Source organism: Streptomyces justiciae, from assembly GCF_015163075.1.
Taxonomy (GTDB): Bacteria; Actinomycetota; Actinomycetes; order Streptomycetales; family Streptomycetaceae; genus Streptomyces; species Streptomyces justiciae.
In genome coordinates, this window is the sequence record NZ_JADDXU010000001.1 from 115,344 (window position 1) to 170,974 (window position 55,631).

Sequence of the window (55,631 nt, forward strand, 5' to 3'; positions counted from 1 at the left end):
GCATCGACGCCCTGCTGGCCTCCGACAGCCCGCTCGCGGCGCCGGGCCACGGCTATGTGCCGCCGCAGATAACGGTGGCGCCCGGCGGCGCGGCGGGTACCGACCCGGCGGCCACCGGCACCTGGGCCGCGGCCCCGGCCGGTGGCGCGCAGTGGCCCGACCCCAACGCCGTGCCGCAGGACGGGCACACGGCCGGGAACGACCAGTTCACGTACAACCCGGGGGCGACCGGGCAGTGGACCTTCCAGGACGCGTCCGACTCCGCTCCGGCGCCCGGCCACGACGTCACCGGACAGTGGTCCATCCCCGTCGCCGGGGGTGACCTTCCGGATGAATCGGGCGAGTTCACCACGTCGTCCCTCGTCGAGCAGTGGGGCGGCGGCACCCCTCCGGCCACGCTGCCGGGCGGCGCGCCGGCCCCCTGGGCGACGCAGACGGGCCAGCCGTGGGACACCGGGGCGGCGGATGCCGGGCAGCCGACGCCTCCCGGAGCCGAGCACGGACACGCGCACGTGCCCGCCGACGGCGGTCATGGCCTCCCGGCCGGCGACGAGCACGTACACGTGCCGCCGGGTGCCGTGGGTGATGCGGCCGCCGCGGACGTCCACGCGCGCGTGGAGGCGGGCCCGGACGAGTCCGCCCCCGACGCGGAGCGCTCCTCCGCCGAGCCGCAGGACCACCCCTCCGACGCCGCCCCCGCCGCAGCCGCCTCACCGCCCTCTCCGGGCGACGGTGAGGACGCCGCCGCGTCCGAGGCCCCTGAGGGCGCCCAAGGGGCCGTGGAAGCCGCTGAAGAGGCCCCCGAGCCGCCCGCCGAGCACACCCCGGACGGCGACGCCGCTCCCGCCGCCGAGGACGCGGAGGAGCACGCCGCCGAACAGCCCCCCGCCTTCCCCGGCGAAGAACACCCCCTCGCCGCCTACGTCCTGCGCGTCAACGGCGTCGACCGGCCCGTGGCCGACGCCTGGATCGGCGAGTCGCTGCTCTACGTGCTGCGCGAGCGCCTCGGTCTCGCCGGCGCCAAGGACGGCTGCTCGCAGGGCGAGTGCGGGGCCTGCAACGTCCAGGTGGACGGGCGGCTCGTCGCCTCCTGCCTGGTTCCGGCCGTCACCGCCGCCGGCAGCGAGGTCCGTACCGTCGAGGGCCTCGCCGAGGACGGCCGCCCCTCCGACGTGCAGCGGGCGCTCGCCCGGTGCGGCGCGGTGCAGTGCGGCTTCTGCGTGCCGGGCATGGCGATGACCGTGCACGACCTGCTGGAGGGCAACCCGGCGCCGACCGAGCTGGAGACCCGCCAGGCGCTGTGCGGCAACCTGTGCCGCTGTTCCGGCTATCGGGGCGTCGTCGACGCCGTCCAGGAGGTCGTCGCCGAGCGTGAGGCACACGCCGCGGCGGACTCCGAGTCGGACGGCGACGAGGCACGTATTCCCCATCAGGCGGGCCCGGGAGCCGGCGGTGTGAACCCGTCGGCCTTCGAGCCGCGGCACGACCAGGCGTACGGACCGGACGGAGGCCAGGCGTGAGCAACGAAGCCGCCACCGCGACCACTCCCGCGGAGGCAGCCCCTGCCCCCGAGCCGATCCCGCACGGCCTCGGCGCCTCCCTCCCGGCCGCCGACGCCCGCGCCAAGACCGAGGGCACGTTCCCGTACGCGGCCGACCTGTGGGCCGAGGGCCTGCTGTGGGCGGCCGTGCTGCGTTCCCCGCACCCGCACGCGCGCATCGTGTCCATCGACACGACCCACGCGCGGGAGATGCCCGGCGTCCGCGCGGTCATCACCCACGAGGACGTCCCCGGCCACCCGCTGTACGGGCGCGGCAAGGCGGACCGGCCGGTCTTCGCCTCCGAGGTCGTACGCCACCACGGCGAGCCCATCGCGGCCGTCGCCGCCGACCACCCCGACACGGCGCGGATGGCCGCCGCGGCCGTCATCGTCGAGTACGAAGTACTCGACCCGGTCACCGACCCCGAGCAGGCCTTCGAGGCCGAGCCGCTGCACGCCGACGGCAACCTGATCCGGCACATCCCGCTGCACCACGGCGACCCGGCCGCGACCGGCGAGATCGTCGTCGAGGGCCAGTACCGCATCGGCCGCCAGGACCCGGCCCCCATCGGCGCCGAGGCCGGACTCGCCGTGCCCCGCCCCGACGGCGGCGTCGAGCTGTACCTGGCCTCCACCGACCCGCACACCGACCGGGACACCGCCGCCGCCTGTTACGGCCTGGTACCCGAGCGCGTCAAGATCGTCGTCACCGGAGTCCCCGGCGCCACCGCCGACCGCGAGGACCAGGGCATCCAGCTGCCGCTCGGCCTGCTCGCGCTCAAGACCGGCTGCCCGGTGAAGCTCACGGCCACGCGCGAGGAGTCCTTCCTCGGCCACGTCCACCGCCACCCCACCCTCCTGCGCTACCGGCACCACGCCGACGCCGAGGGCAAGCTGGTGAAGGTCGAGGCGCAGATCCTGCTCGACGCGGGTGCCTACGCCGACACCTCCTCCGAGGCCCTCGCCGCCGCCGTCGGCTTCGCCTGCGGCCCGTACGTCGTCCCGAACGCCTTCATCGAGGGCTGGGCCGTCCGCACCAACAACCCGCCCTCCGGCCATGTCCGCGGCGAGGGCGCCATGCAGGTGTGCGCCGCCTACGAGGCCCAGATGGACAAGCTGGCGAAGAAGCTGGGCATCGACCCCGCCGAACTCCGCCTGCGCAACGCCATGGCTACCGGTGACGTCCTGCCCACCGGCCAGACCGTGACCTGCCCGGCCCCGGTCGCCGAACTCCTCCAGGCCGTACGGGACTTCCCGCTCCCGGCGCTGCCCAAGGACACCCCCGAGGACGAGTGGCTGCTGCCCGGCGGCCCCGAGGGCGCGGGGGAGCCGGGCGCGATCCGCCGGGGCGTGGGCTACGGCCTGGGCATGGTGCACATGCTGGGCGCCGAGGGTGCCGACGAGGTCTCCACGGCCACGGTCAAGGTCCACGACGGCATCGCGACCGTGCTCTGCGCCGCCGTCGAGACCGGCCAGGGCTTCACCACGCTGGCCCGCCAGATCGTCCAGGAGACCCTGGGCATCGACGAGGTCCACGTGGCCCCCGTCGACACCGACCAGCCCCCGGCCGGCGCGGGCTGCCGCGGCCGCCACACCTGGGTGTCCGGCGGCGCGGTGGAACGCGCGGCGAAGATGGTCCGCACCCAGCTCCTCCAGCCGCTCGCGCACAAGTTCGGGATGTCCACCGAGCTGCTCCAGATCACCGACGGCAAGATCACCTCGTACGACGGCGTCCTGTCGACCACCGTCACCGAGGCGATGGAGGGCAAGGAGCTGTGGGCCACCGCCCAGTGCCGCCCGCACCCGACCGAACCGCTCGACGAGCAGGGCCAGGGCGACGCGTTCGTCGGCATGGCCTTCTGCGCGATCCGCGCGGTGGTGGACGTCGACATCGAACTCGGCTCGGTCCGGGTCGTCGAACTCGCCGTCGCGCAGGACGTCGGGCGGGTACTGAACCCGGCCCAGTTGGCGGCTCGTATCGAGGCCGGTGTCACCCAGGGCGTGGGCATCGCGCTGACCGAGAACCTGCGCACCGCGCGCGGGCTGATCCGGCACCCGGACCTCACCGGGTACGCGCTGCCGACGGCCCTGGACGCGCCGGACATCCGGATCGTGAAGCTCGTCGAGGAACGGGATGTGGTCGCGCCCTTCGGCGCGAAGGCGGTGAGCGCGGTGCCGGTGGTGACGTCACCGGCGGCGGTCGCCTCCGCCGTACGGGCCGCGACCGGCCGCCCGGTGAACCGGCTGCCGATCCGTCCGCAGGCCGCGGTGGTGACGGGACAGTGAGCCAGGACGATCCGCAGCGCTACGAACCGCCGCCCAGCGTCGGGAAGTTGCTGGTGTGGATCCTGGTGTTCGCGCTCGCGGCGCTGGTGGTCGTGCTGGGCGGCGTGTATCTGACGTGATGCGCGGGGTCGTGCTGGTCACCGGGGTCATGGCGGCCGGCAAGTCGACGGTCGCGCAAGCCCTGGCCGAGCGCCTCCCACGCGCGGCGCACGTCCGTGGGGACGTGTTCCGGCGGATGATCGTCTCCGGACGGCAGGAGTACGTCCCCGGAGGCGGCGGCGAGGGGGAGGCCCAACTCCGGCTGCGCTACCAGCTGTCGGCGGCGACCGCGGACGCTTACGCGGACGCCGGGTTCACGGCCGTCGTGCAGGACGTGGTGCTGGGGGAGGAACTGGTCGCGTACGTCCGGCTCGTCCGCACCCGCCCGCTGTACGTCGTCGTTCTCGCCCCGAGCCCCGAGACGGTCGCCGCCCGGGAGGCGGAGCGGGCCAAGTCGGGGTACGGGGCGGCCTGGACGGTGCGGGAACTGGACCGGCAGCTGCGGACCCGGACGCCGCGGATCGGGCTCTGGCTGGACACCTCGGAGCTTTCGGTGGGGGAGACGGTGGAGGCGATTCTCACGGGAAGGCAACGCGCCGAGGTGGTTTGAGCGTCTCTTGGTCGTGGGGCGTTGTCGTGAGGCGTTGTCAGTGGCTCGGCGTAGTGTTCCGGTCAGTGGGGAACGACGGCGAGATCTTCACGACGGACCCGCCCTGCCCTGCCTTGCTCGGGGACATGGAACCCCGCTCGGGGACACAGAGCTCGCACGCACGGGGGAACGATGAGCACGACCGGCACCGCGCCCGCGGTGATCACCTTGACCGACGACGACCTGGAGCGCCTCGTCACGCACGCGTCCACGCGCAGCTGGCTGACGGGCCCCGGACTGCCCACCGAGATCGGCCTGTTGAGCTTCGCGGAGCTCGGCCGCGAAGGCCTGCGGACCCTGACGGACGCCACCGGCGACCCCGACGGGCGGCTGGCCGTGGACATGCGGGACCAGCTGGTCATAGGCGGACTGCTCGACGACGAGGGCCGGGAGACGGAGTCGGTCCTGCTCGACGGCGTGACGGGCGAGGTGTCGACGACCGAGTTCTGGTGGGACCGCCCGGACCTCATGGAGCGCCGCCCGCTCGCCCCGTCGCTGGAGAAGCTGGTGCGCTTCGCGACGGCGACGGAGGAACTGGCGGAGCTGCGCGGCCAGTTCGCCGCCTACGCCGACCGGCACGGCCCGCAGGTGGCGGCTGAGGCCTCGCGTCAGCTGCTCGCGATCTTCGAGGAGGGCACGGACGGCGAGGTGCCGGGGTTGTGGCGGGCGGCTGCCCTGATCCGCCCGCTGTCCCTGACGGCCGGTCCGGGCAGGGCGTCGGGGCTGGCGCTGGACCTTCCGTCCCGGCTGCTGGACCAGGAGTTCGGGCAGGGCGAGATCTGGCGCTTCGAGGAGGTCGACTTCCCCGCGACGCTCACCCATGAACCCACCCGCCGCTTCCTGCGCGACACGGGCCTGCCCGAGGACACCGTTCTGTTCCGCCTGGACACGGACGTCCCGCTGCCGACCCTGACCGAGCACCACGCCGACGACCCGGCCGCCGAACTCCCGGCCGACGCCGACCACTTGATACGCCTCGGCTATCTCGTCGAGGACAGCAGCCTGGTGGTCGACGGCCGGACCGGCGCGGTCCTGCACTGGAGCGAGTCCGAGGCGCTGCTCCACCCGCTGAACACGGACGTCTCCACGCTCGCCTTCACGCTCTGGTTGCTGAGCCGCGAGGCGACGCTCGACGAGGAGCTGTCGCAGGGCCGGAACCGGGTGCTGGGCGAGCCGCTGGGACCGCACGCCCAGCTGGCGGCCACGATGATCCAGGTCCTGTCGACCGTCGACCGCACCGGCAGCGCACCGGACGCCGACTGGCACTACTGGACGGAGGCGCTGCGGGACGAGGCGGGCGGGGCGCTCTGACCGCACCCGCAGGGCCACGAGCGGACGCGAGCCGCATCCGCACCGTCGCCCGCATTAATGGTCGGCCAACTCCCGTTCCCCTCAGGTAAGTTCGGGCGCGACCAGTTGTTCGAAGAGAGGACCGCCGCTGTGCGCAAGCTCCACCGTCGAATGACGACCGCCCTGGGGGTGGCCGCGGCCTCCGCGTCGGCGCTCGCCCTGGGCATCGCCCCCGCCCAGGCCGCCGGTGAGGTCTACGAGGCCTCCAACTCCATCATCTCGTCGGACGTCACCGCGAAGACGTACTTCGCCGCCGACGACGAGATCCTCACCGCCCTCGACATGCTGAAGGACGGCCACGGCACGGCCGCCCAGTGGCGCTACAACTCCAGCTCCTCGACCCACTCGTACTACAACGGCAACGGCTACGCCGTCCCTAAGAACTGGAACCTGTCCTTCGCCGAGGGCACCACCCTCCAGATCCGCGCCTGCCTCCAGGACGGCTCGGACGGCACCCCGTACAGGTGCGGCGGCTGGGAGTACGCCAGGGCCTGACCCGGACCGACCGAAAGGGCGGCACCCCCCACCGGGGGCGCCGCCCTTTCGACGTGCTCGACACAGAGGCCGTGGCGGGAATTGAACCCACGTACCTCGCTTTGCAGGTTTGTCCGGGCATCGCAGAGCGTGATCCGGAGGCGTTCAAGGGGGTTCATGACCGTGCTCCCGCCCCGAACGGCAGCGCCAGCCGAACGGCTATGAACGGCCACGTACGGCGATGAACGAGACGGAAACTGAGACGGAGCAGCCAAGTCCGGGTGTGCCTTATGGGAGCGGAGACACCTCCAGGATGGAGGTCGAGGGGGTGCAGCTATTTCCAGGCCGCACCCATCCTCTCATCCGACATACGCCCTCACGGCTCAAGCTGAGGTTGATCTGCGTCGTTGTCGCTCGGCCTGCGTGGTGCGACGACGCTTGGGGCTGTCTCTGGCGTCACGGGGGTCCAACCGCCCGCAGTCGACTCCACCCGCTCAAGGAAGTCTTTGTGTGCCCGCTTGGTGGAATCGAGCACCTCGTGCCATGTTTTTCTTGTCACGTTGGGGTCGTTCTCAAGGGAAGAGGTTGATACCTCATCGAGGAGATCGATGCTATCGACCACGAACGTCAGCCTACGGTAGGGGAACTGGCGACCCAGTTCGGGATTCTCGTCGAGGAATTTACGCAATGAATGGAGATACCTCATTGCGTTCAAGAATTCCGCGTCCGTCAGCTTGTAGTCGAGCCTCTTGATTTCTACGATCCAGAGGATCCCCGAGTCGTGAAGCAGGACGAAATCAGGTTCCTTCGCCTTCCGTTCGATCGCTGTAGTGCTGATGGTCTTGCCATACTTCTTGGCGTACCACGCTTCAAAGCTGGCTCTTACCCGCTTGAGGGATTCGTTCATTCCCAACGGAGTCCACTCGGGGGCCAAGAGCCACGGAGCCCTCTCGATTAGCTCCTGCAACGGCCTTTCCAGAGTTGTCTTATCTGCGATCAAGGCTTCCAGCTTGGCCACGACTTCTAGCCGCTCGGCCGCTACCTGCCCGAGCGAGTACATTTCCGCGATGTGAGCCTTCTTGAAGAGGTCCATCACAGCGTCCACTGTGGTTTCGGTTGTGTCGGCGACTTCCCGTAGCGCTTGGAGAAGACTGCGGTGAGGTCCGAGAGACATTGCAAGGTTGCTGAGGCGTTCCACGTGCTCGGGGTCCTTGAGTGCATCTCGGTCAGCGTCTCGGACCAGGAGAGCCGCAGCTTCCTTCACAGAGTCGCGATACACGGGATCGGCTGGCGCGGTTTCGATCAGACGTTTCTCCAGTTGCGACTTTTCCATGAAGAAGCGCTGCTTTTCGCGTCTGGCGTGCTCTTCGCTGCGCTTCGCAAGCTCGCGCATCAATGCCTGCCCCCACGTACTCAGCGCCTCCCCAAGATCTGATGACCAAATGATGTCTTGGCGGTCAGATCGGATAAGATCCTCGTCTTCGTCCAGCCATTCAGCGTGAAGCTCACCAACGATGTAACTGCGCAGCTTAAACTCTCCATGGAAACCCGTGGCAATTCCGAAGTCCATCGTCTGTGCCACGAATTTGCCACGAGCGTAGATCCGGACACCAGCCATGTTGGTGTCCTTGTAGGCCTTTTCGCTATAGGCGACATAGCCGGTTACTGGAAGGAATGAAGATTCGAAAGGAACTGGCCTACCGGCGAGATCGATTCGAGTACCTTCCATGAGGTCGATCTTCAGCGTGCCGAGCGTGAACTGTTCGGTCAGGGAGGAGGCATTTTTAACACAGACTCGCCAATCGCTGCGCTCAAGACCGAATCGTCCAGCAAGCTGCCTGTTCAGCTCATCCCTGCTGGGGACGCGCTTTCGAGAGAAGTCCCTCAGCTTGATCGTGGTTCCATGACCCTTCGACCATGTGCCGTCCAACTCGCCAATCTCGGGATGATAGTCCTTTTCTGTATCTGCCAACATATCAGGAAGGTGGAGAATCAGGTGGGACGTAAGGTATCCGTTGTCGGTTTTATCGCCGCCCGCAGAGATTACCTCCACGGTCTTGCAGATGCCGAATGGGGCAAGTTTGCCGATGCCCTTCCTGCCCATCACCGGACGATTCTTTTCACGGGATTTGTCGCTACCTGTGCGAGTGCGCCTGTCTGCGCCCACAGTCAAGTAGTGATGATTTATCTCGGCGGGTGTCATACCATGGCCGTCATCCGAAATTGTGATTTCGTACTGCGCGGAAAGGTGAGGTGCCTTTGGGTCAAAGAGAAAGGCCCCCCACGGTAAGGTGACAGTGACATCCTCGGCGTCGGCGTCGTAAGAGTTAGCAATGAGTTCAGCCAAGACGGCTGAAACGCGGTCGTAGAGTTTGATGCCGAGCTTGTCAATCGTCAGCCGGCTGATGCGCATCGTGTAGACGTGTTCAGGCTCGCTACTCGGTGAGGCCGTGGCTGACTGCTGATGCTCAGCCGGGGCAGGCATGGGAAGCTGCTCGTGGCCGTTCGGCGAGTCCGACATCATGTCCCCCTAGCGGTTGCGGCGGTGGACACGACATCCTGCATGATGCTCCGTCACCTTGCCTAGGGCGCACGTAGGTTGCACGGAGCGCACACCATGGTCACGAGGCACTACGTTGAGCTAGCATCCAGCCGTGACAAAGCCAACTGCCATTGACCTCTTCGCAGGAGCCGGCGGAGCCACCCAGGGGCTCGTGGGAGCTGGCTTCTCTGTCCTGGGCGCGGTCGAGATCGAGGCCGATGCGGCCGCTACACACGCCAAAAATAACCCTGGATCTCACCTGTGGGAGACGGATATCCGTTCGCTACAGGCCTCCAAGATGCGCAAACAGCTGGGGTTAGCCCCCGGCGAATTGACGTTGCTTAAGACTTGCCCTCCCTGTCAGGGATTTTCGTCGCTTGCGTCTGGCAAGGGGCTGACGGACCATGAGCGTAATGACCTCGTTTTGCATACAGTCAGGTTTGTGCGTGCGCTGATGCCGCAGGCTGTTCTGTTGGAAAATGTCCCGGGGCTAGGGAAAGACGCACGTCTGCAACATGTGAGGGATTCGCTTCATTCTCTTGGTTACGTATCGATGGTTTACCGATTCGAGGCGTCGGATTTCGCTGTGCCGCAACGAAGGCGTCGGCTAATCATGCTCGCTGTCAGGGGGAAGCGGCATAATCTGCCTCAGGATATTGCCGAAATCGTTCCAGACCTGCGCGGATCGGTGTCGGTCAGAGCGGCGTTCTCTGAATTGGAAGCAGTCAATAGGGCTGACGACCCGCTAGACCGCCACAGGAGAAGCTCCGACAAGGTGCAGCGTCGTATTGAGGCGATCCCTGTTGGTGGAGGGCGCCTAGACCTTCCAGAGGAACATCAGCTCGAATGCCATAAGAAGGTTGGCGCAAAACACGCTACTGCCTCGTACGGTCGAATTAAGTGGGACGTGCCTGCGCCAACTATGACCACTCGATGCACTACCCCTGCGTGCGGTACGTTCGTTCATCCGGAAGAGCATCGTGGCATTACCCTGCGAGAGGCTGCCACGCTGCAAACCTTCCCAGCTGAGTATGACTTCGAGGGTGACTACGGCTCTATTGAACGGCAGATCGGAAATGCCGTCCCTGTACGAATGGCAACCGTCTTGGGGGTGGCTGTGCGGCGGACGTTGAGTCTCTAACGCCTGGAGCCAGTCGCCACTCGCCTATCCGCAGACGTCGCCGGACGTGCGACTCTTGAGGGCGACGACGGGTGAGCAGAGAGGGAGAACGAGTGTCGCAGCAGGTCAGTCCTCGGGGAACCTTCCTGAAGATCGCCGATGCCGTGAAGGCACGGGTCGAGACGGACCCGGACATGACGGAGCTTCCGTCTGCTGCTGATCTCATGAGCGAGTACAAGATCTCGCGCGGGGTCGCTCTCCGTGCGTTCGCAGCTCTCCACAAAGACGGTGTCGCGGAACCGGTGCCCGGTGGCCGGTGGCGTGTCGTACGGGCAGGCGAGCGGCCTGACCGCCGACCGCTGGAAGAGCGCATCGCGGACGTCATCGCGGATGAGCGACTGGAGGTCGGGGCAGCGTTCCCCAGCGCGTCAGTTCTGGCCGGGCGGTTCGGGGTCTCGCGCCCGACCGTGACCAAGGCTCTCGACAAGTTGGAGGCCGCAGGCGTGCTCGCGAGTGGAGGACAGGGCAGGGTGCGGACGGTCCGCGCTGTGCCGATTCGAGAGGAGCGTTCCTAGCTTGTCGGAGCTGACGGAGTGGGCCTATCCCCTGGCTGAGTCCCTACTGGCGGAGCCGCTACCGCGCCGCTGGAAGCACTCGCTCGGGGTGGCGGAGAGGGCGCGCACCATCGCGCCCGTCCTCGGACAGGATGCGGAGCTATTGGAAGCCGCTGCCGTCCTGCACGACATCGGCTACTCGCCAGACCTCGCCAAGACCGGATTTCACCCGCTGGATGGCGCGCGCTACCTTCGCGACATCGCCCGTGCGGACGAACGGGTCGTGAACCTCATTGCTCACCATTCCTGTGCATGGATGGAGGCTGAGGCCCGGGGACTCCGTGCAGAGCTGGAGGGCGAGTTCCCCCGCGAGAGCGCGCACCTGAATGACGCTCTCTGCTATTGCGACATGAACACGACGCCGGACGGCGTACCGACGAACCCTGTGGACCGGGTCAACGAGATCGCTGGCCGATACGGGCCGGACAGCCTGATCGGTACGTTCATCCGCCGCGCCGAGCCGGAGATCTGCGCCAGCACGGCGCGCGTCCTCGAACGGGTCGCCGTCGCCAAGCGTCAGCCGATGTAGGGGGTTGCCCGCGTCCGGTCCATGGCGTGCTCGATACGGAGTCGCATCGTGGGGTGGATGTCGAGTTTCGGTAGGTCCGTTGGGTCCACCCAACGGACCTGCGTCGTCTCATTGCTCGTTCGCAGGTCACCGCCGACCGGACGGGCGCGGAAGCAGATGCTGAACTGTTGTCGGACCTCGCCATCGTCGTACTGCATCACGTGTCCGGGGTCGGTGTAGATCCCGGACATGTCGGCGACTTCGGCCTTGATGCCCGTCTCTTCCCAGACCTCGCGCACCACGGTGTCGCTGATGGACTCGCCCACGTCGTGCCCACCGCCGGGCAGCGCCCAGCGCCCGTTGTCGGACCGCTGAATCATGAGTACCTGGCCCGCGTCGTTCTGTACGAATGCGACGACGGAGGGCACGACCGAGTTAGCCGGCGGTGCGTCGGGGGCGTGCAGGTAGTCAATGCGTCCCATCGTCAGGCTCCTGTGACGTCGCGGTCCGTAACCTGGCGAGCGCCTCCCCAGGTTTGTTCGATGCTATTCGCGTACGTGTCGAACAGTCCGCCGCCCGGCATGCGACGCAGGTGGAAGACGGGGGCCATGTAGGCACCGATGCCGTAGACGTGGGGGTTGACGAGCATCTCGTCATCGGATCGGTAGATGGAGTTGTAGAGCGTCGTGGCGTGCAGGCGGACGCTGATCTCAGGGTGGCTCTTGAAGAGCGGCCGATAGTTCACCAACGCGTTCCGAATCTTGCCGTCCATGATTCGGTGCCCCTCGTCCATGCCGCGCTGCCGAACGGCCTCGCAGTCCGGGTCCCCGAGCAGGATGCGCACCTGAGTGGTCCCCTCGACCTTCCTCTTCAGAAGGTCGATGAACAGGGGATCCTCCGACAGGAAGAGCCCGGAGTAGACGAGAACGTCGAGGTTCCTCTCGGCACGCGCGTACATCTCACGCCACAGGTTCGGCGGCACTGTGTGGCGGTGCGGGTAGACGGCCACAATCTCCGCCTTGCTCAGGTCTGTTGCGCTCTCCAGCGTGCGGCCGTCTTCCCACAGCATGGTGACATCGACCTTGAGCGCTGCGGCGGTGGCGTACTGGTGTCGGCGATACGGCACCTTCCCTTGCGTGATCCAACGTTCGACGGTCTTCGGGTTCACCGCGATCTCGTCGGCCAGGTCCTGCACGCTCATGCCGCGTGCCAACAGGGCTGATCGCAAACGCTCGTTGGACATCTGCACCCCCCAGTGGGACATCTAGGGACCTCTTGACCGTAGTCAGAACTCCCTGAGCTGTCCATGTATGGGGTGACCAACTCCCCTGACCTGCGGCGATTCTGATGGTGCGCCAAGAAGTCCCGGCGCAAAGCCAAAGAGGTTCCGTCGCTGTACTTGACGGATCCCTATGTAGTACCTGTAAAACAGGTACTACACGCCCGGAGGGAAGCCCGCAGGGGTGAGTACGAAGGCAGCGTTCGTTCCTTGAGAACTCAACAGAGTGCCGACCCAGCCACCTGAACACGGGTGGTCGATGGGTGCGGGTCACCATCCCGACCGCCCATGTCGGGCCGGGTGGCCTGCCCTGATCCGCTCTTCGGGGCGGTGACGGCATCGAGTGACCTGACAAGCGCAGCACCTTCGCGAGGGTCATCCCTCGCCTAAGCCCTGACGGTCTTCGGACCAGGTTCGACTCATGATCGGGGCGCTTCCCCGCCGCTCGTGCGGCCTGGGGTGCTCAACCCGGGCGGTCGCCTCCCGGACAACGACAGCCGACCGCCCCACTCCCTCATCCCGACACGCTCAAGGAGTGGACGCACCATGGACCAGCACGATCTGAACGACATCGCCCGCCGCATTGCGTCGGCCGCCGCCCAGTTCGGCCCCGGCTACCGGCCGACCGCCGCGCAGACGGCGGACGCGGCGTCGGTGCTGCGGGACATGATCCAGGCGGCCGAGATGCACGGTGTGACGTTCGCGGACTTCGACGGTGTCGCCGACTTCCCCCGGCTGGCCATCCAGCTGGTGCAGACGCGCGACGTGAGCCGGTGACCGCCATGGAAGCCGCCGCCTTCGCCACTGTGTTCGTCGCCCTGTACGTCGCGCACAGCGTGGGTGACCACTGGGTGCAGACCTCCTGCCAGGCCGCGCACAAGGGCCGCCCCGGCTGGGTCGGCCGTCTCGCGGACGCCCGGCACGTCGCCACCCTGACGCTCACCAAGCTCGCCGTCCTGCTGCCGGTCGCCTTCCTGCTGAACCTGCACCTGACGATGCCCGGCATCCTCGCCGGACTCGGTATCGACGCCGTCACGCACTGGTGGGCCGACCGGCGCGCCACGCTCGCGTGGCTGGCCAAGGTCACCGGCAAGGGCGAGTTCTACCGCCTCGGCACCCCGCGCGCCGGCCACGACGACAACCCGCACATCGGTACCGGCGCCTACGCCCTTGACCAGTCCTTCCACCACCTGTGGCTGCTGGTCGCCGCGCTCCTCATCGCCACCGTCTGACCCCGTTCTCTGCGGGGCGGTCGCCCTCCCGGACAAGGACAGCCGCGACCGCCCCGCCTTCCTTCCCGACATTCCTGAACAGGAGAGATCCATCATGCGATCCACCATGCGTACCTTCGTCGCCGGTCAAGAGGCTTACGGCGAGGCGGAGTTCGCGGAACTGGCGCTCGGTATCGACATCGACCTGTTCCGTGGCCCGCTGCACGAGGAGACGGACATCGAGCGCGCGGCCCGCGAGGACGCGGCCCGCGACATCCTCGCCGACCTGGTCGCCATGGGCGCCGACGGTGACGAGGTCGCCGGTTGGGACGCCCTGTACGCCGACGCCCTGACCCATACGGTGCCGTTCCTGCGGGCCGCGCGCGGCCAGTACTCCGGGGCGGGGGAAGCGGCATGAGCACCCCGCGGATGCGCAAGCCGCTGACGAAGACACAGAAGATTGTTCTCACGGCCGCGTTCGTGCCGATGCTGCTGACCGGTGTGGCCGGGGGCGTCGGCACCTTCAGCAACATCGGTCATGCCTACGGTGAGGGCACCGCGCTGGGTGCGGTCGCGGCCGGTGAGGGTGCGACCGCTGTCCTCGGTCTGGTCCTGCTGGGCTTGACGATGCTGGGGCAGTCCTCGCCGTGGCCGGTCCGGATCGGGCTGTGGGCGCTGCCCGCCGCCGCCTCGGTCATGGCCGCGATGGCTGGACCCGACGCGGGCCGCACCGTCATCTACGCGGTGACCCCGATGGGCATGTGCGTCTCGGCTGAGGGCATGGCGTTCCTCGCGCGTCGGATCGTGGTGCACACCGACGGCCGCGACGCGGAAGCCGAGCGCAGGGCCGCAGCGATCGTGCAGGCCCTGGCCTACCACCGGGCCCGTGCTGCCAACCACCCCAAGGCCAAGGCTCGGGAGCGGTCGGAGCGCAAGTCGTGGCGGCTGGCCCGCCGGGTCGGTGTGGGGGATGTGGCGCTGGGATCGAGGCTGTTGGACGTTCAGCGCGATCGGGTGAGTGAGGGTGCGGACGCGGCTCTGTCGGCCATGTTCGCCGGTATCGCGAATGCGGAGGAATCTACCGAGACCGTGAGGATTCGGTCTACGGCTGACCTGCCCGAATCGACCCCCGAACCGATCATCGCGACGCTGGTACGGCTGCCCGATCCGGTGCCGGTCGACTCCGGGAAGTCGACCCTTCCCGACAAGCCGTTTCCCGCGATCGAGTCGCCGACCGGGACGGCGCCGGTTGAGTCGATCGAGCGGCGCACGGTGGCGGCGGAATCGACCCGCCCCCGGCGGGCGACCGGTCGCCTTCCTGAGGTTGCCCGATCGCCCCGCACGAAGCGCACCCCGGAGCAGTTGCTGGAAGAGGCGCGGACCGCGACGGCGGATTGGCCGGATGCGCAGATCACTGGGGAGGGCATCCGCCGGGCGATCCGCACCTCTCCGGCCAACGCCCGGAAATTGCGTGACGTCCTGCTCAGCGAGCGGGCCGCCTGATGTCCGCCGCGTGGGGCAAGTGCTTCGACCCGACCGGCGCCGTGCACGGCATACCCACCTACCCGTGGAAGCTCGCCCCGGACGGACTGGCCACCCTGCGGCAGTTACGGGCCATGGGCCTGCGTCCGGGCGGTCAGCCGGTGCAAGCGCAGGTCATGCGCCTCCGTCGGCGGGCCGGAACGCCGAGGGTGGCGTACCTGTACCGCGTCGACCTCGCCAAGCCGGTACGGCCGATGACTTCGCGCAAGTGGGGCGCCCTCGCCTTGGCGATGCTGGCCCGCCGCACCTGCCCGATCTGCCGGGTCACCTACAGCTACTGCCTGCCGACCTCGCTCGGCTGCTGCGTGCTGTGCGCCTACCCCGACACCACACCCACCGCCAACTGCACTGCCTCGAGGAGGGGTTGACCATGAGCAAGCCCAACACCCGCCGCCTTGACCGCGAGATCGAGCACACCCAGCGCAAGATCGAAGCGGTCCACAACGACGAGTGGTGGCCGCTGACCGGCAGCGAGCGCCGCCAGATCATGGGCGCGCTTGCGGGCGGCTCCTACCGCGTCGTACGCGGCAAGAGCACCAGTCGTGCGGAGAACCGGCTGGCGGCTCTCAAGCAGTCGGTCATCACCCGGCTGACCGCTGAGATGACCGCGTTGCAGACCGAACGGCAGCGCATCGTCAACGAGCACGCGCAGGCCAAGGCCGCGAAGAAGTCCGCCGGCGGGTGGCTCTGGTGAAGCCCACCCCGCCGGGTGAGTGCCCGCAGTGCTGGCAGCACGCCCACGACAAGAGCATCCACCGCAGGCTCCGACCGCGTGAGGACTGCCCGGCGTGCGTGGACCACATGGTCAACGGCTGCCCGAACCCCGTGCCCAAGAAGTCGAGCTGGTGGTGACCACCCCCACCCCGCACCCCCTGCACGTTGTGTGACCTGCACGTTCCTGCCTTGAGCGCCGGGGCGGCCGTCCCTGCCACGGTCCCGACCGCCCCGACCTCTTTCTCTCAACTCCCGCCCCGTGAGGGCAGTCAGGAGCAGTCCCAGCATGACCGAGAACGTCATCAACCTGCACAAGGACACGGACCCGCCCGCCGATGCGGGCAGCGTGACCACGCTGACCGTGGTCACCGACCCCGCCCCGGCACCGATCGTGCCGTTGTGGGTGCGCTCCGGGCGCGCCATACGGCGCATCGCCACCCACGAGCGCACCACGACCACCGGCCGCACCATCGCCCGGCACAGCATCTACACCTTCAACGGGGGCCGGATCATCACCCGCCGGGCTTGGGACGGTCGGACCGGCGCCCGCTATGAGCGCATGCTCCGCGCGGCCGAAGCGCAGGGCAACCTGGAGGTCGCGGAGGAGTGGGAGGAGCGTCTCCAGCGCTTCCGCGAGGCCCGTCACCGCCGCCGCATGGACCTGCTGCACTCACCCGAGCAGGTGGCCAAGGGCATCGCCGTGGGCACCGGCGTGAGCATCGGTGTCCTGGTCGCCCTTGGGATCGTGATGGCCCTGAACACCAAGGAAGTCGGTGACGTCATCACGCCGTTGAAGGCGACCATCGAGTTCATCGGCACGCTGATCCACATCGTTCAGGTGGTGTGGCCGTACGCGGTCGTCCTCGGCCCGCTGTTCGCGCTGCTGGGCATGTGGTCGGTCGGCCGGCACCAGCACGCCGCACCCCAGTGGGCGCTGCCCGCCAACGTCCGCTCCGGCGAGGGCGAGCCGATCACCCCCTCCATCGTCGTCAAGGCCCTGCGCGACCTGGGCATCCCGGCGCTCAGGAACGCCATCAAGGAGATGGGCGACGTCGGCGCGTCGATGCTGTCCCCGATCACGATCGCCGGGTGCGGTGTCGAGGTCGACGTCACCCTTCCCTCGGGGGTGTCGACGAACGAGGTGCAGAACAAGCGCCGCAAGCTCGCGGAGAACCTCACCCGGCACGAGCACGAAGTGTTCATCACCATCCCGCAAGCCGCCCGCACCGTCAGGTTGTGGATCGCCGACTCCGGCGCCCTGGACGAGCCGATCGGCCCGTCGCCTCTGGTCACCGACGACACGATGACCGCCGACTACGCCAAGGGCCGTGCGCCGTGGGGTCAGGACCTGCGCGGCGATGCCGCCGCCCTGAGCCTGTATCAGCGCCACCTGCTCATCACCGGCTTGTCGAACCAGGGCAAGACGGTTGCCCTGCGCTCCCTGGCGCTGTGGCTGTCGCTGGATCGGTCGGTGCAGTTCCTGATGGGTGACCTCAAGGGCGTGGGTGACTGGGCCATGTTCGACGGTCTCGCCGACGTGCTGATCCAGGGGCCGACGGATGAGCACGTGATCCAGGTGACCGAGATGGTCGAGAGTGCGGTGGATGAGATGAACCGCCGCATCCAGGCCCCGCCCGGAACCCAGTTCCCGCCGCTGATCGTGCTGGTCGACGAGGCACAGGTGGCGTTCATGTGCCCGGTCAAGGACGACGAGGGCCGCCCGTATGGCGGTTCCAAGGCCACCAGCCGGTACTTCATGGCCGTCCGTAAGATCCACAACCAGGGGCGTGCGGTCAACGTCCTGATGTGGCAGGGCACCCAGGACCCCACCAACGAGAACCTGCCCAAGCTGGTGCGCGAGGGCGCCCACACCCGCGCCTCGCTCGCCCTGGGGACCGAGTCGCAAGCCCGCATGGCGCTGGGGGACAAGGCCGTCGACGGCGGGGCCGCACCGAACCTGCTGCGTCCGGGCCTGGACCGGGGAACCCTGGTCGTCGCCTCCGACGGCATCACCATCCCGGCCGGGCAGTCGTCCATCACGGTGCGCACGCACTACATCGACGACGACGCGGCCGTGGTCATCACCGACCGCGCCAAGGCCATGCGCGACGGCGTCACCACCCTGACCCTCGTCGAGCGGGGCGAGGAACGCGATGCACTCGCCGACATCGCGTCCGTGGTCGGTGACGCGCCCCGGGTGCGTACCCAGGACGTCCTGAAGCGGCTGGCGATGCTCAGCGAGGACACGTACGGCAAGTGGTCGTTCTCCGACCTCAAGCGCGTGCTCGAAGAGGCAGCGCCGGACGGGCCTGACATCGCCTACAAGTCCGACGGAGTCATGGTCGTCCACCGCGAGCGCCTCGCCCGCGCCCTCGCCAACCGCGACGGCGAGGGTTCCGCTTCCGCCTCCGAGTGACAGGGAGGAAAGGCCTTCCGGGTCAGGGAGGCAGGGAGAACTCCCTGAACCCCTCCCTGACCCGCATCCCTGGCCCTGACCTGCACGAATGATCGTTCAGGGAGGCAGGGAGGCACCCCAGGTCAGACCCCGAAAACCCCCTCCACAGCGCACCCCGAAGGGGGTGTCTCTGCCTCCCTGGCCCATCTTCGGAAGGGATTCCGCATGTACCCCGAACACGCCCACCCCACGGCCGCTGAGCGGGCTGTGGAAGTCCACCAACCCACCCCGATACAGCCCGTCGTCGTCCAGCAACCGACCCCGATGGCGCCCGTCCAGCCGGGCCACGTCCCGGCCATGGCGAGCATCGTCCTGCCGGACGGCCGCGTCGTCACCGGCTACGCCATGAACCACGTGCAGCCCGCACCGGTCGCCGCCAAGCCGCCCGTCTCCCGCGCGGCCGTCAACGTCGCCCTCGGCGGTGTCGGCTTCCTCGCCGTGTGCGGCGGACTACTGATGCTCACCACGTTCATCACCGCGCTCACGGCGCTGATCACCCAGCTCATCACGCTGGCCGCCGTGATCTTCGGCGGGTATGCCGTCGTGCAGATCTTCAAGCCCACCAGCGACGCCAAGGGCGGCAACACGTTCCACATCCGCAAGGCCGTCTTCAAGCGCAACCGCTTCAACGGCTAGCTACGCCCGTGGGCGGCGGCTCCCGGACAAGGACAGCCCACCGCCCACGGTCTCCTCATCCCGACGTAGCAGAACAGGAGACCTACAGCATGGCCCAACTGCGCGTTTTCGGCGAGGGACTCTCAACCCCTGCCACTCGATCGGGGCGAGTGCCCCGGCCGCGTCTGCTCGATCTGTACTGCTGCCAGGGCGGCGCAGGAAAGGGGTACGGCGACGCCGGGTTCGATGTGACCGGTGTCGACAAGGACCCGCAGCCCCGCTACCCGTTCCGGTTCGTCCAGGCCGACGCGATCGCATTCGTCCTCGCGCACGGTGCCGAGTTCGACTTCATTCATGCGTCCCCGCCGTGCCAGCACGACAGTGACTGCCAGCGTCTTCGGGGGAACACTCACCCCGACCTGATCGCCCCCACCCGCGCCGCCCTGGAAGCGTCCGGGCGGCCGTGGGTGATGGAGAACGTACGGGGGGCGCTGCCCAAGCTGTACCGTCCGGTGATGTTGTGCGGGCCCATGTTCGGCGTGGCCACCTACCGGCACCGCTACTTCGAGACCGGCGGCGGCTTTACCCTCGACCAGCCCGGCCACCCCGCGCATCTGGTGCCGCAGGCCAAGATGGGCCGCCCGGTCCCGCCCGGCCACTACGGGCAGTTCGTCGGCAACTTCTCCGGCGTCGGCCACGCCCGCACCGTCATGGGCGTGCCCTGGATGAACCGCGACGGCATCCGCGAATGCATCCCACCTGCCTACACGGAGTTCATCGGCCGGGCCTACCTCGCCGCCGTGGCGACGACGGGAGCGGCCGCATGAGCGCGACGCCCGAACCCCTGAACGCTGCCCTCGCCCTCGCAGCGACCGGTGTCCCGGTCCTGCCCCTACGGGCGGGCAAGGTTCCCTTCGGTAACTGCCGCGCCTGCAAGGACAACGCGTGCGGCGGACGCCCCAACATGAAAGCGGTCGGTTCCTGCCAGTGCCCCGCGCCGTGCCACGCGTGGGCCGCCGCCACCACCGACCCGCACGTGCTCACCTCGCCCGTGTGGGCGGCGGTGTGGCGTGAGGCGGTGGCGATCGCCTACCACCCCGGTGGGGCCGGGCTGACCGTGGTCGACTGCGACAGCGCGGCGGCCGTCGCATGGGCCCGCGAGATGCTGCCCGCCACCCGCCGGGTGCCGACGACGCGGGGCGAACACTGGCTCTACCAGGGTGTGATGCCGTCGGCGAACGCGGTCCGGCCCGGCGTCGACATCAAGTCCCGCATGCAATACGCCCGTTGGCTCGGACCCGGCACCGGCCGTATGGCTGTTCTCCCGGCCGCCGTGCGTGCCCTGGTGGTCAAGGAAGACACCACCCCCGCCCGGGGGGAGGTGGCCTCTTCTGTCCCGGCGCGCGCCCCGTGGTCGCGGGAGGTGGCCACCGGGTGCCGCCACACCGAACGCTACGTCCGCACCGGTCTGGAACGCGGCCTCGCGCTGGTGCGGGCCCGCACCGAATCTGGTGCCGGCTCCCAGGCGTTCGGCGTCGCCCGCTTCCTGGCCGCCCAACACACCGCGTGCCCCGGGCCCTGTGGCCTCGGGGCCATCGGTGAGGCGATCGTGACCGCCGCCGTCTCCGTCGGCGTTCCGGAGTCCTACGCCCGCCGCGCGGTTGCCAACGGCCTTGAGGCGGCCGGGGAGCGCGCAGCATGAACAAAGCACCACGAACCCCTGCGAACGGCCCGCAGGGCGCCGTACAGGGCTCGCCACGGCCGACCGTGGGCGAATCAAAGGGCGCCGCCCGTAAGGGCGTCCATATCGCTGTTGGCGTTAACCCGCAGACGGTCACCGTCACCGGCACCACCCCGGGGCTTCACATCCAGTGCGAGGGCATCGCCGTAGCGGACTGGCTCTGTGCCTGTGGGCACCACGAACGCGCCCGGGGCCGCGCCGCCGTCATCAGATTGACCGCCCGCGCCCGCGCCGGCGTCTGCCCCCACACCACCACCGCCGCAGAAGGGAGGGCCGCCTCATGACTCCACCGCCTGTGGACAGCCCCGACCTGTGGGCCGGACTGCCCACCCTGCAAGAACCCCCGCCCGGCGAGGATGACACGGCACCGGACGTGTGGGAGGACCCCATTCCCCTCACCGGCCGCCGCGAACGACCCGCGTTCCCCGCCCACGTACTGCCCGCATGGTTGGGCCAGTTCGTGACGGCCGTCGCACAGGAGACACAGACCCCGGTGGACCTCGCCGGATCCATCGCCCTCGCGGTGCTCGCCACGGCGGCCGGCGGCCGGTCCGTGGTCCACGTACGCGGCAACTGGCGCGAGCCCACCAACCTCTACACCGTGGTGGCGCTCCCGCCCGCCAACCGCAAGTCCGCCGTCTTCGCCCTGCTGACCAACCCCCTGTATGAGGCGGAGAAGCAGCTCAAGACCGCGATGCAGCCCGTGATCGTAGAAGCCGAGCTGACGGCGCGGCTGGCCAAGGAAGCAGCCGACAAGGCCGCTGCCAAGGCTGCGTCCGCCGACGGCGACAAGCGGGACGAGATGGTGGCCACCGCCGTGGGCCTCGCGCAGACCGCGGACACGCTCACCGTCCCCGCTGAACCGGTCCTGCTGGCGGACGACTCGACACCGGAGACGGTCACCTCGCTCATGGCGGAACAGGGCGGGCGGCTGTCGGTGATGAGCGCTGAGGGCGGCATCTTTGACATCATCGCCGGGCGTTACTCCGGGGCCCCCAACATGGAGGTTTTCCTCAAGGGGCATGCCGGGGACCGGTTGCGGGTGAACCGGCAGACCCGCCGCGAGTACATCGACGCCCCCGCGCTGACCATCGGCCTCGCCGTCCAGCCGGATGTCCTCAGGGACATCGGGAAGGTGAAGGGGTTCGAGGGGCGGGGGCTGTTGGCCCGCTTCCTGTACTCACTGCCGGTGTCCACGGTCGGTGACCGGGCGATCATCACCGACCCGGTCCCGGAGCAGACGGCCGCCGCCTACACGGCGAAGGTCATCGACCTCACCCTGTCCCTGGCGGAGTGGACCGACCCGGCCGTCATCCAGCTCACCCCCGAGGCGGACGCGGCCCTGATCGCCTATCAGCAGCGCATCGAACCGCAGCTCAAGGCACGCGGCGGCAAGCTGGGCCACATCTCTAACTGGGCCGGAAAGCTCGCCGGGGCGACCGCCCGCATGGCCGCCCTGCTGCACCTCGCCCACCACGGCGGCAACGGCTACGCCCACCCGGTCACCGAAGACACCATGCGCGCGGCCATCGAGCTGGGGGAGTACTACACCGCCCACGCCCTCGCCGTGTTCGACGTCATGGGCGCCGACCCGGTCCTGTCCCGCGCCCGCAGCGTGCTGGAAGTACTGCGGGACAACGGATGGGAGGACGTCAGCCGACGGGATGTCTTCACCGTTCTGTCTCGCAGCGAGGTCCCCACGGTCGCCGACCTCGAACCGGCCCTCGCGCTGCTGGAAGACCACGGATACCTGCGCTCCTACCAACCCGAGAAGACCGGCAAGCGCGGACGCCCCCCGGCACCCCGCCTACAGGCCCACCCCACCCTGCGCCACGGCGGCCGGTGAGCCCCGCCCGCGCACCCAACCCCCCTCGCACAAACCGCAAAATCCGCAGAAAACCCCGGACAGCCCCCTGACCTGCGACGGACCCCAACACCGACCCCGTCCGGGGCCCGTCGCACAATCCCGCGATATTCCGCAAAAAACCGAGCGCCAGCCCACCCACGGGGGTGGGCCGACCGGAGGCCCCTGATTTTTGCGGAATATCGCGGGTTTCTGCGGAGCACCACCCGTCACCAGCCGCGCACCGCATCACCGCAGGTCAACGGCCCTCCCTGGGGTTTCTGCGGATATTGCGGTTTGTGCGGCGGCACCTGCCCATGAACTCAGCCCTACAGGAGTGAGCCGTGGACGAACCCACCACCCTTCCCGTGGCCGCGACCGAAGACCCGACCCTGGTTCTCCTGAAGGTCGAAGAGGCCGCCCGCCGCCTCCGCATCGGCCGCACCACCTGCTTCGCCCTGATCCGCACCGGCGCGTTGGAGTCGGTGATGGTCGGTGGCCTCCGCAGGGTCCCGGCCGACGCCGTACCCGAATACGTCACTCGTCTCCGCACCGCCCAACGCGCTGCTTGACGACGCCGGGGCGGCGGCCCTCCCGGACAGGACAGCGCGCCGCCCCGGTCTCCATCCCGACACACGAGAAACAGGAGTCTGCCTGTGGCAGAGGAAAAGAAGCGCACCCGACAGCCCAACGGCCGCAGTTCGATCTACTTCGGCAAGGACGGCAAATGGCACGGTCGCGTCACCGTCGGCATCCGCGACGACGGCACACCGGACCGACGTCACGTTGAACGCAAGACGCGGGCAGAAGTGACGTCCGCTGTACGCGAGTTGGAGAAGCAGCGCGACGCCAAGACCGTGAAGAAGCCTGGCAAGGCGTGGACGGTCAAGACGTGGCTGACGCACTGGATTGAGAACGTCGCACCTCTCGCCGTCAACGACAACACGATGGTCGGGTACGGCGTCGCGGTCCGGAAGCACCTCATCCCCGGCTTGGGCGCCCACCGTCTCGACAGGCTCAAGCCTGAGCACATTGAGGCTTTCTACGCCAAGATGCAGGCCAACGGCAGCAAGCCCGCGACCGCTCACCAGGCCCACCGCACCTTGCGGGCCGCCCTGAATGAGGCCGTGCGGCGCGGTCATCTCGGCAAGAACCCAGTGCAGTTGGCCAAGGCGCCGAAGACGGGGGAGTACGAGGTAGAGCCCTACAGCGTCCAAGAGGTGCAGCGGTTGCTGAAGGCCGCTGACCAACACCGCAACTCCGCCCGCTGGGCTGTTGCCCTCGCCCTCGGACTACGCCAAGGGGAAGTGCTCGGTCTGAGGTGGGAGGACGTGGACCTTGACGGTGGGTTCCTTGTGGTTCGGCGTAGCCGGCACCGACCGCAGTACGCCCATGGGTGTGTGGACCCCTGCGGGCGCAAGGCCGCCGGGTATTGCCCGCAGAGGCGACGCACGAACCCGGAGTTGGCCACCACCAAGTCGCGCGCCGGCCGCCGCGCCGTCGGTCTTCCCGAACAGCTCGTTGACCTACTCCGCGCGCACCTCAAGGCGCAGGAAGCAGAGCGGGAAGCCGCTGGGAAGCGATGGGAGGAGAACGGTCTGGTCTTCCCGGATGAGCACGGCCGTAGCCCGTCCCACCGCCGGGACTGGTCCGAGTGGAAGGGTCTTTTGGCTGAGGCGAAGGTGCGGGACGGTCGGCTGCACGACGCACGCCACACAGCCGCCACGGTCCTACTCATCCTTGGCGTCCCCGAGCGCGCTGTCATGGGTCTCATGGGATGGTCCACCACGGCCATGGCTGCGAGATACCAGCATATGGTCGATGCCGTGCGGACGGATGTGGCGAAGCAGGTGGATGACCTGATCTGGAAGCCCGAGACGGACCGTCCGGACGATGACGGCGGGGTGTCTGGCGTGCCTACATCGGTCAGCTGATGTGAGGGGAGCGGCAGTTTGACTGTCGTTCCCCTTTCGGGTGTCCCCTGGGGACGTATCCGCACTCCGGCCAGATCCGTGTTGCAGAGGGTATGGCCTGGATAGAGCATTGGGAGAGATAGGAGGTGAGTCGGATGAGCACCTCTCCAACGAGTTCATCTAGCGGGGAAGCTCATGAGCAATGGGCTCAACCCGTGCCCTACGGAATCACAGCGGCACGTCAATCGATGTCTGGCGGTGCCGCTGCTCTATTGGCCGGTTTCTCGATTGCTCTCGTTGGCGTGATTGCCCAGGCACCTACCTCTGTGAGGTGGCCTGGATGGGCGCTCCTTCTGTTGACCGTCGCGGCATCGTTGCTTGTCGCGTGCGTTCAGTGCGGGTTTTGGGCGCGCGCATACCTGTACTCGCATCAAGAGATCCAAGAATGGCGTCCGCCGCCATGGGTTGAGTGGGAGACGGGTGCGCTCAGGGCTCAGCAGAAGGTAGACGAGGCCCGAGGAAGTCGCTGGGAGGGTGCAGCGGAATGGACTTACCACCTTGGGCTTGTGGCACTCGCGGTTGGGGTCGGCCTTGTGTTGGCGCCTCTGGATAACGCACACGAGGCGGGCGTTCGCTGGGCGGCTGCCTGCGTAGCGTTTATTGGTGGCATCGCGCAGGGGGTGTGGGGGATCTGCGGCTGGTGGGTGAGCCGGGATAAGGAGAGTCTCTCTGATGGCTGAGAAGGCGAACCAAGATAAGCCGACCCCGAAATCGAAACGCCCTCGAAATCAGGCTCTTGTCGAGAGCAAGAAGTGCAAGCCTCACTCGCTCGTCAATTGCCCTCTGTGCCTGAAGGGGAAACCGAAGTCCTAGTCGATCTGGCGGCGCGGGGCATGGTGCGGCCAGGGGGCGTCAGGGTCGCTGTCTCCGAGGAGCGCATGGAGAGACGAAGTCATCAAGCTTGCAGCAAACTGAGACGGAAACTGAGACGGACGACCAATAGGGCGGCACCCCTCGTGGGTGCCGCCCTCTTATTTTGCCTGGTCATGGCCACAGAGGCCGTGGCGGGAATTGAACCCACGTACCTCGCTTTGCAGGCGAGTCCCTAAGCCACTCGGGCACACGGCCGGGGTCGGGATGGGGCCCGTGGACTCCGTTCCGAACTCGGTGAGATGACCGTACGGCGGGGTGGGAAGGGGCTCAAGGGAACCGGGCGCCCTGCAACGCGACTGCCACACCCCGTTCATGAAAGCCCTCGGCGCCCTCGTGGTCGTACGACCAAGGTCTCAGCCCACGGCCACCTCCCGACAGGGGTCAAACCCTGCCGTGGCCCTTACCCTGGCGACCATGACCACCCTCGAACCGCGCGACGCCGAAGTCGCGGAAACCGCCCCTGACCTGCCCGCCGGTATCGAGGACGGAGTGCTGAGCCGGGCCTACCGGGCGCTCAGTGTCGGGATCGTGTCGGTCGTGCTGCTCATCGCCTTCGAGGCGACCGCGGTCGGGACGGCGATGCCGGTGGCGGCGCGGGAGCTGGACGGGGTGTCGCTGTACGCGTTCGCGTTCTCGGGGTACTTCACGACCTCCCTCTTCGGCATGGTGCTCTCCGGGCAGTGGTCCGACCGGCGCGGCCCACTCGGCCCGCTCACCACCGGCATCGCCTCCTTCGCCGCCGGGCTGATGCTGTCCGGGACGGCGAGGGCGATGTGGCTGTTCATCCTCGGGCGGGCCGTGCAGGGGCTCGGCGGCGGGCTGGTCATCGTCGCGCTGTACGTCGTCGTAGGGCGGGCCTATCCCGAGCGGCTGCGGCCCGCGATCATGGCCGCCTTCGCCGCGGGCTGGGTCGTGCCGTCGATCGTCGGGCCGCTCGCGGCGGGCGCGGTGACCGAGCATCTGGGCTGGCGATGGGTGTTTGTCGGCATCCCCGTCCTCGTCGTCTTCCCCCTCGCCCTCGCGCTGCCGCAGATCCGGCGCCGGGCAGGGGGACCGGTCGACGGCTCCGCCCGCACCGCCTCCTTCGACCGGCGCCGCATCCGCCTCGCCCTCGGTATCTCGCTGGGCGCGGGGCTGTTGCAGTACGCCGCCCAGGATCTGAGGTGGCTGTCGGCGGTCCCGGCCGTCGCGGGCGCCGCGCTCCTCGTGCCGGCCGTACGCGGACTGCTGCCCCGCGGCACCTACCGTGCCGCCCGCGGGCTGCCCTCCGTCGTGCTGCTGCGCGGCGTCGCCGCGGGGTCCTTCGTCGCCGCCGAGTCCTTCGTGCCGCTGATGCTGGTCACCCAGCGGGGGCTGTCGCCGACGCTCGCCGGGTTCTCGCTCGCGGCGGGCGGGCTGACCTGGGCGCTGGGGTCGTGGGTGCAGTCGCGGGCGCGGCTGGAGCCGTACCGGGAGCGGCTGATGACGGCCGGGATGGTGCTGGTGGCGGCGTCGATCGCCGCGGCGCCGAGCGTGCTGATCGACTCGATGCCGGCCTGGACGGTCGCGGTGGCCTGGGCCTTCGGCTGCTTCGGGATGGGCCTGGTGATCTCGTCCACCAGCGTGCTGCTGCTCCAGCTCTCCGCACCCGAGGAGGCCGGCACCAACTCCGCGTCCCTCCAGATCTCCGACGCCCTCGCCAACGTCGTCCTGCTGGCGGCGGGCGGCGCGGCGTTCGCGGCGCTGGGCGGCGGCGCGGTGAGCCACGCGGCGACATCCGGCGCGGGTTCGCATCCGGCGGCGTTCGCTGCGGTGTTCCTGCCGATGGCGGGGGTGGCGTTGGTGGGGGCCTGGGTGACGAGGCGGCTGCGGGAGCGATGAAGGGTAAACCGGTCGAGGCGGGGTGATCAGGGGCGCTAGCTTTCCGGCATGGACGAGCTGACCCTTCATCTCCCGTACGGCCTGCGTCAGGAGCTCGACGACCTCGCCGACGCCACCGGCCGCCGCCCGGAGGACATCGCGCTGGACGCCGTACTGCATCGGGTGGCCAAGGAGGCGTCGCCGGTGCGGGTGTGGGCCGAGACGCTCGCCGACGCCCACGCCGACCTGCTGCGGAGGCTCGGCGCATGACCAGGCACCTCACCGTCGCGGAGGTCGATCGGATCGCCCGGATCGCCTTCGGGGGACGTGCCCCGGAGGCCCGGGACGCCGGGCTGTTCGCCTCCGCCGTGCGCCGGCCGCGGGCCCGGATGTTCGGCACGCAGGCCTACGACGACCTGTACGAGCAGGCCGCCGCCCTCCTGCACGCCCTCGCCGCGAACCACCCGCTCGTCGACGGCAACAAGCGGACGGCCTGGCTCGCCACCGCGACCTTCCTCGGCGTCAACGGGGTCGATCTGACGGCCTGCGACCAGGACACCGCGTACGACCTGGTCATCGATGTGGCCTCCGGTGCGGAGAGTGACATCCAGGTGATCGCGGGACGGCTGCGACAGCTGTGACCTCGGTCCCACCCACGGGCGACCCGGCCCCGTCCGCGCGTTGACGGCCTCGGGCCGCCGGTAGGGTGGCCCGGTTGTCATACGTAGCCCAGCACCCGGACTACCCGCCGAGCCGCCCGACCCCTACGGAGACCGTGACTACCACCGCCGCCTCCACCACCTCGCACCACCTCTCTCCCGCCTTCCCCGGCCGCGCCCCCTGGGGCACCGCCAGCAAGCTGCGTGCCTGGCAGCAGGGGGCGATGGAGAAGTACGTCCAGGAGCAGCCGCGCGACTTCCTCGCCGTCGCCACCCCCGGCGCCGGCAAGACCACCTTCGCGCTGACGCTCGCTTCCTGGCTGCTGCACCACCACGTCGTGCAGCAGGTGACCGTGGTCGCGCCGACCGAGCATCTGAAGAAGCAGTGGGCCGAGGCGGCCGCCCGGATAGGGATCAAGCTGGACCCGGAGTACAGCGCGGGCCCGCTCGGCAAGGACTACCACGGCGTCGCGGTCACCTACGCGGGCGTCGGCGTCCGCCCCATGCTGCACCGCAACCGCGTCGAGCAGCGCAAGACCCTCGTGATCCTGGACGAGATCCATCACGCGGGTGACAGCAAGTCGTGGGGCGAGGCCTGCCTCGAAGCGTTCGAGCCCGCCACCCGACGGCTCGCGCTCACCGGTACGCCGTTCCGGTCCGACACCAACCCCATCCCCTTCGTGACGTACGAGGAGGACAACGCGGGCATCCGGCGGTCGGCCGCCGACTACACCTACGGGTACGGCAACGCGCTCGCCGACCATGTCGTCCGCCCGGTGATCTTCCTGTCCTACAGCGGCAACATGCGCTGGCGGACGAAGGCCGGTGACGAGATCGCCGCCCGGCTCGGCGAGCCCATGACGAAGGACGCGATCAGCCAGGCCTGGCGTACGGCGCTCGATCCGCGCGGTGAGTGGATGCCGAGCGTGCTGCGCGCCGCCGACCAGCGGCTCACCGAGGTCCGCAAGGCCATCCCGGACGCGGGCGCGCTCGTCATCGCCTCCGACCAGGACTCCGCCCGCGCCTACGCCAAGCTGATCCGCGAGATCACGGGCACGAAGGCGACGCTCGTCCTCTCCGACGACGCCGGCGCCTCCAAGCGCATCGACGACTTCAGCCAGAGCAACGACCGCTGGATGGTCGCCGTACGCATGGTGTCGGAGGGCGTCGACGTGCCCCGGCTCGCCGTCGGTGTGTACGCCACCACCATCTCCACGCCCCTCTTCTTCGCCCAGGCCGTCGGCCGTTTCGTACGGTCCCGGCGGCGCGGCGAGACCGCCTCCGTCTTCCTCCCGACCGTCCCCGACCTGCTCACCTTCGCCAACGAGATGGAGGTGGAACGGGACCACGCCCTCGACAAGCCGAAGAAGGAGGGCGAGGAGGACCCGTACGCCGAGTCCGAGAAGGAGATGGAGGAGGCGAACAAGGAGCAGGACGAGGACACCGGCGAGCAGGAGCAGTTCTCCTTCGAGGCGCTGGAGTCCGAGGCCGTCTTCGACCGCGTGCTGTACGACGGTGCCGAGTTCGGCATGCAGGCGCACCCGGGCAGCGAGGAGGAGCAGGACTACCTCGGCATCCCCGGGCTCCTCGAACCCGACCAGGTGCAGCTGCTGCTCCAGAAGCGGCAGGCCCGGCAGATCGCGCACAGCCGCAAGAAGCCGGACGCCGAGGCGGACCTGCTGGAACTGCCCGCCGAGCGGCGGCCCGTCGTCTCCCACAAGGAGATGATGGAGCTGCGCAAACAGCTCAACACCATGGTCAGCGCGTACGTCCACCAGAGCGGCAAGCCGCACGGTGTCATCCACACCGAGCTGCGCCGGGTGTGCGGCGGACCGCCGAGCGCCGAGGCCACCGCCGGGCAGCTGCGGCAGCGCATCGCCAAGGTGCAGGAGTGGGCCACCCGGATGCGCTGAGCCCCTGGCCGAGGGGGCGCGGGGCGTGTCAGATGCTGTGCTCGCAGGATGCTGTGCGCCGTACGTATCAGGACAAACGGAGTAGTCCGTACCGGCCACTGCCCGGATTCTGGACGGAGCCTTCCGCTCAGCGAACCGGCTTCGCTAATGTCCCGCTACGCACACGCCCCGTGGCAGCGCCGCCGCGGAGCGCAGCCGTGAAGCGACGCGGCCCGGTACGCACGCCGGGCCGCCGGCCGATCGGCGGCCTCTGACGCGCGTCACCGACGGGACTCGATGACGCATCTTCGCCGTCAGGGTCGCCGACCTCACCACTTGGAGGAGTGGGCGTCGTGACCGCGGAGACCTCTCAGACGCTCGACCGAGGACTGCGTGTCCTCAAGCTGCTGGCCGATACGGACCACGGGCTGACCGTCACCGAGCTATCCAACAAACTGGGTGTGAACCGGACTGTGGTGTACCGGTTGCTCGCCACCCTCGAACAGCATGCTCTCGTACGGCGTGATCTGGGCGGACGTGCCCGGGTCGGCCTCGGCGTGCTCCGCCTGGGCCGCCAGGTGCATCCGCTGGTGCGCGAGGCCGCGTTGCCGGCCCTGCGTTCCCTCGCCGAGGACATCGGGGCCACGGCCCATCTCACGCTGGTGGACGGGGCGGAGGCGCTGGCCGTCGCCGTGGTCGAGCCGACGTGGACGGACTACCACGTGGCCTATCGCGCCGGGTTCCGGCACCCCCTGGACCGGGGTGCCGCGGGCCGGGCGATCCTGTCCGCCCGCACCCAGCCGCCCGGCGAGCCGGGCTACACCCTCACCCACGGCGAACTGGAGGCGGGAGCCAGCGGCGCCGCCGCCCCGCTGCTCGGCGTCACGGGCGTCGAGGGCAGCGTCGGCGTGGTGATGCTGGCGGACGCGGTGCCCGAACGGGTGGGGCCACGGGTGATGGACGCGGCACGGGAGGTGGCGGAGGCGTTGCGCTGAGGGGTTGCTCTCGCTGACCGGGGTGCCTGCGGTGATCGACCGACCGAGGCGCCCCGGCTCCGGCCGCACGGTGCTCGGGGTGGCCGAGGCGCCCCGGCTCAGGCCGCGCGGTGCTCGGGGTGGCCGGCGGTCACCCCGGGACGCCACCGGCTCCTGGCCGGAACTGGCCGTCGCGTTAGATTGATCCCGTGCTCTCTCGCCTCACGCGCCCCCGGGCCGTCGCCGTCTGCGCCCTGCCCGTCGTGGCCCTGCTCGCCACCGCGGCGTTCGCGCCACTGCCGTTCTCGCTGACGCAGCCCGGCATGACGGCGAACGTCCTCGGCGAGAACCAGGACACCCCGGTCATCACGATCACGGGCGCCGAGACGCGTACGACGACCGGGCAACTGCGGATGACGACCATCGAGGCGACCAACCCGGACACCCGGGTCTCCCTCGGGGACGTGCTCGACGCGTGGTTCGCCACGGACCAGGCGGTCATGCCGCGCGACTCGGTCTACCCGAGCGGGCAGTCCACGCAGCAGATCGAGCGGCACAACACCGAGCAGATGAAGGAGTCCCAGGACGCGGCGACCGAGGCCGCGCTGAACTACCTGGACCTCTCCGACAAGAACATCAAGGTCACCCTGAAACTGGCGGACGTGGGCGGCCCCAGCGCCGGGCTCCTCTTCTCCCTCGGCATCGTCGACAAACTGAACGGCGACGGCAACGGCGGCGACCTCACGGGCGGCCGGGTGATCGCCGGCACGGGCACGATCGACGCCGACGGCACGGTGGGCGCGGTGGGCGGCGTCTCCCTGAAGACCCAGGCCGCGAAACGGGACGGAGCCACGGTCTTCCTAGTCCCCAAGGACGAGTGCGGCGACGCAAAGTCAGAACTCCCGAAGGGCCTCCGCCTGATCCCGGTGACGACACTGAAGGGCGCGGTGAGCTCTTTGGCGGCGCTGGAGTCGGGGAAGGGCTCCGTGCCGAGCTGTTAGTTCCCGAAGGGTCGGCTCAGCCCTCCTTCACCAACCCCTCCGCCTTCATCCAGTCCAGTGCCACCTGGTGCGGGTCCTCGCCGTCCACGTCCACCCGGGCGTTCAGCTCCTGGGCCACCGAGTTGTTCAGTTTCTTCGTGATCGGGTCCAGGACCTTCTCGATCGCCGGCCACTTCTTCAGGGTCTTGGAGTTGATCTCGGGGGCGGCGTTGTAGTTGGGGAAGAATTTCTTGTCGTCCTGCATGACCGTGAGGTTCATGGATCTGATGCGGCCGTCGGTCGTGAAGACCTCGCCGTAGGTGCAACTGCCCTTCTTCACCTGGGTGTAGATGATCCCGGTGTCCATCTGCGTGATGTTCTTCGCCGGCACGCTCATCCCGTACGCCTTCTCCATGCCCGGCAGCCCGTCCGCGCGGTTGGCGAACTCGCTCTCCACGCACAGCGTCACCGCGCCCGGGTTCGAGCGGGACAGCGCGGCCACGTCCGACAGCGTCTTCGTGCCGTACTTCTTGAAATTGGCCGCGTTCATCGCCAGCGCGTACGTGTTGTTCAGCGCGGCGGGGGCCAGCCACGTCAGGCCGTTCTTCAGGTCGGCCTTGCGGACCGCCTCCCACTGCGCCCGCGGGTCGGCGATCGGTTCGCTGTTGCCCTGGTACGTGATCCACGCGGTGCCCGTGTACTCGTACATCCCGTCCGCGTCACCGGACTTGACCGCCTCCCGCGCCCCGATGGACCCCTGGATGCCGGTGCGGTCCAGTACGTCCGCGCCCGCCGCCTCGAACGCGATCCCCATGATCGCGCCCAGGATCAGCTGTTCCGTGAACTCCTTCGAGGTGACCGTCAGGCTCGCGCCCTTCAGTGGTTCCCCGCCGCCGATCGACCCCGGCTTCACGTCGTCGACCATGGGGGAGCCGCTCGTCAGACCGCAGGCCGAGGACAGCACCAGCAGTCCCGCCGTCAGCAGGCACGCGCGCTTCATCGCCCCACCTCCAACCCCCGTGGCCGCAGCGTCAGTTCCGCCAGCGACGCCAGCCAGTCGACCAGCAGCGCCAGCGCCACCGTGAGGATCGAGCCCAGCATCAGCACCGGCATGCGCTGGTTGGTGATACCGGTCGTGATGAGGACACCCAGGCCGCCGCCACCCCCGAACGTCGCCAGCGTCGCCGTACCGACATTGAGGACGAGGGCCGTTCTGACGCCCGCGAGGATCAGCGGTACCGCCAGCGGCAGTTCCACCCGCGTCAGCACCCCCACCGACGACATCCCGATGCCCCGCGCCGCCTCCAGCAGCGTCGGGTCGTTCGCCTTCAGGCCCGCGATCGTGTTCGACAGCACCGGGAGCACCGCGTAGATGATGATGCCGATCAGCGCGGCCTTCGTCCCCGTGCCCAGCCAGATCACCAGCAGCGCGAGGAGGCCGATCGCCGGGGTCGCCTGGCCCATGTTGGCGACGGCCATCGCGACCGGGGCGGCCTTCCGGAACATCTTCCGAGTCAGCAGGATGCCCAGCGGGATCGCGATGATCAGCACGAAGAACGTGGAGATCACCGTCAGCTTCACATGCTGCCAAAGCGCCTTCGACACCTGCCCGTTGGACAGCGCGTTCTCGGAGATCGAGTCCAGGTCCGCCTGCTGGAACCACAGCCAGGTCGCCAGCAGGACCGCCACCAGGACAGCCGGAAGGAACGTCAGCTTCTGCCAGGTGATCCGGCGGGGCTGCGTCGGCGCCGGCGGCGGTGCCTCCCGCTCCTCCAGGGACTCCTCCTGCTCCAGCTCGGGGACGCTCACGCCTTCTTCCCCCCGCCGTCCGTGTCGCCCTCCTGTTCGGCGTGGGTCTGCGCGGCCCTGGCCTCCTCCAGCTCGTGCTGGTGCTCCATGGCCTCCAGCCGGTCCGCCTCCAGCAGCTCGTGCACGGAGTTCATCAGCGTCTCCATGTCGACGACGCCCGTGTACTCCCCGCGCCGCCCGGTCACCGCCACCCGCCCCGCGTTGTCCGTCAGCACGGCCTCCAGCGCGTCCCGCAGGGTCGCGTCCCGTGTCACCGTGTCGTGGACCAGCGTCCCGGCCCGCGCCAGCGAACCCTTCGCCCGCATCAGGTCGCCGCGCCGCAGCCACTTGTAGGGGCGGCCACGCTTGTCGAGGAGCAGGATCTCGTTCGTACCGCTGTCCCGGAGCCGGTTGAAGATGTCCTGGAGCGGGTCGTCGACGGTCACCACCGGGTAGTCGGTGATCTCCACGTCCCGTACGCGCGTCAGGTTCAGCCGCTTCAGCGCCGCGCCCGCCCCGACGAACCCCGACACGAAGTCGTCCGCCGGGTTGGTGAGGATCGCCTCCGGGGTGTCGAACTGCGCGATGTGCGAGCGTTCGCGCAACACGGCGATACGGTCGCCCAGTTTGATCGCCTCGTCGAAGTCGTGCGTGACGAACACGATCGTCTTGTGCAGCTCGTGCTGGAGCCTGATCAACTCGTCCTGGAGATGGTCCCGGGTGATCGGGTCGACCGCGCCGAACGGCTCGTCCATCAACAACACCGGCGGGTCCGCCGCCAACGCCCGGGCCACGCCCACGCGTTGCTGCTGGCCGCCGGAGAGCTGACGCGGATACCGGCCGTGGAACTCGCCCGGGTCGAGCCCCACCAGGTCCAGCAGCTCCTCCACCCGGTCCTTGATCCGGCTCTTCCCCCAGCCGACCATCTTCGGCACCAGCGCGATGTTCTGCGCGACCGTCATGTGCGGGAACAGACCCGCCGACTGGATCGCATAGCCCACCTTGCGGCGCAGCTTGACCGGATCGATGTCGGTCACGTCCTCACCGTCGATCCGGATGCGACCGCCCGACGGCTCGATCAACCTGTTGATCATCTTGAGCGTCGTCGACTTACCGCAGCCGGACGGGCCGACGAAGATGACGATCTCGCCCGCCTTGATCTCCATGTTGACGTTGTCGACGGACGGCTGCGGATTGCCGGGGTACCTCTTGGTCAGGTTCTCCAGCTCGATCGACGCGCCGGAGGCGGTGGACGTGGACGTCTCAGACACGGATCCCCCTGGGAATGGTCAGCCGTCCGATCAGGACGTACGCGGCGTCGAACAGCAGGGCCAGGACGATGATCCCGAGCGTGCCCGCGAGCACCTGGTTGAGCGCGTTCTTGCTGCCCAGGGAGGCGATCCCGCGGAAGATCTCGTTGCCGAGGCCGGGCCCGGAGGCGTAGGCGGCGATGGCCGCGATGCCCATCAGCATCTGCGTGGAGACCCGGATGCCGGTCAGGATCGGCGGCCAGGCCAGCGGCAGCTCGACCCGCACCAGCCGCATCGGCCGGGACATCCCGATGCCCGTCGCCGCGTCCACCAGGGACGGGTCGACCCCGCGCAGGCCGACGATCGCGTTGCGCACGATCGGCAGCAGCCCGTACAGCGTCAGCGCGATCACCGTGGGCGGCACGCCCAGCCCGACGATCGGGATGAGCAGACCGATCATGGCGAGCGACGGGATGGTCAGAATGGTCGAGGTGGTCAGCGTCGCGAGGTTCCCGGCCCATTCGCTGCGATAGGTGACGACCCCGATCAGCACCCCGATCACCGTCGCCACGACCATGCACTGGAAGACGGCGCTGGCGTGCTGGTAGGCGTCGGTGAGCAGCTGCTGATGGCGGTTGCCGAGATACTCCCAGAAGCTCACACGCCCTCACTCCATGGCAGCTAGACCCTGTCCTCGTCTTCCGCCGCCTGTTCCACCAGCGGGATGATCCGCAGCGGAACCGGGTTCTCCATCACGATCGCCGTGGCGGCACGGACGATCCCATCGAAACCGACAACCCGGTCGATCACCCGCTGAAGATCCGCGTTGGACCGGGCCACCAGGCGGCACAGCATGTCCCCGGAGCCCGTGGTCGTGTGCAGCTCCAGCACCTCCGGCACGGTCGCCAAGTGGGCCCGTACGTCCGGGCCTTGCCCCTGCCGGATCTGGAGCGTGGCGAACGCGGTCACCGGGTAGCCGAGGGCCGCCGGGTCCACCTCGGGACCGAATCCGCGGATGACGCCATTCGACTGAAGGCGGTCCATCCGCGCCTGCACCGTCCCGCGGGCCACCCCCAGCCGCCGGGACATCTCCAGCACCCCGATCCGGGGCTCCCGAGCCAGCAGCACGATGATCCGTCCGTCCAGTCCGTCGATCCCCACGAGCGTCACCCTTCCCGGTGGTCATCCTGTACAGAGGGCCTGCCGAAAAGGGCCCGGCACCGGACAGATTGTCCAGCGAATACGCACTCCATTGCTCATCTTGCCGCCACCGGGGAACGCTGCCCATATGACCCAGACCACACACCAGACCCCCGACACCGCCCGGCAGGCCGACCCCTTCCCGGTCAAGGGAATGGACGCGGTCATCTTCGCCGTCGGCAACGCCAAGCAGGCGGCGCACTACTACTCCAGCGCCTTCGGCATGCGGCTCGTCGCCTACTCCGGACCGGAGAACGGCAGCCGCGAGACCGCGGCTTACGTCCTGGAGAACGGCTCCGCCCGGTTCGTGTTCACCTCCGTCATCAAGCCCGCCACCACCTGGGGCCACTTCCTCGCCCGGCACGTGGCCGAGCACGGCGACGGCGTCGTCGACCTCGCCATCGAGGTCCCGGACGCCCGCCGCGCGTACGCCTACGCGGTCGAGCACGGCGCGACGAGCGTCACCGAGCCCCACGAGCTGAAGGACGAGCACGGCACCGTCGTGCTGGCCGCGATCGCCACGTACGGCGAGACCCGCCACACCCTCGTCGAGCGCACGGAGTACGACGGCCCCTACCTCCCCGGCTTCGTCGCCGCGAGCCCCCTCGTCGAGCCGCCCGCGCACCGCACCTTCCAGGCCATCGACCACTGCGTCGGCAACGTCGAGCTCGGCCGGATGAACGAATGGGTCGGCTTCTACAACAAGGTCATGGGCTTCACGAACATGAAGGAGTTCGTGGGCGACGACATCGCCACCGAGTACAGCGCGCTGATGTCCAAGGTCGTCGCCGACGGCACGCTCAAGGTCAAGTTCCCGATCAACGAGCCCGCCATCGCCAAGAAGAAGTCCCAGATCGACGAGTACCTGGAGTTCTACGGCGGGGCCGGCGTCCAGCACATCGCGCTGAACACCGGCGACATCGTCGAGACCGTACGGACCATGCGGGCGGCCGGGGTCCGGTTCCTCGACACCCCCGACTCGTACTACGACACCCTCGGCGAGTGGGTCGGCGACACCCGCGTCCCCGTCGAGACCCTGCGCGAGCTGAAGATCCTCGCCGACCGCGACGAGGACGGCTATCTGCTGCAGATCTTCACCAAGCCGGTCCAGGACCGGCCGACGGTGTTCTTCGAGATCATCGAGCGGCACGGCTCGATGGGCTTCGGCAAGGGCAACTTCAAGGCCCTCTTCGAGGCGATCGAACGCGAGCAGGCCCGGCGCGGGAACCTGTGAAGCCCAGGGAACCTGAGAAGCCGCGCCAACCTGTGAATGTGGCGTGAATCCACAAGCGCTTTCGCCCAACCTTGAAACCGGTGAACGGGAGTTGACACTCTCTGGTCCTGTGGATGCCGCCAGGGCGTCCGCGGGACCCGGGGAGCACCACCGTGACCGACCGCATCGACCTCGACGTACCGGCGAAGCGCCGGCTGAAGGAGAAGGCCCTGCACGAGGGCACGGTCCTGCAGTCCTTCGCTTTCGACGAGGTGCACCAGCACCTGTACGTCCTCCAGGTGCGGCGCGGCGGCATCGGCGCCGGCAACCTCTGCCTCAACAAGCTCGATTTCGACGGCGAGTTGCTCGGCCACATGTACCTCCATGGCTTCGGGCACGGCGTCAGCATGGGCGTGCAGAACGCCGCCGACGGCAAGGTGTGGATCTGGACCGAGGCCGAGGCGAAGGGCGGTTACGGCCAGGCCGTCACCCGCTTCCGGTTCGCCGCCGGCGCCACCCGCACCGTCACGGACGTCAACACCCGCAAGCCCATACCGGGTTCGACCAACAACCAGCCCACGGTCTGCATGGCGTCGAAGCGCATAGCCGTCCGCTACCGCCTCAAGGGCAAGCCCCGCTACCGCGTCTGGGACCTCGACGCCTTCGTCAGCCGTCATTACGACGACCCGATCGCGGACATCGCCCAGCCCGCCCCGCACCCCGACCCCAAGATCCCCTTCCAGGGCTACGCCCTGCACGGCGACCACCTCTACCAACTCGCCGGCACCGCCTACGACCCCGAGACCAACCCGCCCGCCAAGTTCGGCAACGCCCACCTCTCCTGCGTCGACCTCACCACCGGCTCACTGCTCCAGCGCATGCGCACCGAGGCCGGCCGCTCCCTCAGCTACCGCGAGCCGGAGGGCCTCGCCTTCCGCCACAGGACGAAGAAGGGCCTCTACATCGGCCTCGCGTCGGGCGCGGCGGGGGCTCGCCGGTTCTCCCTGTACGCCAAGCCGCAGTCGTAGGCGTGGTACGGCCGTAGGCTGACCCCATGGCGAGGATCAACGACGTGGGCGGCACGCAGGGCTTCGGCGCGATCGACACCGCCGACGACACCGAACCCTTCCACGCGGACTGGGAGGCCCGGGTCGTCGGCCTCTTCAACACCCTGCGCGCCCAAGGGATCTTCAACACCAACGAGTTCCGGGACGCCATCGAGTCGATGCCGCCCGCCGAGTACCTCGCGGCCTCGTACTACGAGCGCTGGTTCACCGCGATCGTCGCCCTGCTGGAGACCAAGGGCGTGCTGGAACCAGGTGAGTTGGATGACTGACGGCGACCGCTTCCCGCCCGGCACCCGCGTCCGCACCTTCCCCCACGACCCGGCGCACCACACCCGCCTGCCCCGCTACGCCCGCGGCAAGCGAGGCGTGGTCGTCGAGCCCGAGGGCCCCGCGGAGCTCGCCGACATCAGCGCGCAGGGCCGCGGGGACGCGCCGGTCGAGCAGATCTACGCGGTCCGCTTCGCGGCCCGGGACCTGTGGGGCGAGGGCGACCATCACGTCGTACTGAATCTGTGGGAAAGCTACTTGGAGGAGGATCCCGACCGTGACCGGTGAGCACCCCGACGCGACGATCGCCCAGCGGGTCCGGCGCCTCGAAACCCTGCTGGAGGAGAAGGGCCTGATCACCGGTGAGCGGGTGGACGAGGCCATCGACGCCTTCCTCGCCTCCTCCTCCCCGGCGAACGGCGCCCGGGTGGTGGCCCGCGCCTGGACCGACGAGGGCTACAAGTCCCGGCTCCTCGCGGACGGTACGGCGGCGGTGCGCGAACTGGGCTACATGGAGGGCTCGTACCAGCGCCTGCGCGTCGTCGAGAACACGGCCGGCACCCACAACGTCATCGTCTGCACCCTCTGCTCCTGCTACCCGCTCCGCCTCCTCGGCCCGTCCCCGAGCTGGTACAAGTCCGAGGCGTACCGCTCCCGGGTGGTCCGTGAACCCCGGTCCGTGCTACGGGAGTTCGGCCTGGAGCTGCCCGACACCGTCGACATCACGGTGTGGGACTCCAGCGCCGAGAGCCGCTACATGGTCCTGCCGCGCCGGCCAGAGGGCACGGAAGGGCTGGCGGAGGAGGAGCTGGCGGCGCTGGTCACGCGCAACGCGCTGATCGGCACGGCTGCTCTGTGACCGACTCCGGTACTTCCGAGGACGGTTCGGCGCCGAGCGCCGTCAACGCCTCCCGAGCCGCGGGGACTTGGAGCGGTGAGAAGTACGGGTTGATCCGCAGCGCCTCCTGAAGATGCCGCCGCGCGGGCCCGTACTTCTCCAACTCCCGCTCGATCATGCCCCGGTGGAAGGCGTACAGCGCACTGCGCACGCCGCCGCCGTGCACGTGGTCCGTCGCCCGCACCGCGTACCGCAGCGCCTCCTCGTCCTGCCCGGCCCGGTGCAGCGCCCACCCGAGCGCGTCGGCCACCGCGATCCCGGGCTGGCGCCGCCACTCCGCCCGCAACCGCCGTACCGCGGAGGCGGGATCACCGTGGTCGGCCTCGAACACGCCGAGCACCAGCTCCTCGTCGGCCCCGCCCGCGGCGGCGCTGCTCACCCGCGCCCGCAGCAGGTCGTACTGCGCCCGCGCCGCCTGCCGCAGCCCCAGCGACTCGTACAACTCACCCAGTTCCAGCGCGATGTGCGGGCTCGGCTGGTTGGCCAGCGCCAGCCGGTACGCGCTCAGCGCCTCCGACGTGCGCCCCAGCGCCGCCAGCGCCCGCCCCTGCCCGGCCTGCGCGGCCCGCTGGTCGGGGTCGATCCGCACCGCCTCCTGGAAGTTCCGCAGCGCGACCTCCCGCTCCCCGCGCTCCCAGGCCACCTGCCCCACCCGCTCCAGATACGCCGCCCGCTCGGCCGGTGCCTTCGCGCCCGCCGCCGCGTCGGAGAGCTGCGCCATCGCGTCCTCACGCCAGCCCCGGTCCCGGTACACCGCCCCGGCCCTCGCCATCACGGCCGGCCCGCCCCGCAGTTCCTGGAGCCGCTCCAGCGCCCGCCCCGCGGCCTTCCAGTCGCCGAGGCCTGTATAGGCGTCGATCAGCAGCGGATACGTCGTCCAGCGCTTCGCGTCCAGCTTCCGCGCGGCCTCACCCCACGTCCGCGCCGCCCGGAAGTCCCGCCGCGCGTTCGCCAGCGCCGCCATCCCGTCGTAGGCGGCGGCGCTCTTCTCGACTCTCAGCGAGGTCCGCAGCGCCTTGTCGGCCTTCGGGTAGTACGCCGACTGCGCCGTCCGCCGCCCCTGCTCGACGTACGCCGCCCCGAGCACCGCCCACGACTCGGCGTCCCGCGGGTTCTTCCGCAGATGCGTCTCCCGCTCACCGATCAGCGCCGCGAGGTCCGGCAGCGCGGCCGGCGCCCCCGCCGACACCGCCGTGAGCGCCTGCGCGCCCGGCGCCGGCGGCACGGCGTCCCGCGGGCCCGTCCGCTGCACCGGCACCACCATCAGCGTCCCGCCGAGCACCAGACACCCGGTGAGGGCGGCGACCAGCCCCCAGCGGCCGACGCGTCCGCCCCGCCGGGCCTCCTCTTGGTTCTCCATGGCGCTCACTGTGCGTCAGTACGACGACCACATCCCCGTATGCGAAGGCCGGTGCGGACGGGGTTCACACCGATGGCCCCGGGTGCGACGCTGTGATCATGAGCCGTAGCGAAGCGCCTCGCTCCCAAAGCACGACAGTCACCGGAAACCTCGTCGACCGGCTCCTGGCCGGTCTGCCCGCCGAGGCCGTCCTGACCGACCCCGACGTCACGGCCTCCTACGCCAACGACATGGCCAGCTTCTGCCCGGCCGGCGCTCCGGCGGTCGTCGTCCTGCCGCGCACCGTCGAGCAGGTCCAGCACGTCATGCGCACCGCCACGGAACTGCGCGTCCCGGTCGTCCCGCAGGGTGCCCGCACCGGACTGTCCGGCGGCGCCAACGCCACCGACGACTGCATCGTGCTGTCCCTGACCAAGATGGACCGCATCCTGGAGATCAGCCCGGTCGAGCGCATCGCCGTCGTCGAACCGGGCGTCATCAACGCGACCCTCTCCCGCGCGGTCAACGAACACGGCCTCTACTACCCGCCGGACCCCTCCAGCTGGGAGATGTGCACCATCGGCGGCAACATCGGCACCGCCTCCGGCGGCCTGTGCTGCGTGAAGTACGGGGTGACGGCCGAGTACGTCCTCGGCCTCGACGTCGTCCTCGCCGACGGACGCCTGATGTCCACCGGCAAGCGCACCGCGAAGGGCGTCGCCGGCTACGACCTCACCCGCCTGTTCGTCGGCTCCGAGGGCTCCCTCGGCATCGTCGTCAAGGCGACCCTCGCGCTGCGGCCCCAGCCGCCGCAGCAGCTGGTGCTGGCCGCCGAGTTCGCCTCGGCCGCCGCGGCCTGCGACGCCGTGTGCCGGATCATGGAGGGCGGGCACGTCCCCTCCCTCCTCGAACTGATGGACCGTACGACCGTCAAGGCCGTCAACGCCATCGCCAACATGGGGCTCCCGGAGACCACCGAGGCCCTGCTGCTCGCCGCCTTCGACACCCCGGACCCGGCCGCGGACCTCGCCGCCGTCGGCGCCCTGTGCGAGGCGGCCGGCGCCACCCAGGTCGTCCCGGCCGACGACGCCGCCGAGTCCGAACTCCTCCTCCAGGCCCGGCGGCTCTCGCTGACCGCGCTGGAAGCGGTCAAGGGCACGACGATGATCGACGACGTGTGCGTGCCCCGCTCCCGGCTCGGCGACATGCTCGAAGGGGTCGAGCGGATCGCCGGGAAGTACGACCTCACCATCGGGGTCTGCGCCCACGCCGGCGACGGCAACACCCACCCCACCGTCTGCTTCGACGCCGCCGACCCCGACGAGTCCCGGCGCGCCCGCGAGTCCTTCGACGAGATCATGGCCCTCGGCCTGGAACTCGGCGGCACGATCACCGGCGAGCACGGCGTGGGCGTGCTGAAGAAGGAGTGGCTGGCGCGCGAACTGGGCCCCGTCGGGGTGGAGATGCAGCGGCAGATCAAGCAGGTCTTCGATCCGTTGGGCCTCCTGAACCCGGGCAAGCTGTTCTGACCGTCCGTCTTGGGCACTCACTGGGCGAGCAGCTGATCGAGCGCGTCGTCGATCCCCAGCTGCTCGCCCTCAGTCCCCGGGGGCACCACCCGCAGCGTCCGCTCCAGCCAGGCGGACACCTGGGCGGCGGGCGCCTCCAGGAGGGCGTCTCCGTCGGGTGAACTCAGCGCCATCAGGACGACGCTGCGGCCCTCCGACTTCGTCGGCCACACCCGCACGTCGCCGTGCCCGCACGGCCGGAACACCCCCTCCACCAGCAGATCGCGGGAGAACGTCCAGTTCACCGGGTGCTCGGAGTTGATGTGGAAGGTGACGTGGACGGCGTACGGATCGTCGGTGCGGTAGCTCAGCCGGGCCGGCACCGGGATGCTGCGCTCCGGCGACAGGATGAGTTTGAGCTCCAGCTCGCGTTCCACCACGGTGTAGTGCATGTCGTACGTTCCTCTCCGCTCGTGCGCGGCCCTGTGGTGGGCCCGCACGGGTGGAGAGCGGGGAGGGGGCGGAAGCATTACGCGGGTTCGGAGAACTTTTTTTCCGGACGTCTCGAAGGTGTGGGTCCGGTGGGACTGGCGGTGGGGGGTTGCGCCGGTCTGATAGATGTGGAGCCCCCCATATTCACCCCCGAGCAGATACGGGACGACGGACATGAGCGCCCCAACCCCGGCCCCCGGTGACGACAGGCCCCGCGAGGGCTATTACCCGGACCCGTCCATCCCCGGCTACGTCCGGTACTGGAACGGTGCCGCCTGGGTACCGGGCACCAGCCGCCCGGCCCCGTCGGACGGCACGCCGCCGGCACCGCCGGGCGGGAACGCGGGTACGGCGGCATCGCCGGGCGGGGACGCGGGTGGCGCGGTGCCGCCGGGCTCGGGCTTGGGCATGGGTACGGGTGGAGCGGTGCCGCCGGGCTCGGGTTCGGGCGTGGGTGCGGGTGGAGCGGTCTCGCCGGGGTCCGGTTCGGGCGGTACGGGTGGGGCGGTGCCGCCCGTCGAGGAGACGGGCCCGCACTTCTTCGACGAGGACCCGCAGCCGCAGGCCTCCCCGGCCGACGCGCAGCACGGCAGCCGCCCCGAGCCCGCGTCCGCGTGGGGCGCCGACCGGGGTCGGCAGTCCGGCTTCGGCGGCGACCAGGACCGCCGCGTCTCCTGGGGAGCCCCGACCGGCCCCGACCCCCGCGTCCCGTCCGAGACGTCCAGCACGGACGGCACAGCGACGATCCCACCCGCCCAGGGCGCTTCTGACGTCCCGTCGGGCAACACGTTCGTGTTCCGCAGGCCTACGACGGGACAGCAGGGGGGTTCCGGGCAGGGCACCGCGGGTTCGGGCGGCGCAGGGTCGGGCGCCGCGGGCGCGTCGAGCGGCCCGGCCTTCGGCGCACCTGGCGCTGCCGGCCGTGGCGCGGGCGGTCCTGGCGCCGGCGGCCCTGGCTCTTCCGGCTCCGGCTCTTCCGGCTCACCCGGCCCGGGCGCGTCCGGTGGCCCGGCTTTTGGCGCCCCGCCCTCGGGCAGCCCGGCCGGGTCCGACCCCGCCGCCGGTCGTCCGGGGGGCACCGCAACTCCCGGTGTCCCCGCCCCCGGTGGCCCCGTGGGTGACGAGGGGACCATGACCTTCCGGGCGGTCTCCCCGCGCACGGCTCAGCAGGGTGGGGCGCAGGGAGGGGGCACGGGCGGCGCACACTTGGCCGACCCGGCGGCGGGCGGCTTCGCCACACCGGCTTCCGGCGCTCCGGTCCCCTCCAGCACCAGCGGCCCCACCTTCACCGGCCCCGGCACCCCGGCGTCCGGCGCCCCCGCTTCCGGCGGACCCGCTTTCAACGCCCCTGGCGCGTCCGCGTCCGGCGCCGCGGCTTCCAGTGGTCCCAGCACCCCGGCGTCCGGCGCTGCCGCTTCCGGTGGACCCGCCTTCAACGCCCCCAGCCCCTCCGCGCCCGGCACCTCTACCCCCGGCGCCCCCGGCTTCGGCGCCGGGAAAGCCGCTGCCGAGCGGGCCGCGGCCGCGCAGGCGCAGGCTGGAGCCGCCGCCCAGGCATCCGCCACCGCCTCGCCCTCCGCCGCCCCCACCGCCCTCTCCGGCCCCCAGCAAGCCAACCCGGCCGCCAGCCCCGCCGCCCCCGCCACTCCCTCCGTCCCCCAGCAGCCCACCCCCGCCTCCGCCTCCTCCTCCGGCGCCACCCCCATGACCAGTGGCCCCGGTGGTGGGCAGCCCTCCTGGGCGCAGCAGGTGCATCGGCTGGCCGGGGCCTCCGGGGAGGATCAGCCCGTCGTGCCCTGGAAGCCGCCCGTCGACGACGTCTTCCAGGCCGCCGCCCGGCGTCAGGCCTCCGCGCGTCCGGCCGGCCTCGGCAAGCGGCTGGCGGCGCGGCTGCTGGACACCGTCGTCGTGCTCGGCGTCACCGCCGCCGCGGCCGTACCGCTCGGCACCAAGGCCCTCGACCACGTCGACGAGAAGATCGACGCGGCGAAGCTCAGCGGCGAGACCGTCACCGTCTGGCTGCTGGACGGCACGACGTCGACGTACCTCGGCATCATCCTCGCCGTCCTCCTCCTCTTCGGCGTCCTCTACGAGGCGCTGCCCACCGCCAAATGGGGCCGGACCCTCGGCAAGAAGCTGCTCGGCCTGGAGGTGCGGGACATCGAGGGCGGCGAACCCCCGTCCTTCGGCGCGGCCCTGCGCCGCTGGCTGGTCTACAGCGTCCCCGGCCTGCTCGCGATCGGTGTCGTGGGTGTCGTATGGGGCCTGTTCGACAAGCCGTGGCGCCAGTGCTGGCACGACAAGGCCGCACATACGTTCGTAGCGGGATAGCCGGATACGGCGGAAGGGGCAGCGGATTCCGTACTCCGGACGGCCGCTCGCCGGATGCGGAGCCGGGGGGTTCGCGGTCGACTCGGGCCATGAGCAGCGAACCGCCCCCCGGCTCCGGTCAGCAGCCGCCGGAAGACGACCCGTTCAGGAAGCAGCCCCCACCGTCGGGCGACTCCGGTTCGCCGTACGGCAGTCAGCCCCCGCCCTACGGGGGTGGCCCCTACGGCGGTGACCCGTACGGCGGTGGCGGCTACCCCACCGACCCCCTCGCCGGCATGCCCCCGCTCGCCGACAGCGGCCGTCGCACGCTCGCCCGCATCATCGACCTCATCCTCGTCGGGATCGTCGTCGCCCTGCTCACCTGGGGTTTCGGGGTCAACGAGTACGACATGGACGCCGACAAGGTGGAGTACGGCAAGTCCTTCGCGCAGTCGCTGGTCGCCGCCCTGCTCTACATCGGCTACGACACCTTCATGATCACCAAGTCGGGCCAGACGCTCGGCAAGAAGTGGCTGAAGATGCGGGTGGCGAACCTCGAGAACGGCTCCACGCCCTCCGTGCAGACCGCCCTGATCCGCTCCCTGGTGCTCTGGATCCCGTTCGCGTTCTGCTGCGCCTGCGTCTGGACCGCGATCGCGGGCGGCTGGAGCTTCTTCGACAAGCCCTACAAACAGGGGCTGCACGACAAGGCGGCGAAGACGGTGGTGGTCAGCACCGGCTGACCGCCACCGCCACCGCCGTACATCAGGTTCAGGCGGCCTTCCGGGAGCTCGTGGCCACCGCGGCCACGGGCTCCTCGGCCGTCACCGGGGCCGCCGCGGCGACCTCGGCGGGCTTCTGCACCGCGACCACGCGCGACCTGGGCATCGGCACCGTCATGGCGACGAGGAGCCCGAGTGCGAGCGCCGAGACGGCGATGACCGCGATCCCGAGCCCCGAACTCGTCTGTGACAGCAGCAGCATGGCGAGCGTCGAGAAGATCACGGTGAACGAACCGTAGGCGAGCTGTGCGGCAGTCGGACGAGGCATGGCAATCGTGTCCTCGGAAGTGGGGGTCCACGGGGGTGTCGGCCTGGCTTTCCGCCGAAATTCGAACGTTCCGCCAATCGACTCTATTCGCGTGCATGCCCGAGCGGAACGAACAGTAAGCGTGACCTAACCAACAGTACCGGTGCACGGGGGGCGCACGGAGTCATACCGTCCACCAAGTGGACAGACCTGAGCGCCGGTTGACCGGGACACGAGGTGTTCGTAAAGCGGACACCAACTCCGCATAGCGCACTTGTCTTGTTCAGGTCAAGGTCTGTCTTTTCTTCTGAACCTCTAGTCAAATTACGTCACTTGACTACACGCGTTGATCACGCGCGCGCGGACCCTCCATGCCCAGGACCCCTCCTGCCTCCGCGCGCCCGAACGCGGGGGAGGACCTCAAGTGACCAGTAGATCCTGGACGTTCAGAGCGGCGGCGACCACCGTCGCGCTGGCCGCCGCGACCGCGACGTTCTCCACGTTCGCCGTCGCCCAGGCCGGCACCGCCGCCCCTCAGTCGGCCACCGCGAACCGGACCGACCCTCAGCCGGCGAAGACCACGCAGGAACACGACTTCGACGGCCCGCTCTCCAAGACCCAGGAGGCGCAGCGCGAAGAGGCGCTCAAGCAGGTCATATCCGGCAATGCCAAGGTGACGGAGCGCGGCGGCTCACAGGTCGTCGAGCTCAAGAGCCGCAAGGGCGACAGCAAGTACGTCGAGCTGGGCCGGGAGCGCACCGACAAGATCTTCACGATCCTCGTCGAGTTCGGCGACCAGATCGACAGCCGCTACGGCGGCACCGCGGGCCCCGCCCACAACGAAATAGCCCAGCCCGACCGCACCCAGGACAACTCCACGGCGTGGCAGGCGGACTACAACAAGGCCCACTTCGAGGACCTCTACTTCGGCGACGGCACCGCGTCGATGAAGACCTACTACGAGAAGCAGTCCTCGGGCCGCTACTCGGTCGAGGGCGAGGTCACCGACTGGGTCAAGGTCCCCTACAACGAGGCCCGTTACGGCTCGAACTCCTGTGACACCTGTGCCTGGAACGCGGTGCAGGACGGCGTCACGGCCTGGGTCGCCCAGCAGAAGGCAGCGGGGCGCACCGACGCGGAGATCAAGGCGGACATCGCCGAGTTCGACCAGTGGGACCGCTACGACTTCGACGGCGACGGCGACTTCAACGAGTCCGACGGCTACATCGACCACTTCCAGATCGTGCACGCCGGTGAGGACGAGTCCGCGGGCGGCGGCGCCCAGGGCGAGGACGCCATCTGGGCGCACCGCTGGTACGCGTTCGGCACCGACGCCGGCAACTCCGGCCCCTCGGGCAACCTGCTCGGCGGCACCCAGGTCGGCGACACCGGCATCTGGGTCGGCGACTACACCATCCAGCCGGAGAACGGCGGACTCGGCGTCTTCGCCCACGAGTACGGCCACGACCTCGGTCTGCCGGACCACTACGACACCACCGGCGGCGGCGAGAACTCCACCGGCTTCTGGACGTTGATGTCCTCCGGTTCCTGGCTCGGCACCGGCAAGGACACCATCGGTGACCTGCCCGGCGACATGACCGCCTGGGACAAGCTCCAACTGGGCTGGCTGGACTACGACGTGGCGAAGGCCGCGACCAAGTCCCGGCACAAGCTGGGCGTCGCCGAGTACAACACCAAGAACAAGCAGGGTCTGGTCGTCGAACTGCCCAAGAAGGCGGTCACCACCGAGATCGTGACCCCGGCCCAGGGCGCCACCCAGTGGTGGAGCGGCAGCGGCAACAGCCTCAACAACACGCTGTCCCGCAGCGTCGACCTCACCGGCAAGTCGGCGGCGACGCTGACCCTGGACGGCTGGTGGGACACCGAGGCCGGCTACGACTTCGTCTACACCGAGGTCTCCACCGACGGCGGCACCAAGTGGACCCCGGTCGACGGCACCGCGGACGGCACGGCCCTCCCGCGTGACGCCAGCGGCCAGCCCGTGCTGACCGGTTCCTCGGCGACGTACAAGAAGCTGTCGTTCCCGCTGGACGCCTACGCCGGCCAGAAGATCGACGTGCGCTTCCGCTACTCCTCGGACAGCGGTGTGGCCGGCAAGGGCTTCGCGGCCGACCGGATCTCCGTGACCGCCGACGGCGCCGCCCTGTTCAGCGACGACGCCGAGACCGCGGACGCGGCCTGGACGGCGAAGGGCTTCTCCCGCGTGGGCGCGTCCTTCAGCAAGGAGTACGCGCAGTACTACATCGCGGAGAACCGCCAGTACGTGTCGTACGACAGGACGTTGAAGGTCGGCCCGTACAACTTCGGCTTCTCCACGACCCGTCCGAGCTGGGTCGAGCACTACCCGTACCAGAACGGCCTGTTGATCTGGAAGTGGGACACCTCCCAGGCGGACAACAACACCAGCGCCCACCCCGGCACCGGTCTCGTCCTGCCGATCGACTCCCACGCGAAGGCCCTGAAGTGGTCCGACGGCACGGCGATGCGCAGCCGCATCCAGGCCTACGACTCGCCGTTCAGCCTGTACCGCACGGACGGCATCACGCTGCACAACGCGGACGTCGCCACCAAGATCCCGTCGTCGAAGGGTGTCCCGGTCTTCAACGACCACACCAGCACCTACTACGACGAGACGACCCCCTTCGCGGGTGTCCGGGTCACTGACACCAACACCAAGATCAAGATCGTCAAGGAGGCCAAGAACGGCTCCACGATCTCCATCGAGGTCGGCCCCGCGGTGAAGTAGTTCGCATTTCCGCAGGTCAGAAGGCTATCGGCGGCGACCCCCTGGCGGGTCGCCGCCGATCGTGTTTAGGTGCCACCTGATGACTCTCTTATTGACACCGGTGCACACGGGGGTGTGACTGCATGGCCGCAGGAGGTTTCTGCAAGCTGCCGACCGGCAGCGTGGTGGTGGCGCTGAACCTGCCCAGACCCGCCGCCGACGGCACGGACTGCGTCCGTGTCCTCGTCCACGCCCGCAACCGGGCGCGCGCCCTGACCAGGCTGCGCAACCTCGGGCTGCGGGCCGTCTACCTGCGCGGCAACGCGGCCCCGCCGACGCCGGACGAGATCACCGCCGTACTCCACCACCCGGACGGGCTGATATGGCGTACCGCCCCTGACAACGCTGTCGTGGCGGCGGGCCCTGAGCTCGCGCAGGAGCTGTGGCACCCGATCAGAGCCCTGCTGGGGCGCCCGGCGGCCCCCGCTTAGGCGACCACGGGCTTGCCGGAGAGCTCCACGCCGGCCGCGCGCAGCTCCTCCAGCGCCCGGTCCGTGGTCTCCGCGGCGACGCCCGCCGTCAGGTCCAGCAGCACCTGGGTACGGAAGCCCTCCCGCGCCGCGTCCAGCGCGGTGGCCCGCACGCAGTGGTCGGTCGCGATGCCGACCACGTCGACCTCAGTGACCTCCCGGGCGCGCAGCCAGTCGGCCAGCGGGACGCCGTTCTCGTCGGCGCCCTCGAAGCCGCTGTAGGCCGCCGAGTACGCGCCCTTGTCGAAGACGGCGTCGATGGCGCCGGAGGCGACGGCCGGGGCGAAGTTCGGGTGGAAGCCCACGCCCTCGGTGCCCGCGACGCAGTGCGCGGGCCAGGAGTGGACGAAGTCGGGGTTGTCGGCGAAGTGGCCGCCGGGCGCGATGTGGTGGTCGCGGGTGGCCACGACGTGCTGGTAGCCGGAGCCGGCCGCCTGGCCGATCAGCTCGGTGACGGCGGCGGCCACATCGGCACCCCCGGCCACGGCGAGGCTGCCCCCCTCGCAGAAGTCGTTCTGTACGTCGACGACGATCAAGGCGCGGCGCATGGTGGGTGTCCTTCGACTATGAGTGAACTTACGAGCCTAGAGACTTCGGCGGTCCGGCGATACGGCTTGTGACACTGCGGGCGGGCGCACCGTTACTGGCTACCCGACCGCCCGTGCACGTACTCCGTCGGAAGGACGGGTTCCCCGCGCGACAGCTGCGTCGCCGACAGCGGCAGCCCGTCCCGCGCGGCCGCGTGCCGGTCCCGTACGACGTCCAGCGGCTCCCGCGCCACCACGTCCCCGCCCTTGACCAGCTCCACCAGCAGCTGCCGGTCGGCGAGCTCGGCCGGTACGGCCCCGGTGCCGACGACCTCGGCCTCCGCGATCCCGTCCTCGTCGAGGCGCCGCGCGGCCCACTTGCGCCCGCCGATCGACGTCTTCCCGCCGGACGACTTCTTCGCGACCGGCACCAGCGGCGCCCTGGGGTCGGCGGACTCGGCCCGGGCGACCAGCTTGTAGACCATCGAGCAGGTCGGGTGCCCGGAGCCGGTCACCAGCTGGGTGCCGACGCCGTACGCGTCCACGGGCGCCGCCGCGAGCGAGGCGATGGCGTACTCGTCGAGGTCCGAGGTCACGATGATCTTCGTGTCCCGCGCGCCCAGCTCGTCCAGCTGCTGGCGCACCCGGTGCGCGACGAGCAGCAGGTCGCCCGAGTCGATCCGCACGGCGCCGAGCTCGGGCCCGGCCACCTCCACCGCCGTACGCACGGCCGTCGCCACGTCGTACGTGTCGACCAGCAGCGTGGTGTTCCGGCCCAGCGAGTTCACCTGGGCCTGGAACGCGTCCCGCTCGTTGTCGTGGAGCAGGGTGAAGGCGTGGGCGGAGGTGCCGACGGTCGGGATGTTGTAGCGGAAGCCGGCCGCGAGGTCGGAGGTGGAGGCGAAGCCGCCGACGTAGGCGGCGCGGGAGGCGGCGACGGCGGAGAGCTCGTGGGTGCGGCGGGCACCCATCTCGATCAGGGGGCGGCCACCGGCGGCGGACGACATGCGCGAGGCGGCCGCCGCGATCGCGGAGTCGTGGTTGAGGATCGAGAGGATCACCGTCTCCAGCAGCACGCACTCGGCGAAGGACCCCTCCACCCGCATGATCGGCGAGCCCGGGAAGTAGACCTCGCCCTCGGGGTAGCCCCAGATGTCCCCCGAGAAGCGGTAGGAGGCCAGCCACTCCAGGGTCGGCTCGTCGACGATGCCGCGCTCCCGCAGGAAGCCGAGGACGCCCGCGTCGAAGCGGAAGTTCTCGACGGCGTCCAGGACCCGCCCGGTCCCGGCCACGACCCCGTAGCGTCGCCCGTCCGGCAGCCGCCGGGTGAAGACCTCGAAGACGCTCCGCCGCTCGGCGGTACCGGCCTTCAGCGCGGCCTGCAACATCGTGAGCTCGTACTGATCCGTGAAGAGCGCCGTCGAGGGAACGTCCACCGGCAGCCCAAGGTCCGCTGTGTTCATGACGAGGATGCTACACCCCTTTGCGTCAGTGTGACGATTTGTGGAGGCCGTGGCAGCATGGGCTCTGTGACGTCACCCGCTCCCGTAGAGATCGAACGCACCGAGTCGGCGGAAGAGGTCTTCGCCGTCCCCGAGCCGGACGTCCCCTGGGTCACGATCGTCCACAACGACCCGGTCAACCTCATGAGCTACGTGACCTATGTCTTCCAGACCTACTTCGGGTACACGAAGGACAAGGCCACCAAACTGATGCTCGACGTCCACCACAAGGGCCGGGCGGTCGTCTCCAGCGGAACCCGCGAGGAGATGGAGCGCGACGTGCAGGCGATGCACGGCTACGGACTGTGGGCCACCCTCCAGCAGGACCGGAAGTAGCGATCCCTGACATGCCAGGCACCTTCGAACCGCTCCCCGGCGGCGGCGCGGCCGTCGCGCTCGACGACGTCGAGATCTCCATCATCCGGTCGCTGGCCGTCCAGCTCCTGGAGCTCATCGGCCCCGGGCCCGGCGAGGACGCCCCGGACGACCCGCTCGCCGAGCTTTTCGCCGAGGGCCCGAGCGAGCCGCCCTCAGACCCGGTGCTCAAGCGGCTCTTCCCGGACGCCTACAGCGACCCCGAGGGCGCCCCGGAGGCCAAGGAGGCCGAGGAGCAGCGCGCGTACTCCTCCGAGTTCCGCCGCTACACCGAGAACGACCTCAGGGCCGGCAAGCGCGACAACGCCCTCGCGGTGATCCGCTCCCTGGACGCGCTGAGTCCGGTGGGCGACGGCGGGGCGGTGCTGAAGCTGTCGGTCGAGGAGTCCCGGCAGTGGCTCAGCTCCCTCAACGACCTGCGCCTCGCGATCGGTTCGCGGCTGGAGATCACCGACGAGGAGGACACGGACCTCCTCTACCGGCTGCCGGACGAGGATCCGCGCAAGCCGATGGTGATGGCGTATCTGTGGCTGGGCGGGTTGCAGGAGACGCTGGTCTCCACCCTTATGCCCTGATGTGCGGGGGTTGGGTGTTCGCTCAGAGGACGCTCAAATCCGGATAACGATCGCGTCACCGCGGCGGTCTCGTATGCCCGTCCGGGGTGTCTTTTGTCCGCTTCTTCCTGTGTCGTGCGCCACATGGGGCTGAGGCGATCAACGTTTCGGCCGTGATAAATCTTCACGACCGCCCGACGAACACCACCCGTATGTTCGGTCGGGTGCGCCACCGAGCCGGTAACCACCGGCCAGGCAGAAAAACTCCAGTATCCGGGGGGATCGAGAACCGATCCGAGGCCGACGAGAGGCCCGGTTCGGTATGGAGAAAGGCGCACCACACTGATGACCTCCGCTCAGGTCGACAAGGGTCCGGAGAACACCTCCGGCACCTCCGAAGAGGGTTACGAGCGTGGCCTCGGCAGCCGCCAGGTCCAGATGATCGCGATCGGCGGCGCCATCGGCGTCGGGCTGTTCCTGGGAGCCGGGGCGAACATCGCCAAGGCCGGTCCCAGCCTCATCTTCATGTACGCCCTCGCGGGCGTGATCATCTTCTTCATCATGCGGGCGCTCGGCGAGCTCCTGCTCTACCGCCCGGTCTCGGGCTCCTTCGCGGAGTATTCACGCGAGTTCCTCGGCCCGTTCTTCGGCTACTTCACCGGCTGGACGTACTGGCTGATGTGGGTCGTGACCGGCATGGCCGAGCTCACGGCCGCGGCGATCTACGTCAACTACTGGTTCCCGGACATCCCGCAGTGGGTGACCGCCCTGGTCTTCCTGGTGATCCTCTTCGGGGTCAACCTGATCTCCGTGAAGCTCTTCGGTGAGCTGGAGTTCTGGTTCTCGATGGTCAAGGTCACCGCCCTGATCGGCATGATCGTCATCGGCCTCGGTGTGCTCACCTTCGGCTTCAGCTCCGCCGGTGACACCGCCGCCGTCTCCAACCTCTGGGCCTTCGACGGCTTCTTCCCCAAGGGCGTCGGCTCGTCCCTGATGACCCTTCAGGGCGTCATGTTCGCCTACCTCGCCGTCGAGCTGGTCGGCGTCACCGCCGGTGAGTCCGAGGACCCGGAGAAGACCCTCCCCAAGGCGATCAACACGCTTCCGTGGCGTATCGCGCTGTTCTACGTCGGCGCGCTCACCGTCATCCTGTGCGTGGTGAAGTGGACCGAGTTCGGCGAGGGCGTCAGCCCGTTCGTCGCCGCCTTCGCCAAGATCGGCATCCCGGCCGGCGCGGGCATCGTGAACTTCGTGGTCCTCACCGCCGCGCTGTCCTCCTGCAACTCCGGCATGTACTCCACCGGCCGCATGCTGCGGAACCTGGCCGAGAGCGGCGAGGCCCCCGCGGTCTTCAAGAAGCTCTCCACGACCAAGACGCCGGCCCTCGGCATCGCGGTCTCGGTCGCCTTCATGGGCATCGGCGTGGTCCTCAACTACATCGTCCCGGAGAAGGCCTTCGGCTACGTCACCTCCGTGGCCACCGCGGCCGGCATCTGGACCTGGCTGATGATCCTGGTCAGCCATGTGCTGTACCGCCGCGCGGTCGACGCCGGCCGGCTGCCCGCGTCGTCCTTCCCGGCGCCGGGCGGCGCGAAGTGCTCGTACGTCGCCATCGTGTTCCTGCTCTTCGTCACGGGCCTCATCGCGTACGACGCCGACTCCCGGGTCTGCCTGTACGTGATGGCGGGCTGGGCCGTCGCCCTCGGCATCGGCTGGGTGGCGCTGAAGAGCCGCAACCCGCAGATCGCCGAACGCCGCGAGCCGGAGTTCGAGAAGGTCGGCTGACCACTCCCCAGGACGTCCAGCCCAGGGAGTTTTCGTGGAACCCCCTGTCGCTGCCGCTCAAGGCGTCCGGCATATGGGCCGTCCCGTACCACCTGTCGGTACGGGGCGGCCCGTCTGCTTATCCTGACGGACATGCTGACCATCACCCAGGCCCTCGTCGACCAGATCGTCGCGCACGCGCGCAAGGACCACCCCGACGAGGCGTGCGGCGTCGTCGCGGGGCCCGCCGGGTCCGACCGGCCCGAGCGGTTCATCCCGATGCTGAACGCCGCCATGTCGCCCACGTTCTACGAGTTCGACTCCGGCGACCTGCTCAAGCTCTACCGCGAGATGGACGACCGCGACGAGGAGCCGGTGGTCATCTACCACTCCCACACCGCGACCGAGGCCTACCCCTCGCGCACCGACATCTCCTACGCCAACGAGCCCGGCGCCCACTACGTCCTCGTCTCGACGGCCGACACCGACGGACTCGGCGACTTCCAGTTCCGCTCCTACCGCATCGTCGAGGGTGAGGTCACCGAGGAGGAGGTCACGGTCGTCGAGGCATACTGATCACCGTACGCCCGACCAACTCGGCGGATCGGAGACGGTGTTGACGCGACGGCCGCACGGACAGCGCCCCACGATCGAGGACGTCGCACGCCAGTCGGGGGTGTCCCGGTCCACGGTCTCGCGGGTGATCAACGGCGAGCCGAAGGTGCGCGCCGAGGTCGTCGAGGAGGTCCGGCGGGTCATCGCCGAACTCGGCTACGTCCCCAACCAGGCCGCCCGCCAGCTGGTCACCCACCGCACGGGAGCCGTCGCGGTCGTCGCCGACCAGCCGGACGGCCGGCTCTTCCTCGACCCGTTCTTCGACTGCCTCCTGCGCGGCATCCGCCGCGAACTCGCCCGGCACGGCGCCCAGGCCGTCCTGCTCTTCCTGGACGAGCCCGACGACCTCGCCCGCGTGGCCGACTACCTCGGCGGCGGCCATGTCGACGGCGCCATCCTCTTCTCGCTGCACCCCGGCGGCCGGCTGCACGGCATGACCGACCGCCTCGACATCCCCGCCGTCTTCGGCGGCCGCCCCCTGCTGCACGACGGCGACACCGTGCGCGCCCACCCCTACGTCGACGGCGACAACCGCGGCGGCGCCCGCCAGGCCGTCCAGCACCTCGTCGACCGGGGCCGCCGCCGCATCGCCACCGTCACCGGCCCGCACGACCAGGAGCACTCCGCCGCCGAACGCCTCGCCGGCTACCGCGACGTCCTCCCCGACGCCCCGGCCGAGCTCGTGGAGCGCGCCGACTACACCCGGCAGGGCGGCGCCCGCGCCATGACCGCGCTGCTCGACCGCTGCCCCGACCTGGACGCCGTCTTCGCCGCCTCCGACCTCATGGCCGCCGGCGCCCTGGATGTCCTGCGGGAACACGGCCGCCGGGTGCCGGACGACGTGGCCGTCGTCGGCTTCGACGACCTCACCGAGATCGCCGAGTCCACCGACCCGCCGCTGACCACCGTCCACCAGGACGTCGCCGAGATGGGCCGACAGCTCGC

Annotated in this window: 57 protein-coding genes and 1 tRNA gene (2 of these 58 cut by a window edge); 44 read left to right on the forward strand and 14 right to left on the reverse strand. The window is 69.6% G+C overall.

Features of this window, described 5'->3' with window-relative positions; genetic code table 11:
• The 6 genes from IQ210_RS00465 to IQ210_RS00485 all read left to right on the forward strand — a co-directional run.
• Positions 1 to 1,520: the 3' portion of a 2Fe-2S iron-sulfur cluster-binding protein gene (locus tag IQ210_RS00465; RefSeq protein WP_194075502.1), read on the forward strand. The gene continues 118 nt to the left of window position 1, outside the view; only the last 1,520 of its 1,638 coding nucleotides appear in the window; its start codon lies beyond the left edge, outside the window; its stop codon occupies positions 1,518 to 1,520.
• The gene (locus IQ210_RS00470; RefSeq protein ID WP_194075504.1) at positions 1,517 to 3,826 is read left to right on the forward strand and encodes a xanthine dehydrogenase family protein molybdopterin-binding subunit; all 2,310 of its coding nucleotides are present in this window, start codon (positions 1,517 to 1,519) and stop codon (positions 3,824 to 3,826) included. Before IQ210_RS00465 ends, IQ210_RS00470 begins: the two co-directional genes overlap by 4 nt.
• Positions 3,823 to 3,945 (forward strand): hypothetical protein, encoded by a 123-nt coding sequence (locus IQ210_RS47805; protein ID WP_256784542.1) that lies wholly within the window; start codon positions 3,823 to 3,825, stop codon positions 3,943 to 3,945. The genes IQ210_RS00470 and IQ210_RS47805 overlap by 4 nt, the downstream gene beginning before the upstream one ends.
• On the forward strand, positions 3,945 to 4,475 hold the full coding sequence (locus IQ210_RS00475; RefSeq protein WP_194075507.1) for an AAA family ATPase: 531 nt from the start codon (positions 3,945 to 3,947) through the stop codon (positions 4,473 to 4,475). Before IQ210_RS47805 ends, IQ210_RS00475 begins: the two co-directional genes overlap by 1 nt.
• 171 nt (positions 4,476 to 4,646) lie before the next feature.
• Positions 4,647 to 5,825, forward strand: a complete 1,179-nt coding sequence (locus IQ210_RS00480) for an SUKH-4 family immunity protein (RefSeq protein ID WP_194075509.1) — start codon at positions 4,647 to 4,649, stop codon at positions 5,823 to 5,825.
• A gap of 150 nt (positions 5,826 to 5,975) precedes the next feature.
• The gene (locus IQ210_RS00485) at positions 5,976 to 6,359 is read left to right on the forward strand and encodes a hypothetical protein (protein ID WP_194075511.1); all 384 of its coding nucleotides are present in this window, start codon (positions 5,976 to 5,978) and stop codon (positions 6,357 to 6,359) included.
• A 355-nt stretch (positions 6,360 to 6,714) separates the two neighbouring features.
• On the opposite strand, the gene IQ210_RS00490 is transcribed toward IQ210_RS00485, so the two are convergent.
• Positions 6,715 to 8,862, reverse strand: coding sequence for an ATP-binding protein (locus tag IQ210_RS00490; protein WP_194075513.1), 2,148 nt, complete (start codon positions 8,860 to 8,862; stop codon positions 6,715 to 6,717).
• Positions 8,863 to 8,992: 130 nt separating this feature from the next.
• Between IQ210_RS00490 and IQ210_RS00495 the strand changes: the two genes are divergently transcribed.
• The 3 genes from IQ210_RS00495 (at position 8,993) to IQ210_RS00505 (ending at position 11,143) form a co-directional block, all read left to right on the forward strand.
• On the forward strand, positions 8,993 to 10,021 hold the full coding sequence (locus IQ210_RS00495; protein WP_194075515.1) for a DNA cytosine methyltransferase: 1,029 nt from the start codon (positions 8,993 to 8,995) through the stop codon (positions 10,019 to 10,021).
• Positions 10,022 to 10,113: 92 nt separating this feature from the next.
• Positions 10,114 to 10,575, forward strand: coding sequence for a GntR family transcriptional regulator (locus tag IQ210_RS00500; RefSeq protein WP_194075517.1), 462 nt, complete (start codon positions 10,114 to 10,116; stop codon positions 10,573 to 10,575).
• Position 10,576: 1 nt separating this feature from the next.
• Complete coding sequence (locus IQ210_RS00505) at positions 10,577 to 11,143, forward strand: HD domain-containing protein (RefSeq protein WP_194075519.1); 567 nt, start codon at positions 10,577 to 10,579, stop codon at positions 11,141 to 11,143.
• Here IQ210_RS00505 and IQ210_RS00510 read toward each other — a convergent pair.
• Positions 11,131 to 11,604 (reverse strand): NUDIX domain-containing protein, encoded by a 474-nt coding sequence (locus IQ210_RS00510; protein WP_194075521.1) that lies wholly within the window; start codon positions 11,602 to 11,604, stop codon positions 11,131 to 11,133. The two genes, IQ210_RS00505 and IQ210_RS00510, sit on opposite strands and share 13 nt — an antisense overlap.
• A 2-nt stretch (positions 11,605 to 11,606) precedes the next feature.
• Positions 11,607 to 12,365, reverse strand: coding sequence for a helix-turn-helix domain-containing protein (locus IQ210_RS00515; protein WP_194075523.1), 759 nt, complete (start codon positions 12,363 to 12,365; stop codon positions 11,607 to 11,609).
• Positions 12,366 to 12,947: 582 nt separating this feature from the next.
• Between IQ210_RS00515 and IQ210_RS00520 the strand changes: the two genes are divergently transcribed.
• The 14 genes from IQ210_RS00520 to IQ210_RS00585 all read left to right on the forward strand — a co-directional run bounded on the left by IQ210_RS00520 (position 12,948) and on the right by IQ210_RS00585 (position 24,456).
• Positions 12,948 to 13,178, forward strand: a complete 231-nt coding sequence (locus tag IQ210_RS00520) for a hypothetical protein (RefSeq protein WP_194075526.1) — start codon at positions 12,948 to 12,950, stop codon at positions 13,176 to 13,178.
• Between the two features lie 5 nt (positions 13,179 to 13,183).
• Positions 13,184 to 13,633 (forward strand): DUF3307 domain-containing protein, encoded by a 450-nt coding sequence (locus IQ210_RS00525; RefSeq protein ID WP_194076994.1) that lies wholly within the window; start codon positions 13,184 to 13,186, stop codon positions 13,631 to 13,633.
• Positions 13,634 to 13,739: 106 nt separating this feature from the next.
• Entirely contained in the window at positions 13,740 to 14,030 is a 291-nt protein-coding gene (locus IQ210_RS00530) for a hypothetical protein (RefSeq protein ID WP_194076996.1), read from the forward strand.
• Positions 14,027 to 15,115, forward strand: coding sequence for a conjugal transfer protein (locus IQ210_RS00535; protein WP_194075528.1), 1,089 nt, complete (start codon positions 14,027 to 14,029; stop codon positions 15,113 to 15,115). The genes IQ210_RS00530 and IQ210_RS00535 overlap by 4 nt, the downstream gene beginning before the upstream one ends.
• A complete protein-coding gene (locus tag IQ210_RS00540) occupies positions 15,115 to 15,522 on the forward strand; it encodes an RRQRL motif-containing zinc-binding protein (protein WP_194075530.1) in 408 nt (135 codons plus the stop codon). The genes IQ210_RS00535 and IQ210_RS00540 overlap by 1 nt, the downstream gene beginning before the upstream one ends.
• Before the next feature lie 2 nt (positions 15,523 to 15,524).
• Complete coding sequence (locus IQ210_RS00545; protein ID WP_194075532.1) at positions 15,525 to 15,848, forward strand: hypothetical protein; 324 nt, start codon at positions 15,525 to 15,527, stop codon at positions 15,846 to 15,848.
• Positions 15,836 to 16,006, forward strand: a complete 171-nt coding sequence (locus IQ210_RS00550; protein WP_194075534.1) for a pRL2-8 — start codon at positions 15,836 to 15,838, stop codon at positions 16,004 to 16,006. The genes IQ210_RS00545 and IQ210_RS00550 overlap by 13 nt, the downstream gene beginning before the upstream one ends.
• A 148-nt stretch (positions 16,007 to 16,154) precedes the next feature.
• Positions 16,155 to 18,284 (forward strand): FtsK/SpoIIIE domain-containing protein, encoded by a 2,130-nt coding sequence (locus IQ210_RS00555; protein WP_194075536.1) that lies wholly within the window; start codon positions 16,155 to 16,157, stop codon positions 18,282 to 18,284.
• Between the two features lie 204 nt (positions 18,285 to 18,488).
• A complete protein-coding gene (locus IQ210_RS00560) occupies positions 18,489 to 18,959 on the forward strand; it encodes a hypothetical protein (protein ID WP_194075538.1) in 471 nt (156 codons plus the stop codon).
• Positions 18,960 to 19,108: 149 nt separating this feature from the next.
• On the forward strand, positions 19,109 to 19,765 hold the full coding sequence (locus IQ210_RS00565) for a DNA cytosine methyltransferase (RefSeq protein ID WP_194075541.1): 657 nt from the start codon (positions 19,109 to 19,111) through the stop codon (positions 19,763 to 19,765).
• Entirely contained in the window at positions 19,762 to 20,640 is an 879-nt protein-coding gene (locus tag IQ210_RS00570; RefSeq protein WP_194075543.1) for a bifunctional DNA primase/polymerase, read from the forward strand. The genes IQ210_RS00565 and IQ210_RS00570 overlap by 4 nt, the downstream gene beginning before the upstream one ends.
• 319 nt (positions 20,641 to 20,959) lie before the next feature.
• Entirely contained in the window at positions 20,960 to 22,525 is a 1,566-nt protein-coding gene (locus tag IQ210_RS00575; protein WP_228046667.1) for a YfjI family protein, read from the forward strand.
• Between the two features lie 341 nt (positions 22,526 to 22,866).
• Positions 22,867 to 23,094 (forward strand): excisionase family DNA-binding protein, encoded by a 228-nt coding sequence (locus IQ210_RS00580; RefSeq protein WP_194075545.1) that lies wholly within the window; start codon positions 22,867 to 22,869, stop codon positions 23,092 to 23,094.
• Positions 23,095 to 23,178: 84 nt separating this feature from the next.
• On the forward strand, positions 23,179 to 24,456 hold the full coding sequence (locus IQ210_RS00585) for a tyrosine-type recombinase/integrase (RefSeq protein ID WP_194075547.1): 1,278 nt from the start codon (positions 23,179 to 23,181) through the stop codon (positions 24,454 to 24,456).
• Positions 24,457 to 25,491: 1,035 nt separating this feature from the next.
• On the opposite strand, the gene IQ210_RS00590 is transcribed toward IQ210_RS00585, so the two are convergent.
• Positions 25,492 to 25,563: transfer RNA gene (locus IQ210_RS00590), tRNA-Cys, on the reverse strand.
• Between the two features lie 219 nt (positions 25,564 to 25,782).
• Here IQ210_RS00590 and IQ210_RS00595 point away from each other — a divergent pair.
• The 6 genes from IQ210_RS00595 to IQ210_RS00620 all read left to right on the forward strand — a co-directional run bounded on the left by IQ210_RS00595 (position 25,783) and on the right by IQ210_RS00620 (position 31,733).
• Positions 25,783 to 27,228, forward strand: a complete 1,446-nt coding sequence (locus IQ210_RS00595; protein WP_194075549.1) for an MFS transporter — start codon at positions 25,783 to 25,785, stop codon at positions 27,226 to 27,228.
• 48 nt (positions 27,229 to 27,276) lie between these two features.
• A complete protein-coding gene (locus IQ210_RS00600; RefSeq protein WP_194075551.1) occupies positions 27,277 to 27,477 on the forward strand; it encodes a hypothetical protein in 201 nt (66 codons plus the stop codon).
• Positions 27,474 to 27,848 (forward strand): type II toxin-antitoxin system death-on-curing family toxin, encoded by a 375-nt coding sequence (locus IQ210_RS00605; RefSeq protein WP_194075553.1) that lies wholly within the window; start codon positions 27,474 to 27,476, stop codon positions 27,846 to 27,848. Before IQ210_RS00600 ends, IQ210_RS00605 begins: the two co-directional genes overlap by 4 nt.
• 134 nt (positions 27,849 to 27,982) lie before the next feature.
• Positions 27,983 to 29,779, forward strand: coding sequence for a DEAD/DEAH box helicase (locus IQ210_RS00610; protein WP_194075555.1), 1,797 nt, complete (start codon positions 27,983 to 27,985; stop codon positions 29,777 to 29,779).
• Between the two features lie 332 nt (positions 29,780 to 30,111).
• On the forward strand, positions 30,112 to 30,753 hold the full coding sequence (locus tag IQ210_RS00615; RefSeq protein WP_126272349.1) for an IclR family transcriptional regulator: 642 nt from the start codon (positions 30,112 to 30,114) through the stop codon (positions 30,751 to 30,753).
• A 188-nt stretch (positions 30,754 to 30,941) separates the two neighbouring features.
• Positions 30,942 to 31,733 (forward strand): YlbL family protein, encoded by a 792-nt coding sequence (locus tag IQ210_RS00620; protein ID WP_194075557.1) that lies wholly within the window; start codon positions 30,942 to 30,944, stop codon positions 31,731 to 31,733.
• Between the two features lie 16 nt (positions 31,734 to 31,749).
• Here the strand turns inward: IQ210_RS00620 and IQ210_RS00625 are convergent, their stop codons facing one another.
• From IQ210_RS00625 to IQ210_RS00645, 5 genes are read right to left on the reverse strand one after another with little or no spacing between them, the layout of a single operon-like run.
• A complete protein-coding gene (locus IQ210_RS00625; RefSeq protein WP_194075559.1) occupies positions 31,750 to 32,712 on the reverse strand; it encodes a glycine betaine ABC transporter substrate-binding protein in 963 nt (320 codons plus the stop codon).
• Positions 32,709 to 33,521 (reverse strand): ABC transporter permease, encoded by an 813-nt coding sequence (locus IQ210_RS00630; protein ID WP_194075561.1) that lies wholly within the window; start codon positions 33,519 to 33,521, stop codon positions 32,709 to 32,711. Before IQ210_RS00630 ends, IQ210_RS00625 begins: the two co-directional genes overlap by 4 nt.
• Positions 33,518 to 34,771, reverse strand: coding sequence for a betaine/proline/choline family ABC transporter ATP-binding protein (locus IQ210_RS00635; protein WP_194075563.1), 1,254 nt, complete (start codon positions 34,769 to 34,771; stop codon positions 33,518 to 33,520). Before IQ210_RS00635 ends, IQ210_RS00630 begins: the two co-directional genes overlap by 4 nt.
• The gene (locus IQ210_RS00640) at positions 34,764 to 35,411 is read right to left on the reverse strand and encodes an ABC transporter permease (protein WP_194075565.1); all 648 of its coding nucleotides are present in this window, start codon (positions 35,409 to 35,411) and stop codon (positions 34,764 to 34,766) included. The genes IQ210_RS00635 and IQ210_RS00640 overlap by 8 nt, the downstream gene beginning before the upstream one ends.
• A 20-nt stretch (positions 35,412 to 35,431) precedes the next feature.
• The gene (locus tag IQ210_RS00645; RefSeq protein WP_194075568.1) at positions 35,432 to 35,911 is read right to left on the reverse strand and encodes an Lrp/AsnC family transcriptional regulator; all 480 of its coding nucleotides are present in this window, start codon (positions 35,909 to 35,911) and stop codon (positions 35,432 to 35,434) included.
• A gap of 127 nt (positions 35,912 to 36,038) precedes the next feature.
• Here IQ210_RS00645 and hppD point away from each other — a divergent pair, with 127 nt between their 5' ends.
• The 5 genes from hppD (at position 36,039) to nthA (ending at position 39,356) form a co-directional block, all read left to right on the forward strand.
• Positions 36,039 to 37,184, forward strand: coding sequence for a 4-hydroxyphenylpyruvate dioxygenase (gene hppD / locus IQ210_RS00650; protein WP_194075570.1), 1,146 nt, complete (start codon positions 36,039 to 36,041; stop codon positions 37,182 to 37,184).
• 152 nt (positions 37,185 to 37,336) lie between these two features.
• Positions 37,337 to 38,191, forward strand: a complete 855-nt coding sequence (locus tag IQ210_RS00655; protein WP_322656287.1) for a phage baseplate protein — start codon at positions 37,337 to 37,339, stop codon at positions 38,189 to 38,191.
• Between the two features lie 26 nt (positions 38,192 to 38,217).
• Positions 38,218 to 38,499, forward strand: a complete 282-nt coding sequence (locus IQ210_RS00660; protein WP_194075574.1) for an SH3-like domain-containing protein — start codon at positions 38,218 to 38,220, stop codon at positions 38,497 to 38,499.
• Positions 38,492 to 38,785 carry an SH3-like domain-containing protein gene (locus tag IQ210_RS00665; RefSeq protein WP_194075576.1) on the forward strand — a complete coding sequence of 98 codons (294 nt, stop codon included), beginning with the start codon at positions 38,492 to 38,494 and terminating at the stop codon, positions 38,783 to 38,785. The genes IQ210_RS00660 and IQ210_RS00665 overlap by 8 nt, the downstream gene beginning before the upstream one ends.
• The gene (nthA, locus tag IQ210_RS00670; RefSeq protein WP_194075578.1) at positions 38,775 to 39,356 is read left to right on the forward strand and encodes a nitrile hydratase subunit alpha; all 582 of its coding nucleotides are present in this window, start codon (positions 38,775 to 38,777) and stop codon (positions 39,354 to 39,356) included. Before IQ210_RS00665 ends, nthA begins: the two co-directional genes overlap by 11 nt.
• On the opposite strand, the gene IQ210_RS00675 is transcribed toward nthA, so the two are convergent.
• Positions 39,319 to 40,755 carry a tetratricopeptide repeat protein gene (locus tag IQ210_RS00675; RefSeq protein WP_194075580.1) on the reverse strand — a complete coding sequence of 479 codons (1,437 nt, stop codon included), beginning with the start codon at positions 40,753 to 40,755 and terminating at the stop codon, positions 39,319 to 39,321. The genes nthA and IQ210_RS00675 overlap by 38 nt on opposite strands.
• A gap of 92 nt (positions 40,756 to 40,847) precedes the next feature.
• On the opposite strand from IQ210_RS00675, the gene IQ210_RS00680 reads away from it, so the two are divergent.
• Positions 40,848 to 42,263: an FAD-binding oxidoreductase gene (locus tag IQ210_RS00680; RefSeq protein ID WP_194075583.1), complete on the forward strand. Its 1,416-nt coding sequence runs from the start codon at positions 40,848 to 40,850 to the stop codon at positions 42,261 to 42,263.
• A 17-nt stretch (positions 42,264 to 42,280) separates the two neighbouring features.
• Here IQ210_RS00680 and IQ210_RS00685 read toward each other — a convergent pair whose 3' ends face one another.
• On the reverse strand, positions 42,281 to 42,694 hold the full coding sequence (locus tag IQ210_RS00685; RefSeq protein WP_194075585.1) for an SsgA family sporulation/cell division regulator: 414 nt from the start codon (positions 42,692 to 42,694) through the stop codon (positions 42,281 to 42,283).
• Between the two features lie 214 nt (positions 42,695 to 42,908).
• Between IQ210_RS00685 and IQ210_RS00690 the strand changes: the two genes are divergently transcribed.
• Both IQ210_RS00690 and IQ210_RS00695 read left to right on the forward strand, forming a co-directional pair.
• On the forward strand, positions 42,909 to 45,065 hold the full coding sequence (locus tag IQ210_RS00690; protein ID WP_194075588.1) for an RDD family protein: 2,157 nt from the start codon (positions 42,909 to 42,911) through the stop codon (positions 45,063 to 45,065).
• 89 nt (positions 45,066 to 45,154) lie between these two features.
• Positions 45,155 to 45,787: an RDD family protein gene (locus tag IQ210_RS00695; protein ID WP_194075590.1), complete on the forward strand. Its 633-nt coding sequence runs from the start codon at positions 45,155 to 45,157 to the stop codon at positions 45,785 to 45,787.
• 28 nt (positions 45,788 to 45,815) lie between these two features.
• On the opposite strand, the gene IQ210_RS00700 is transcribed toward IQ210_RS00695, so the two are convergent.
• Positions 45,816 to 46,094: a hypothetical protein gene (locus tag IQ210_RS00700; protein WP_194075592.1), complete on the reverse strand. Its 279-nt coding sequence runs from the start codon at positions 46,092 to 46,094 to the stop codon at positions 45,816 to 45,818.
• Positions 46,095 to 46,497: 403 nt separating this feature from the next.
• On the opposite strand from IQ210_RS00700, the gene IQ210_RS00705 reads away from it, so the two are divergent.
• Both IQ210_RS00705 and IQ210_RS00710 read left to right on the forward strand, forming a co-directional pair.
• Positions 46,498 to 48,840 carry an immune inhibitor A domain-containing protein gene (locus tag IQ210_RS00705; RefSeq protein WP_194075595.1) on the forward strand — a complete coding sequence of 781 codons (2,343 nt, stop codon included), beginning with the start codon at positions 46,498 to 46,500 and terminating at the stop codon, positions 48,838 to 48,840.
• A 122-nt stretch (positions 48,841 to 48,962) separates the two neighbouring features.
• Positions 48,963 to 49,310 carry a hypothetical protein gene (locus IQ210_RS00710; protein WP_194075598.1) on the forward strand — a complete coding sequence of 116 codons (348 nt, stop codon included), beginning with the start codon at positions 48,963 to 48,965 and terminating at the stop codon, positions 49,308 to 49,310.
• Here IQ210_RS00710 and IQ210_RS00715 read toward each other — a convergent pair.
• The gene (locus IQ210_RS00715) at positions 49,307 to 49,897 is read right to left on the reverse strand and encodes an isochorismatase family protein (protein WP_194075600.1); all 591 of its coding nucleotides are present in this window, start codon (positions 49,895 to 49,897) and stop codon (positions 49,307 to 49,309) included. The two genes, IQ210_RS00710 and IQ210_RS00715, sit on opposite strands and share 4 nt — an antisense overlap.
• A gap of 92 nt (positions 49,898 to 49,989) precedes the next feature.
• Positions 49,990 to 51,339 carry a nicotinate phosphoribosyltransferase gene (locus IQ210_RS00720; RefSeq protein ID WP_194075602.1) on the reverse strand — a complete coding sequence of 450 codons (1,350 nt, stop codon included), beginning with the start codon at positions 51,337 to 51,339 and terminating at the stop codon, positions 49,990 to 49,992.
• Positions 51,340 to 51,396: 57 nt separating this feature from the next.
• Here IQ210_RS00720 and clpS point away from each other — a divergent pair, with 57 nt between their 5' ends.
• The 5 genes from clpS to IQ210_RS00745 all read left to right on the forward strand — a co-directional run.
• A complete protein-coding gene (clpS, locus tag IQ210_RS00725; protein ID WP_194075604.1) occupies positions 51,397 to 51,714 on the forward strand; it encodes an ATP-dependent Clp protease adapter ClpS in 318 nt (105 codons plus the stop codon).
• Between the two features lie 11 nt (positions 51,715 to 51,725).
• A complete protein-coding gene (locus IQ210_RS00730; RefSeq protein ID WP_194075607.1) occupies positions 51,726 to 52,328 on the forward strand; it encodes a DUF2017 domain-containing protein in 603 nt (200 codons plus the stop codon).
• Positions 52,329 to 52,652: 324 nt separating this feature from the next.
• Positions 52,653 to 54,092: an amino acid permease gene (locus IQ210_RS00735; protein WP_194075609.1), complete on the forward strand. Its 1,440-nt coding sequence runs from the start codon at positions 52,653 to 52,655 to the stop codon at positions 54,090 to 54,092.
• 132 nt (positions 54,093 to 54,224) lie between these two features.
• Positions 54,225 to 54,647, forward strand: a complete 423-nt coding sequence (locus IQ210_RS00740; protein ID WP_037710631.1) for a Mov34/MPN/PAD-1 family protein — start codon at positions 54,225 to 54,227, stop codon at positions 54,645 to 54,647.
• A 40-nt stretch (positions 54,648 to 54,687) separates the two neighbouring features.
• Positions 54,688 to 55,631: the 5' portion of a LacI family DNA-binding transcriptional regulator gene (locus IQ210_RS00745; protein WP_194075611.1), read on the forward strand. It continues 79 nt past the right edge of the window; 944 of the gene's 1,023 nt are visible here — the first part of the coding sequence; the start codon lies at positions 54,688 to 54,690; its stop codon lies off the right edge, out of view.

What these genes read in the sequence shown, in the direction of transcription:
- IQ210_RS00555 (WP_194075536.1), top strand. Translation starts at nt 16,155, where the DNA reads ATGACCGAGAACGTCATCAACCTGCACAAGGACACGGACCCGCCCGCC.
- IQ210_RS00675 (WP_194075580.1), bottom strand. Translation starts at nt 40,755, where the DNA reads ATGGAGAACCAAGAGGAGGCCCGGCGGGGCGGACGCGTCGGCCGCTGG.
- IQ210_RS00480 (WP_194075509.1), top strand. Translation starts at nt 4,647, where the DNA reads ATGAGCACGACCGGCACCGCGCCCGCGGTGATCACCTTGACCGACGAC.
- IQ210_RS00510 (WP_194075521.1), bottom strand. Translation starts at nt 11,604, where the DNA reads ATGGGACGCATTGACTACCTGCACGCCCCCGACGCACCGCCGGCTAAC.
- IQ210_RS00695 (WP_194075590.1), top strand. Translation starts at nt 45,155, where the DNA reads ATGAGCAGCGAACCGCCCCCCGGCTCCGGTCAGCAGCCGCCGGAAGAC.
- IQ210_RS00485 (WP_194075511.1), top strand. Translation starts at nt 5,976, where the DNA reads ATGACGACCGCCCTGGGGGTGGCCGCGGCCTCCGCGTCGGCGCTCGCC.
- IQ210_RS00710 (WP_194075598.1), top strand. Translation starts at nt 48,963, where the DNA reads ATGGCCGCAGGAGGTTTCTGCAAGCTGCCGACCGGCAGCGTGGTGGTG.
- IQ210_RS00720 (WP_194075602.1), bottom strand. Translation starts at nt 51,339, where the DNA reads ATGAACACAGCGGACCTTGGGCTGCCGGTGGACGTTCCCTCGACGGCG.
- IQ210_RS00535 (WP_194075528.1), top strand. Translation starts at nt 14,027, where the DNA reads ATGAGCACCCCGCGGATGCGCAAGCCGCTGACGAAGACACAGAAGATT.
- IQ210_RS00475 (WP_194075507.1), top strand. Translation starts at nt 3,945, where the DNA reads ATGCGCGGGGTCGTGCTGGTCACCGGGGTCATGGCGGCCGGCAAGTCG.
- IQ210_RS00520 (WP_194075526.1), top strand. Translation starts at nt 12,948, where the DNA reads ATGGACCAGCACGATCTGAACGACATCGCCCGCCGCATTGCGTCGGCC.
- IQ210_RS00570 (WP_194075543.1), top strand. Translation starts at nt 19,762, where the DNA reads ATGAGCGCGACGCCCGAACCCCTGAACGCTGCCCTCGCCCTCGCAGCG.
- IQ210_RS00625 (WP_194075559.1), bottom strand. Translation starts at nt 32,712, where the DNA reads ATGAAGCGCGCGTGCCTGCTGACGGCGGGACTGCTGGTGCTGTCCTCG.
- IQ210_RS00660 (WP_194075574.1), top strand. Translation starts at nt 38,218, where the DNA reads ATGGCGAGGATCAACGACGTGGGCGGCACGCAGGGCTTCGGCGCGATC.
- IQ210_RS00600 (WP_194075551.1), top strand. Translation starts at nt 27,277, where the DNA reads ATGGACGAGCTGACCCTTCATCTCCCGTACGGCCTGCGTCAGGAGCTC.
- clpS (WP_194075604.1), top strand. Translation starts at nt 51,397, where the DNA reads ATGGGCTCTGTGACGTCACCCGCTCCCGTAGAGATCGAACGCACCGAG.
- IQ210_RS00665 (WP_194075576.1), top strand. Translation starts at nt 38,492, where the DNA reads ATGACTGACGGCGACCGCTTCCCGCCCGGCACCCGCGTCCGCACCTTC.
- IQ210_RS00715 (WP_194075600.1), bottom strand. Translation starts at nt 49,897, where the DNA reads ATGCGCCGCGCCTTGATCGTCGTCGACGTACAGAACGACTTCTGCGAG.
- IQ210_RS00595 (WP_194075549.1), top strand. Translation starts at nt 25,783, where the DNA reads ATGACCACCCTCGAACCGCGCGACGCCGAAGTCGCGGAAACCGCCCCT.
- IQ210_RS00690 (WP_194075588.1), top strand. Translation starts at nt 42,909, where the DNA reads ATGAGCGCCCCAACCCCGGCCCCCGGTGACGACAGGCCCCGCGAGGGC.
- IQ210_RS00735 (WP_194075609.1), top strand. Translation starts at nt 52,653, where the DNA reads ATGACCTCCGCTCAGGTCGACAAGGGTCCGGAGAACACCTCCGGCACC.
- IQ210_RS00685 (WP_194075585.1), bottom strand. Translation starts at nt 42,694, where the DNA reads ATGCACTACACCGTGGTGGAACGCGAGCTGGAGCTCAAACTCATCCTG.
- IQ210_RS00515 (WP_194075523.1), bottom strand. Translation starts at nt 12,365, where the DNA reads ATGTCCAACGAGCGTTTGCGATCAGCCCTGTTGGCACGCGGCATGAGC.
- IQ210_RS00545 (WP_194075532.1), top strand. Translation starts at nt 15,525, where the DNA reads ATGAGCAAGCCCAACACCCGCCGCCTTGACCGCGAGATCGAGCACACC.
- IQ210_RS00560 (WP_194075538.1), top strand. Translation starts at nt 18,489, where the DNA reads ATGTACCCCGAACACGCCCACCCCACGGCCGCTGAGCGGGCTGTGGAA.
- IQ210_RS00740 (WP_037710631.1), top strand. Translation starts at nt 54,225, where the DNA reads ATGCTGACCATCACCCAGGCCCTCGTCGACCAGATCGTCGCGCACGCG.
- IQ210_RS00530 (WP_194076996.1), top strand. Translation starts at nt 13,740, where the DNA reads ATGCGTACCTTCGTCGCCGGTCAAGAGGCTTACGGCGAGGCGGAGTTC.
- IQ210_RS00575 (WP_228046667.1), top strand. Translation starts at nt 20,960, where the DNA reads ATGACTCCACCGCCTGTGGACAGCCCCGACCTGTGGGCCGGACTGCCC.
- IQ210_RS00540 (WP_194075530.1), top strand. Translation starts at nt 15,115, where the DNA reads ATGTCCGCCGCGTGGGGCAAGTGCTTCGACCCGACCGGCGCCGTGCAC.
- IQ210_RS00525 (WP_194076994.1), top strand. Translation starts at nt 13,184, where the DNA reads ATGGAAGCCGCCGCCTTCGCCACTGTGTTCGTCGCCCTGTACGTCGCG.
- IQ210_RS00490 (WP_194075513.1), bottom strand. Translation starts at nt 8,862, where the DNA reads ATGATGTCGGACTCGCCGAACGGCCACGAGCAGCTTCCCATGCCTGCC.
- IQ210_RS00700 (WP_194075592.1), bottom strand. Translation starts at nt 46,094, where the DNA reads ATGCCTCGTCCGACTGCCGCACAGCTCGCCTACGGTTCGTTCACCGTG.
- hppD (WP_194075570.1), top strand. Translation starts at nt 36,039, where the DNA reads ATGACCCAGACCACACACCAGACCCCCGACACCGCCCGGCAGGCCGAC.
- IQ210_RS00605 (WP_194075553.1), top strand. Translation starts at nt 27,474, where the DNA reads ATGACCAGGCACCTCACCGTCGCGGAGGTCGATCGGATCGCCCGGATC.
- IQ210_RS00730 (WP_194075607.1), top strand. Translation starts at nt 51,726, where the DNA reads ATGCCAGGCACCTTCGAACCGCTCCCCGGCGGCGGCGCGGCCGTCGCG.